This is a genomic window from Pseudomonas sp. FSO-7 (genome assembly GCF_059579345.1).
The window spans coordinates 3041451-3099121 of the sequence record NZ_CM184193.1; the positions used below are offsets into that span (position 1 = coordinate 3041451).

Genomic DNA, 57671 nt, shown 5'->3' on the forward strand with positions numbered 1-57671 from the left:
GACTATGAATCAGCACAAGGCCCGGTGAAGGGCTATCACGCCACCCGTTCGGCCAGTGCCACCCGTACCGACACGGCGATTCATGAAACCCCGCAATCCATTTCCGTTGTGTCCCGCGACGTGGTCGAAGACCTCGGCGCCACGCGTCTGCAAGATGCCCTCGATTACGCCGGTGGCGTAGGCCGGGCCAACAACTTCGGCGGCCAGGGCTTGACCACCTTCACCGTGCGCGGTTTCACCACCGGGGAGTTCTACCGCAACGGTTTCCCGATCAACCGTGGCTACCCGAACATGCCGGACGCCAACACCATCGAACGACTGGAAGTCCTGCGCGGCCCGGCCACCATGCTCTATGGCCGTGGCGATCCGGGCGGCACCTTCAACGTAGTGTCCAAGCAGCCGTTGGCCGAGCGCACGGTGACCCTGGGCAGCCAGGTCAGCGACCAGGGGATGCGTCGCGGTACGCTGGATGCGTCCGGGCCGTTGGACGAAGAAGGGCGCCTGGCTTATCGCCTCAACGTGATCGGCGAGGGCGGCGACACGTTCCGTGACCACGTCGAGACCGAGCGCTATGGCGTTGCGCCGGTGGTCTCCTGGCAGGTCAACGACACCACGCGCCTGACGTTCGAAGGCGATTTCATGCGCAACAACCATCCGCTGGACCGTGGCCTGACCCATTACGCCGGCCAGCGTGGCACCGCCTCGCGCGATACGTTCTTCGGCGAAAAAGACGCCGGCAAGCTGCACAACGACAACAACATGCTGCAGGTGCGGTTCGAGCACATGCTCAACGACGACTGGACCCTGGCCGGCGGTACCCAATGGCTCGACGGCACCCTGCAGGGCAATGCTGTCGAAGGCAACGGCATCGCCGCCGATGGGCGCACCTTGGGTCGCAACTTCAACTATCGCAAATTGGAGTGGACCGACCGGGACACTCAACTCAACCTCACCGGGCATTTTTCCACCGGCGGGTTCGAGCACACGTTGCTGACAGGCGTCGAGTATGAAGACTACGACTACCAGTCCATCATCCAGCGTTCCGCCGCGGGCACCGGTGCCTACCCGATCGATATCTTCGATCCGGTGTATGGCCAGCCACGCCCGGCGCTGACGCGCACGCCCACCGATGACCAGGAAAACCTCAAGACGTTTGGTGTGTTCGTCCAGGATCAGGTGGCGCTGACTGAGCGCTTGAAGCTGTTGGCTGGGGCGCGGTTTGAGCGGTTCGAGCATCAGTATGAGAGTTTCGTCCCCCAGAACCCGCCCGGTAGTCGGAACTGGAACGTCACCGACAGCGCCGTCACCCCGCGCCTGGGGGTGGTCTACGACCTGACCGACACCGTGGCGGTTTATGCCAATACCGCACGCTCGTTCAAACCCAACAACGGTGCCAGTCGCGAAGGCGGCGGGTTCAAGCCGGAAGAGGGCAAGTCCTATGAGATGGGGGTCAAGTGGGAAGCCTTGGATCGTCAGTTGAGTGTCGATGCGGCGGTGTACCAGATCGAAAAACGTAACGTGCTCACCACGGATCCAGTGGATTCCACCTTCAGCGTGGCCGCCGGCGAAGTGCGCAGCCGTGGTTTTGACCTGAACGTGGCGGGCAATTTGACGCCGGAGTGGCGCATGATCGGTGGTTACGCCTATGTGGATGCCGAAGTGACCAAGGACATCAATATCCCGTCCGGCACTCGCTTGCTCAACGTGCCCAAGAACACTTTCAGCCTGTTGAACGTCTATGAGTTCCAGGATGGCGGCCTCAAGGGGCTGGGCCTGGGGCTAGGCGCCAAGTATGTGGATGAGCGGGCCGGCCAGACTGCGGCGAATGCATTCTCCATGGACAGCTACACGGTTGTGGACCTGCTCGGCTACTACAAGGTCAACGAGAAGATCCGCCTCAACCTGGACCTGAAGAATCTGTTCGACGCCGACTACGAAGAAGGCGCTTTCGGTAACGTCTATGCCTACCCAGGCGCACCGCGGACCGTGCAGGCCGGCATCTCCTACACGCTCTGAATCCAGTGCGTCATGAAAACCCTGGAGGTCCTGCCTCCGGGGTTTTTCTTTTTACCACTTGCCTGTGCTCATCCCGCCGTCCACCGGCAGTATTGCGCCGGTGGTGAAATCAGCGCCCGCCAGGTACAACACGGCCTCGGCAATTTCCTCGATGGTGCCCACGCGACCGGCTGGGGCCAGGTTGTCGAGGAAGTCGCGGTGTGCCGGGTCGTGCATGGGCGTGTCGATGATGCCGGGTGCCACTGCGTTGACCTTGATGTTGTGAGGCGACAGTTCCAGGGCCAGGGCGCGGGTCATCTGGTTGACGCCACCCTTGATCAATACCGGCAGCGCAGCCGGCACCTGGATGTTCGGTTGCAGGGCCACGGCGGCCGAAATGTTGATGATGAAGCCTTGCTGGCGCCCGATCATGTGCGCGGCAGCGGCCTGGCTGGCGTAGACGAGCCCTTTGAGGTTGGTGTCCAGCAGCGCGTCCAGGTCCTGGGGGCTGTATTCGATGAAGGGTTTTGGCAAGAAGAAACCGGCGTTGTTCACCAGCCCGTCAACGGCGCCAAACGCCTCGACGGCTCGGGCGACGAGGGCGGTTGAAGTGGCCGGGTCAGCGATGTCGCCGGCCACACCCATGAAACCGGCCGGGTGGCCGAGTTGGGCGGCGGCCGAGTCCAGGCCGGACGGGGAGCGGGCATTGCCCACCACGTTATACCCCCGGGCCAGGAACGCCTTGACCAGACCCAGGCCGATCCCGCTGGAAGCGCCGGTGATGATGGCGGTTTTGTTGAGGCTCATGATTGACTCCTGATCACATTGAAAGGAACCGGTACGCCTGTGTGGCGGTGGTTGAGCTCAGGGTATTGATGCCTCAGGGTTTGATAAATAAGGCTTCTGGTACTTGAGTTGATACGTCATGTAATCAATCTAGAACACCTATAAATCCCTGTGGGAGCGGGCTTGCTCGCGAAGGCGGTGTGTCAGTCGACATTTGAGTCGGCTGATATACCGCCTTCGCGAGCAAGCCCGCTCCCACAAGGGGAATCACCAGGCAGAAAAAAGCCCGGTCAATCGGACCGGGCTCGCAAGGGTGGAGGGTTATTCCTTGGGAAGACTTCGATACGCCGTCGTCGTCATTCCCGCGTAGCCCCAGTTATCGGTGTCGACTTCCTCGATCACGATATGGGTCAAGTGAGGGTCCTTGCCCAGCACGCGCTGGAGGGTTTCGGTGATTTCGGAAATCACCTGGGCTTTCTGTTCGCGGGTGACGCCGTCTCGGGTAATTCGCACATTGACGAAAGGCATGTTGCACTCCAGCTGATGGGAAATGGACGCAGGACAACGCCCGCGTGTTGGAAAGCCACTGTATTTATACGCCACGGGCTGATAAACAGGCCTTGGGAAATTTCAGTTGATACGCGGTGTAACGAATCATGAAGCGTCATTTCGAAGACCTGCAGCTAGGCAGCATAGAACTGTTCTGCCTGGCGGCGGAGGCGGGCAGTTTCACGGCCGCGGCGCAACTGGCGGGGGTGACCCCGGCGGCGGTGAGCCGCTCGATCTTTCGCCTGGAAGAACGCCTGGGCTCACGGCTTTTCGTGCGTACCACCCGCAGCATTCGCCTGACCGAAGCCGGCAGGACCTATTTCGAGCAATGCCGGCAAGCGCTGACGCAACTGGTCGAGGCGCAACAGGAAATGATGGGCGCGCAGTCGGTGCCGTCCGGGCAACTGCGCATCAGCCTGCCCACCACCTACGGTCATCACCGCATCCTGCCCTTGCTGCCGGCCTTTCGGGCACTGTACCCGCAAGTGACGGTGGACCTGCACCTGAGCAATCGAAACATCGATTTTGTTGCCGAGGGTTATGACCTCGCCATCCGGGTGCGGGCCCAACCCGACTCGTCGATGATCGCCCGGTTGCTGGAAGACGCGAAACTGGTGGTGGTCGCGTCCCCGGATTATCTGCGCAAGGCCGGCACGCCCCAAGTCCTTGCAGACCTGGACGACCACGAGTGCATCCAGTTCGAATTGCCCAGCAGCGGGCGACGGATTTCCTGGTTGTTCAATGTCGAAGGCAAGGAAAAGGAAGTATTCGGCGAAGGGGGTTATTGCTGTTCGGACGATGTGCTTGGCGGCGTGACGCTGGCCAAACATGGCGCCGGTTTGTTCCAGACCTACCAATTCATCGTGGAGCCGGAGCTGGCCAACGGGCAATTGGTGGAGGTGCTGACGCCTTTTGCGGGGCGCTCACGGCCGTTCACCTTGTTGTATCCCCATGGCCGGTACGTGCCGCAGCGGGTGCGTGCTTTTGTGGATTTTCTGTTGCAGTACCGGGAGCAGTGGGCCGGAGCCTGAAGCAAGGCGTCAGGGCTGAAAAAATACGCTGTGGCGAGGGAGCTTGCTCCCGCTGGGCTGCGCAGCGGCCCCTTTTTTGCGGTCGCTTCGTAACCGAGCGGGAGCAAGCTCCCTCGCCACAATGGATCACCACACGCTCAAATAATGCGCTTGCCGCAGAGGTTTCCGGTCCTGCCTCTTATCAGAACCGAAACGCCTGACGCCCGATCAGCAGCCACTTGCCATCCTTCTGCTTCTGCCAGATCTGGAAGTTCTCGATTTCCGTCGGCACCACCTCTGTGCCCTTGAGCGCCTGCGCCGAGAAGTGATTGCGCACCAGCGCCACGTCACCTGACAAGGTGATTTTCTGGTTCTTCATTTCCAGGGTCTTGAACGCACTCTTGCCCGTTTCGATGTCGGCGATGAAGGCCTTCTTGTCCTGGATGTTGCCGCTGGAGTGCCCGTAGGTCAGGTTCTCGGCGGCCAAGGCCTGGAGTTGTGGGATGTCCTTGTGCAGCATGGCTTGGGTCAAATGATCGACCGCCTGGGCTACCTCCTGCTCGGGGGATGTGGCGGCTGCCGCTGCGTAGCCGCTGAACAGGCACAAGAAGCTGATGACCAATGTCGCTTTTTTCATGGGGATTTCCTTGTTGTTGTAGGTATCAGGAACGCGAGCGAGGTGCGCTCATCGGTCATCGTACAACTTGTCTGGTGATGGGGAAACTGCCGAGTGAATGTACGTTGCGTTTTCGATAAAAAGGATTGCGATCAGGTTCCTTGCGCATGCCCAGCCGTTATCATCTCGCTGGATGTACGCCGCTCCTGCGCGGACGAACTCGCAACAGAAGGAATCAGGATGTCCCCGACACTTTCAGACCGCTATCGCGGATGCTTACTGGGCTTGGCGTGTGGTGACGCCGTTGGCACTACTGTTGAATTCCAGCCACGGAATTCCTTTACCCCTGTGACCGACATGGTCGGTGGCGGCCCCTTCAGTCTCAAGCCTGGCCAATGGACCGATGACACATCGATGGCTTTGTGTCTGGCTGAGAGCCTGTTGCAAAAGCGTGGTTTTGATGCGGCTGACCAGATGGGCCGATACCTCAATTGGTGGCATTGGGGTTATCTGAGCTCCACTGGCGATTGCTTTGACATTGGTATGACCGTTCGCGGTGCACTGGAACGCTATCAGTCCCATGGCGACCCATTCGCGGGGGATACCGCTGCTGATACGGCTGGCAATGGCTCGCTGATGCGACTGGCACCGGTCGTGCTGTTCTTTTATCCGGATCGCGAACGCATTCGCGATTTTGCGGCTCTGAGTTCACGCACAACCCATGGGGCGACAGAGGCGGTGGAGTGTTGCCAGGTGTTGGCTGATGTCATTGGCAACGCATTGACCGGCGCGTCAAAAGCGGATGTGTTGCGTGTGCCGTCTGAGCAACTGACCGAGGCTAAAGTGATAGCGCTTGCCCAAGGGGCGTATCAGGGAAAAGGTCGGAGTGAAGTGTCAGGCACTGGTTATTCGGTGGCTTCCTTGGAAGCGGCGCTGTGGTGCTTTCATCAGACGGACAGTTTCACTGATGCGGTGCTGGCCGCGACGAACCTGGGCGATGACGCTGACACCACCGCTGCCATTGTCGGTCAGGTGGCAGGGGCATTTTATGGCGTGCAGGCTATTCCCTCCGATTGGTTGCAGAAGTTGTGGATGCGACAAGAGATTGAAGCCATGGCGGATGCGCTTCACTTGCAGGTCTGAGTCGCTTTCAAAAAATTAGCATCTGATCCTCTTGCTCTTGAGCCCCGTACTGCCTCAACGCAAGGCATAGCTGAAGGCTATGTTTGAAGCTCAGTTCGCGAGGCAGGCAGTCGGCCAACAGAGCTGATTGCGCCATCTTTGCTTTCGACTCAATTGTTTGGGACAAGCCCCCGCAAACCAAATGAAAGGCATCCCATGTTCATCATCGAACTAGACCACCAACACCTACTGAAAACCCTAAGCAAAGTGGAACACTCCATGGGAACACAGCCTAGCCGCTGAACTCGCCAGCCAAACCGAGGAAAACTTCGAACATGAGGCCGCCCCCAGTGGCCTGAGCTTTCCGACGCCACCAAAGGACGCCGAGCCGAAACCGGCCATTGGCCCGGCAAGATGTTGCAAGTCAGCGCCGTCGGTCTGGCCGCTTCAATTATCACCCAGGCTTCCGACAGCTCGGCGCTGGTGGGCCCTAACAAACCTTATGCGGCGATGATGCAGTTTGGAGGTAATCAAGCCGACTTTCCGCAGCTATGGGGCGATATCCCATGCCGACCGTACTTGCTAATGGGTGACGAAGGGAGTCTGCAGCCTGAGGCGGGAAAACCATCCAAGTTTTAGCGTTAGCTCACCTGGAAGGTTCGACCAAGTAAGTCGTCTAAAAGCGGTGATGGTGCTCGTCTTGGTACGGTTTCAAGAGACTTCTCGGACTCAACTGCGCATATGCTTTTTCCGCTCCAGTGGACAGCCGCGGAACTTCGTGACATCTTGATGTCATGTTGCCACCTAATTCGCAATGCGCTAAGGATTGAGCATGAGTTATGAAGCAGAAGTTTTCAATGTGATGATTGCGTCCCCTGGAGATGTTAAAGCCGAGCGAGCACAGGTCAGAGAGGTGATTCATGAATGGAACGCCGTACACTCCAGGTCTCGTAAGATAGTTCTTCTGCCTATTGGATGGGAGACGCACTCTGCTCCTGAAATGGGGTCGGGCCCACAGGACATTATCAACAGACAAATTCTAGATAAGTGTGATTTATTAATTGGCGTTTTTTGGACAAGAGTCGGAACTGCAACTACTGAATATGCGAGTGGAACCGTGGAGGAAATTGAAAAGCATGTGAATGGCGGCAGGCCAGCCATGTTGTATTTTTCCAATCAGCCCGCTGCTTTAGATACAGTAGATCATGATCAATACAAACTTCTGACAGAGTTCAAGAAAGCGTGTCGGCAACGCAGCTTGTACGAGGGGTACGAAGACTTATCGGATTTTCGCAATAAGTTCTCGCGACAGTTGCAGATTACAATTAATGAAAATGAAATTTTCAAAGTTAATGATGCAGTTGGCGGCAAGGATGTTTCTCTCTCGCAAAAAAATATTCCAATTTTGTCTTATGAGGCGAAGTCATTGTTGAGAGAAGCATCAAAAGATTCACACGGAACAATAATGCATATTCGCTATATCGGCGGAACTGACATACAAACGAACGGTAGAAATCTTATAGATTCCCGTGAGCGTAGAGATGTCGCAAAATGGGAGTCTGCACTGGAAGAGCTTTTGAAGCTTGATCTCGTAACGGCTCGAGGGTCCAAAGGCGAAGTGTACGAAGTAACAAACTTAGGATTTAGTCTCGCTGATACCTTAGGTGCTGACTAATCCGCCTAGATATATTGAGTATTAATAATGATATCGATAAATCTTCGTGACAAAAAGCTATTTGGTAATGAAGCGGGTGAGGATGAAGATCTCAATCATCTGAACGCATACTATATTGAAAACAAAGACTTTGATGACTTTTATGCTTGCGAAGAAAAGCTATCCATTGTAAGCGCTCGAAAAGGGATGGGAAAGTCCGCGCTCCTTTCTCGGTTGTATTATAAGTTAAATAATGATGATTCATATGGCGATCCGATTATAGTTCGGGTGAAGGGAAACGATCTGCTAGGTCTTGGGCACTTTACGGGATCCGATCATTCATTTTTAGAGAATTATTGGAAGCAAATAATCTGTAAAAAAATCCTCATGGAAATTGGTGTTCATATAGGTGTAGCTCTATCTGATGATACTATGTCAATGGTAGAGCTTGCTGAACTCGACGGACTAAAAAGCAAAAATATTGTAGGTGCACTGATCTCTAGGACGTTAGGCAAAATACCTTTGCTGGGTATTGAACTAAAAAAATCACTTCCTACCAACAGCGAAAGCTTACTAAAGCGCTATCAGGATTCTGAAGAGCGAAAGCATGTGTGGTTACTTATCGACGATATCGACGCAAAATTTCAGAACAACTTCGAAAGCCAAGCACGAGTAGGGTCGTTCTTCAGCGCGATCCGGTCCTTGGCGTTTGATTATAAAGGGTTGAATATACGCACAACCGTCCGAAGCGATGTTTGGTCCTGCCTAAGGCACCTCGAAGATCTAGATAAGCTACAACAGTATATAATAAATATATTTTGGACTAAGCGGCAAATGCGCGACATGCTTGCGCAGAAAATTCTTGTTTATATAACGAATAATCATCCCGACTCCCCAGAAGCAAAGCTCAAACTCGCTACTGACTACAACAAAATATTAGATATGGTGTTTACATCCCCTATCGAATGGGGGCAAAGCAAAGAGGCAAAATTATTTGACGCAATATCTGCTTTCTCTAATAGAAGGCCTCGTTGGATGGGGCAGTTGTGTCGCATGGCCGCAAAAAAAGCCAAAGAAAACGCCTTAACTCGGAAAGTAACCCTTGAGCATATCAATTACATACTTTCCGACTTTGGAGCCAACCGCAGAGACGACCTAATTAAAGAGCATATACATCAGTTTGAAGAGCTAAATAATCTTATTGATGCATTAAGAGCCACCAAAAAAGAGTTTTCATGCTCTGAGCTAGAAGAGGCCCTAGAGCTTAATTTTTTACGCGGTCGAACTAAAGACGATATCCCCATGATCGACGGAAAGCCTTATGCGGGCGTTGAAGATCTTGCGGATTTCTTATATAAGCTAGGTTTGATCTCTCATATCCATCTAGATGGTATAGAGTTCACACACTTCACAGATGACCCTGACCTATATCGTTCTATAGAAAATCGTAGGAATAACGTAAAGTGGTCGCTACATCCATCGTATCGAAAGTTCTTGAATATTCATTAGAGATCGGATGGATTAGGCTGGACGCAAAAAAGCGTCTTAGAACAGGCTTGAAGATTGGCATCAGAACTAAAGCGGTGTTTCTACGTGAACTCCAACGCCGTCTGGGCGGCCTAATCCATTTCAGCAACGTTACGACAGTGGACACACAGGCGATCTAACTCTGCATCAGTACCATTAGCATGATCAAACCCTCCACACATTGCACGCAACCCAACTCTGGGCTGTCCTCTAGGCATAAGGCACAAAACGCATCATCTACGATGTAGGTTCTATGATGACACTTAGAACACCATTCCAGCGGCGGCTCGCCCCCCTGAGTAGCAGTGAGGTACAAATCCCGATAATGCCTAGCCACCAGAATGCTTTCGACTGCCTCTTGGTAAGTCGTCACAGCGCCGCAACTCGTACATTCAAAGCTTGTTTTAGGAGGCTGAACAAGGGGAGCGTGGGGTTTGAGCAGCTCTGATCTACAGCTAACGCAGCGCAAGCCCCCGGCGGACTCTGTCAGCAGAGGAAGTGGCCAAAAAATCGCTTTGGAAGCCTCCTGGCAAATATGAAGTTCATGCGTGTAGAAGGCATTCTGCTTGGTGAGGAACGACCAAAGATCATTGCCGAGCAACTGGAGCGGGCTTTTTCCCAGATGCTTAGGAGCGAACTGCTGGATTAGATGGAAGGAGGCCTCCATAGCTTCAAGCAATACTGAGGCAGGGTGCGGGCTGAAATAATGTTCAACATCGTTGCGCAACTTGGTAAGCGCTTCAAGGCGGTTCCAATCAACACCATCTACACCAAGCCCCTTGAGTCGCTGAATGATAGACTGCACATCAACTGTCTTACTACCCGTACCAATCCACATAGGATTGCCGTCGATATCAAGCACAGGGGTCACGGTCTGCTTGAGAAGTGCCTCCTTCGAATCTGCCGGGCTGAGTTCCTGTAGCTTAACTTTGAAAAGCAAAAGTAATCCGGCTGTTAGATTTCGAATTGCCGAAAGTGCGCGCGCATCATCATTTTCAGCGGCCTGAAAGTCCTCCACCCCAAGCCGAATGGATGCAACAGCATTGGCAAGCATCGACATTCAAATGTTCCTTTCTCGTTTGAAGAGATTTTCGAGCGTGGAGGGATGCTCCTCACTAGAAAACTATGTGGCCGAATCTGAGCCTCATTACGCTAGACACCGGGACGCTGAAGATTAGCAGCCATTTAGCGGTGAGTCCGTACGCAATGTCGATGTCTTCTAGGGATAGGAATCTTTCGAGGGGCTACAACCATCATCGAATCCCTCGGCAGCGCATCCACAGCCCACCGGTATTTTATCCTTTCTCACCGCTCGTAGTAACAGGGCGGAGCAGCCTGGGGTAGTGCTTAGTGCCTCTCATGAGGAACAGGTCAGGTCGCTCCGCCCGATGTTTGATGGCGCTGTATGCCGGGCCCCCTGGGCACTCCGGCATTGCAAATCTCCGGTCCACACCGGCGTACAGTGCCATCTTTTTAATAGCCGGAGTTTTATGGTAGCTGTGCGAGGTTCCACCCACTGCATTGAGTGCGATCTTTCTGCCGGTGACCTCGTACGGCGCCTCCCTCCGCCAAGCATCCTTCAAAGCCCTTCAAGTGCGATCGAAGGCCGAAGCCAATCACCCAAGATCGCCTCCAGCCTCAAACCCTCTGCCGAGAAAGCACGTCGTTGCCGCGGTCAGATGTAGGAAAATTCCCCAAAGCATCCGCCAGCGTATTATCTACGGCATAATCTCGTTTAATACCGATGACCCCGGAGCGTTCCATAAGACACTGTCTTTACACCAATACCGCCCCAAGGAATAGCGAAGAAAAGTCGCCTCGTTTAATTTTCGCAAACATATCCAGCGCGACACGTTTAAATACATTCCACATTACGCCCTAAAGGCTACGAGACCTTGCGTCCTTACTTACGCATGCGTCAGAATCCGCTGGCTTGTGCGCTTTGCCCCGGGCCTCTATCGTTTACCTGCCACTGCCCATCAGTGGTCGGGTTTAGTCGCCCGGACGGTTTTAGTGAAGTGCATAAGTACCATTCAGTCAGGTCATTCTATTCCTGCACTTGATGGTGGTTGTGCGCAGGGCGCCCTTGGGCGCGCCGGGCTTGCTAATTCCACCGGTCGACTAACCTGCGCACAGCCGCCACCCTTCTTTTAGTCGAGAACGGTTGCGGCCCCAGATGAGGGAATTAGTTATATGTTCAAGGTTACTCCCAACCCCCCGGATATCGACTCGGTACTCTACGGCGACTCTCTCGACCCCGAAAAGTTGAAAGAGGCGGCAGACCGCGCGCTCAAGCACTACCTGAACCCCGGGGCAACGAAAACGCAGATACAGCCCCGCAAGCCCAGCACGATCTTCACCATCGACGCAGCGGTGGATGACGAAACGTTACTCGTTGAGGCGTGCGAATCCTTGGCATCCGCCAGCGTGATGGTCAGCGACCTCACCGATTTGATGGACGGCCCAAGACGCCAAACGATGCTGGTGCTGCAACGGGTCATCATGTTGGGTGAGCTAGCGGTCAATCGAGTACTGGATAACCACAAGCCTGGGTAGTCGTCAGGTAGTGTTGTGGGGGGCGCCGCAATCGCCCTCACAACCTAAGTCCATGAAGCTCGGTGGAACGTTGGGTTCCGTCAGGCACTGCCAACCGCGTGGGCCTTGTTGCTCCGCCTTCACAACCCTTCCCGAACCGCCCCCCGAATCCCTTCCAGCAACATGGTGAACGCCGGGTTGTCATTGTCCTCGCGCCACACCAGGTGCAACTCGCTTTGCACTCCTTCGCCCAGGTCGATCTCGCGAAACACCACTTGCTTGAACACCACGCTGGTGGCGCAACGCGGTACCAGGGCCAGGCCCATGCCAGCGTTGACCAGCGCCAGGATCGTCAGCGACGACCCCAGCCACTGCACGAATTGCGGCGCGACCCGGGCCGAGCGCAGCATGCCGGTGAGCAGTTCGTTGAAGGGCGGGTAGGCGGCATGGGAGTACATCAGGAATGGCTGCCCATCCAAGGCCTGGACGCTGACGGATTCGGCACTGGCCAGTGGATGCCCGGCAGGCACCGCCAGCACGAAGGGTTCGCGCACCAGGCATTCGGTGGCGTAGCCAGTTTCCAGCAGCGGTGAGCGAACGATGCCCAGGTCGATGCGTCGGGCGCGCAGGGCTTCGTGCTGTTGGTAGGTGTTCATCTCCGCCAGGACGATTTTGACCTGGGGCTGTTTCAGGCGGGCCTCGGCAATCACCTTGGGCAAGAACTCGTACACCGCGCTGCCGACGAAGCTGATGGTCACCGAGCCGATGTCGCCCTGGGCGAAACGCCGGGCCGCCACGGCGGCTTGTTGCGCCTGTTCCAACAGGTTCTGCGCCTCGATGAAAAACGCCCGGCCGGCGGCGGTGAGTGCCACGCTGCGGGTGCTGCGGGTGAACAGCTCGACGCCCAGGTGATGTTCCAGCAATTGAATCTGCCGGCTCAGCGGCGGCTGGGTCATGTTCAGGCGTTCGGCGGCGCGACGGAAGTTGAGTTCGGTCGCCACGGTGGTGAAGCAGCGCAACTGGGCCAGTTCAAACATTGATTCAATCCAGGTATCAATCAAGTGCCAAGTTAGATTAGACGGGAACAATCCACCGCGTCCATCATCGTCCCGTTCCCCACAAAAACAATGATCGGGAGGCACCCCTTGAATAACGTAACGGACTCCACCCATGACAGCACCCTGGCGCTCGCGGCGGCCAAGGTCAAACGTCATGTACTGCCGCTGGTGGTGGTGATGTTCATCGTCAACTACATCGACCGGGTTAACATCGGCTTCGTGCGCAGTCACCTGGAAACCGACCTGGGCATCGGCGCCGCAGCCTACGGGCTCGGCGCCGGGCTGTTCTTCATCGGCTACGCGCTGTTCGAAGTCCCGTCCAACATGCTGTTGCAACGCTACGGCGCGCGGGCCTGGCTGACGCGCATCATGTTCACCTGGGGCGCGGCGGCCATGGCCATGGCCTTTGTGCGCGGCGAGACCAGTTTTTATGTGCTGCGCTTCATCCTCGGCGCGGCGGAGGCGGGGTTCTTTCCCGGCATCATCTACTACTTCACCCAATGGCTACCCGCCAATGAGCGCGGCAAGGCGATGGCGATCTTCCTGAGTGGCTCGGCCATCGCCTCGGTGATTTCCGGCCCGGTGTCCGGCGCCTTGTTGCACATCAGCGGGATGGGCCTGCACGGCTGGCAGTGGATGTTCCTGATCGAAGGTTTCGCCTCCATCGTGTTGTGCGGGTTTGTCTGGTTCTGGCTGCAATCGCACCCGAGCCAGGCCAAATGGCTGACGGCTGAAGAAAAAACCGTATTGATCGCCGCCATCGCCGAGGAGCAACGGGCCCGGGAAGCCGCCCAAGTGGTCAAACCGTCGATGTTCAAGTTGCTGGCCGACCGACAGATCGCGCTGTTCTGTTTCATCTACTTTTCCATCGCCCTGACCATCTACGGCGCCACGTTCTGGCTACCGAGCATGATCAAGAAAATGGGCAGCCTGGGGGACTTCCAGGTCGGTTTGCTCAACTCCATTCCGTGGATCATTTCCATCGTCGCGATGTACGGCTTTGCCGCCCTGGCCGGCAAATGGAAATTCCAGCAGGCCTGGGTCGCAGTGACGCTGGTGATCGCCGCGTTCGGCATGTTCATGTCCACCACCGGCGGGCCGATCTTTGCCTTCGTGGCGATCTGTTTCGCGGCCATCGGTTTCAAGGCGGCCTCGGCGCTGTTCTGGCCGATTCCGCAAGGCTACCTGGATGCGCGCATCGCGGCGGCGGTGATCGCCCTGATCAACTCCATCGGTAACCTCGGCGGCTTCGTGGCGCCCACGGCCTTCGGCTTCCTCGAGCAGACCACCGGGTCCATCGAGGGTGGGCTGTATGGGCTGGCAATCACCTCCCTGGTTGCCGCCGTGGTGATCTTCTTTGCCCGCACCAAGCCGGGCCGCGATACGCCGAATTCATTGTCCGGCCGACCTGAAACCGTTGCCGACACCGTCGCCGGACAACCGGAAAAACCCCAAGCCTTGAACCCTGGCCCATCGGGAGCCGCTGTATGAAGATCAAACGCGTCACTGTCACACCCATCGCCTTTCGCGATCCACCCTTGCTCAACGCCAGCGGCATCCATGAGCCGTTCGCGCTGCGCTCGATCATCGAGATCGAGAGCGACAACGGTTACATCGGCCTGGGGGAGAGCTACGGCGATGCCCCGGCCCTGGCGATCCAGCAGCAGTTGCAGAGCCAGTTGATCGGCCTAGACCCGTTCAATCTCAACCAGTTGCGGGCCATCGTCCAGGCGACCGTCGCCGCGCAGAAACCGGCCAGCGTTGCCGGTGCCGAACTGGCGCCGGGTTCCCATGCGAGCAAGGCAGTGAGCAATGCCTATTCGGCGTTCGAAGTGGCCTGCCTGGACCTGCAGGCCCACTACCTGAACGTGCCGCTGGTGGACCTGTTGGGTGGTGCGATTCGCGACGAGATTCCGTTCAGCGCCTACCTGTTTTTCAAGTATGCCGAGCACATCGATTCGCCGTATCCGCCAGACAGTTGGGGCGAGGCGCTCGACGAACAGCAGATCGTTGCCCAGGCCCGGCGGATGATCCAGGACTATGGCTTCAAGAGCATCAAGCTCAAGGCCGGTGCCCTCGATCCAGAGCATGAAGTCGCCTGCATCAAGGCGTTGAAGCAAGCGTTTCCCGGCTATCCGCTGCGCATCGATCCCAATGCCAACTGGTCGCTGGAAACCTCGATTCGCATGGCCGAGCTGCTGGGCGATGACTTGCAGTACTACGAAGACCCGACGCCAGGGTTGGAAGGCATGGCCGAGCTGCACAAGCGCACGGGACTGGCGCTGGCGACCAATATGGTGGTCACCGATTTCGACGAGTTTCGCCGTAGCGTAGCGTTGAACAGCGTGCAGATCGTATTGGCTGACCACCATTACTGGGGCGGCCTGCGGGACACCCAGGCCTTGGCGAAAATGTGCAGCACCTTCGGCCTGGGCGTGTCGATGCATTCGAACTCGCACCTGGGCATCAGCCTCATGGCCATGGCCCATGTCGCGGCGGCGGTGCCGAACCTGGACTATGCCTGCGACACCCATTACCCGTGGCAGGAGCCGGATGAGGAAGTGGTCAAGGGCGGCAAGCTGCCGATTGTCGACGGCTGCGTGAAGATCACCCGGGCGCCGGGCCTTGGCCTGGAATTGGACCGGGATCAACTGGGCAAGCTGCATGACCAGTTCCTCAGTTGCGGCATCCGCCAGCGCGACGATGTGCGGCAGATGCAGCGCTACCGGCCGGAGTGGAAGATCGTCAAGCCGAGGTTCTGATCCAAAGGTAAGGGGGCCTGCTGCGCAGGCCAGCGGGAGCAAGCTCCCTCGCCACAAAAGCAGCATGATGCAAAACCTGTGGCAGCAAGTTCTCTCGCCATAAAAGTTGGGTTGGACTTCATTCTTGAAGGTGGGTGCAACCCTGTGGCGAGGGAGCTTGCTCCCGCTGGGCTGCGAAGCGGCCCCCAACCAGACAACTCGGTATGACTGCCCAATGAGTTGATCCTCCCAGCCCCTCCAGCGGCCCACACCCAAAGTACCGCACCCGCCAGCCTCGCCGTCTTACACCAAACTGCCGCGCCAGGCCGGCGCTTCCAAAGCATCCGCCAATTGCCTCCAAGGCAGCGTATGACGCGCCCTGGCGCCTTTCGATAATCGCCTCCGACATCCCGTCCCCTGTTGCGGAGCGCGCCATGCACAACAATAAAAATACCTGCCTGCGTTTTTTGCCTGCGGTCATCGCCGGTCTTTCCAGCCTGGGCGTGACGCCTTGGGCCAACGCTGAAATCATGCTGTACGACAAGGACCAGACCACCTTTTCCACCGACGGCTACATCAACGCCTTTTACGTCAACAGTGACGTGGACCGCGCCGGTGAGCAGTACGACCGTCGGCAGGCGCGGGTCAAGATGGGTTTTCTGCCCAACTACCTGGGTTTCAACATGGGCAAGCAGGTCGATGATCTCAAGCTCGGCGCCCGGGCCTCGTTCTGGGTGACCATCAACGACAGCGAAACCAACGGCACCGACACCGCCATCGACGTGCGCCAGTTCTACGGCACCGTGGCCAACCCGGAGTGGGGCGAAGTGCTGATTGGCAAGGATTTCGGCCTGTTTGCCCGCTCCAACATCCTGCTGGACGAACTGCTCGCCGGTTACGGTCAGGTCAGTGACACCCTGGGGTTGGTGGACGGCGGTGGTGTCTCGTTCGGCAACATCGGCAGCGGTTATCCGTACCCGTTCCCGACCTCGCAGATCACTTACCGCACGCCGGTGATGGACGGGCTGCGGGTGGCGGTGGGGATCATGGACCCGGTGGACACCAACGATAACAGCGCCACCGGCAAGGCCTACCAGGAAAACCCGCGCACCGAGAGCGAGATCACCTACCAGTTCGACCTCGGTGGGGCGAAGATCTACAGCTGGCTCAACGGCAGCTACCAAACCTCCGACAACACCGACGCCACCGTTGAATCGGTGACTTCCAAGGGCCTGGGGTATGGCGTGCAGGCCAAGATGGGCGGGTTGTCGCTCACCGGTTCCGGGTTCCAGGCCAAGGGTATCAATCCGTTCTTCACCAACAACGCCGGTGAAGCCACCCTGCGCAATGTCGACAGCAAGGGCTACCTGTTGCAGGGCTCGTACAAGCAGGGCAAGAACCGCCTGGCGCTGTCCTATGGCAAGACCGATGACGACGGCAATGGCGTGGTGGGCAGCGGTGCCGATTACGAAACCCGGGGCATCGCGCTGTTCCACGACATCAACGACAACCTCAAGCTCGTGACCGAGTACAACCAGTTCGAAATCAACGGCCACGACACCAGCGCCCAGAACGAAGACACCGATACCTTTGCGGTGGGGGCGGTGCTTACCTGGTGAGGGTGAAACCCTTCAGGCCTGGCACCGTGGTGGGTCAGGCCGACTTTTGGGGCCGCTTCGCGCCCCAGCGGGAGCAAGCGCCCTCGCCACGGATGGACAGTTCCATGACCGATGAGCTTGCTTGGCTGCGCACATAACCCTGGGGGAGCGAGCTTGCTCGCGATGGGGTCAAGTCAGTCGGCATGGATGTGACTGACCCGCCGCTATCGCGAGCAAGCTCGCTCCCACAGGATGTTTTACAGATGTGCCCCTCCGATCGCTTTTGTGGCGACGGAGCTTGCTCCCGCTGGACTGCGCAGCAGTCCCAGAATCTTGCGGTCGCTGCGCAACCGAGCGGGAGCAAGCTCCCTCGCCACAATGAACACCAACAGGCCTTGATAGCTGTCCCGTGCAGGCCGATCAGAGCTTCGGCAACTGCCCGATCCGCCCCATCATCTCGGTCACGATCTGCAAGTCCAACAGGAATTGCTCCACGGTCTTGAACTCGTTGTCGTTGTGCCCGGTGTACTTGACGTCGGGCATCGCCAGGCCGAATTGCACGCCGTTGGGCAGGTCGTGGACCGACGTGGCGCCAGCGGAGGTGCCGTATTTGTGTTCCATGCCGAGATTTTCAGTGGCGACGGCCAACAGTGCCTTGACCCATTCACCCTCAGGGTTGCGGTACATCGGCGCGTCGATGGAATAATCGAAGGCCACCGCGACCTGGGATTGCTTGCTCCAGGCGGCCAGTTTTTCGGCTATGTCAGTCTTGAGGGCTTCGGTGGTCTTGCCGACGGGTACCCGCAGGTTGACCGCCAGCTTGAAGGTCTTTTCATCCATCCCGACGAACGTCAGGGACGCGGTCAGCGGGCCCATGAACGCATCGGAAAAACCAATCCCCAGTTTGCTGCCCAGATAGTCCAGGCCCCAGTTGTCGGCGGCGTAGCGGGCGGCGTCGGTGATGTGGTTGTGTTTGAGCGCGACTTTGCCGTCCAGGCCATTGATGAAGTCCAGCATCCGCGCCACCGGGTTCACGCCTGACTCGGGTTCGGAGGAGTGGGCGGACACACCGGTGAAAGTCAGTTGCACGTCCTTGCCGACGACCTGGGTGCCCACGTCGAAATTGCCGCCGTTGCGCTTGGCATAATCGGTAGCGGCCTTGAGCAGGTCGGCGGCCAGCTCGGCGGGCTTGTCGCTGGCGAAGGTGGCCACGGACGTCGACGGAATCTGGTTGGTTGCCAGGCCGCCGGTCAATGCGGTGATTTGCGCGCCCTTGCCCTGTGCGGCACGCCGAGTGAAGTTCGCCATGACGGTGCCGTAGCCTTTCTCCGCAATCACCACGGGGTAGCCGCCATCCAGCGCCAGGTTGTAGTTGGGCGTCGGGTTGCGTTCGAAATAATAGGGAATGGCGTCGCCGGTGGTTTCCTCGGTGGTGTCGACCAGCAGCTTGAAGTTGCGTGCCAGCGGCAGTTTTTCTTCCTTGATGATCTTCATGGCGTAAAGCGCCACGACGATGCCGTTCTTGTCGTCCTCGGTGCCCCGGCCATACATGCGGTCGCCCACCAGGGTGACCTTGAACGGATCGAGGCGGGTGCCGTCTTTCAACACCCAGTTTTCCGGCGTGACCGGCACCACGTCGGCATGGGCGTGGATACCGACGACTTCGTCACCGCTGCCGTCGAGCGAAATCTCATAGACACGGTTGTCGATGTTGCGGAAGTTCAGCTTGAACGCCTCGGCCAGGCTTTTGATCTTGTCGGCGATCTTCAGGAATTCCGGGTTCTCGTGCTGGGCAACGCCGTCCTTGCGAAAGGTCGGGATGGCGACCAGTTCCTTCAGCGTCTCGGTGGCGGCTTCGCCGTATTTCACTCGGGCGTAGAGGCCCAGCAGGCGATGGATTTCGTTCTGCTGTTCAGCCGACAGGGTTTTGTTGTCTTGGAAGGCACTGATGGCCGGGCCGAGGTTGGCGGTTTTGGCCAGGTCGCTCTTGGCCACGCTTGCCAGGAACTGCCGGAAATCGGTAACCGAGGTGTCGGCGAAGGTTTTGACGAGGGTCGCGCTTTGTTGGGCGGTGATATTGGCGTTGGCCGACATCGCGAATGACGACAGGCTGGACAGTACGAGGGTGGCAACGGCAAGACGCTTGAACGGGAAGTTCATGGTGGCAGGCATTCCTTTGCAGGGGAGAAGTGTCGTTTTATGAAACAATCACTTACAACCTAACACCATGTGCGCGCGGCGGGGGAGCCCTTTGAACAGGATTTGTCGCCCGGAAAAGCGAAAACGGCGCAGAAATGAAAAATCCATTCCAACCACCCGACACTCAGTGTGGGAGCCGGGCTTGCTCGCGAAAGCGGTGGGTCAGTTTGCATTGATGGTGGATGTGCCGCCGCCATCGCGAGCAAGCTCGGCTCCCACAGGTTTTTCGGGATGTTCACAAATCCTCAGTCCACCACAGATCCAATGTGGGAGCGAGCTTGCTCGCGAAAGCGGTGGGTCAGTTTGCATTGATGGTGGATGTGCCGCCGCCATCGCGAGCAAGCTCGGCTCCCACAGGTTTTTCGGGATGATCACAGATCCTCAGTCCACCACAGATCCAATGTGGGAGCGGGCTTGCTCGCGAAAGCGGTGGGTCAGTTTGCATCGATGCTGATGCAGCTGACGCCATCGCGAGCAAGCTCGCTCCCACAGGGGATCTGTGGCGGATGCCAGTTTTGTGAATACCCACTGCCACAGGTTAGGTGGTGGGTAATGGTTTAATGCGGTGCGCGCGGAATCGTCTTGAGCAGGTCTTCAGGGCTGATGTAACCGACCACGGGTTGCGCCGTGCTGCCGGGCAATGGCAGGTCGAGGATGTGTCCCTTGATCTTGCCGACTACATGCATCTCACAGGGTTTGCAGTCGAACTTCAGCGTCAGCACTTCATCACCGTGAATCAGTTGCATCGGCGCGACCTTGGTGCGCACCCCGGTGACGCCCTTGGCCTGCTTGGGGCAGAGGTTGAACGAGAAGCGCAGGCAGTGCTTGGTGATCATCACCGGCACTTCACCGGTTTCCTCGTGGGCCTCGAACGCCGCATCGATCAACTTGACGCCGTGGCGGTGATAGAAGTCCCGGGCCTTCTGGTTGTAGACGTTGGCCAGGAACGACAGGTGCGATTCCGGGTACACCGGCGGCGGGCTGGTCTCGGCCTTGCGGCCACCGCGCGGGTGGGCGTTGATGCGGGCGGCGGTCAGGGCTTCGATGGCTTCGCGGCGCAACGCCTTGAGCTGCGAGTTGGGGATGAAGAACGCCTGGGGCGCATCCAGCTCGATGGCGGTGGCGTGGTACTCGGTGGTGCCCAGTTGGCCGAGCAGGTCGTGCAGTTGCTCCAGGGCCTGTTCCGGCTTGTTGGCCAGGCCGAAGGGCCCGTCCAGGGCAACGCTGGCACTGATGCCTTCTTCGCTGGTGGCGGTCAGTTCCAGGCGTTCTTCACCCAGGCGCGCGACCCAGGCCAGGCCGACCCGGCGCTCGGAGGAGGTCTTGAGCAACGCTTGCTGCCAGTTGTGATCCAGGTTGCGGCTCAACGGGTGGTTGGGGCGCAATTGGTACATCCCGGCCGGCATCTCGTTGGGTTCGACGCGGTAGCGGTAGCGCTTCTGGCCATCCTCTTCGAATTCACCCTTGGGCTCGGCGATGTTGGCGCGGAAACCGACGACTTCGCGCTTGACCAGCACGTTGAGCCCGTCGCCGTTGGACAACGGATCGAAGGTCACCACTTGCAGGTCGCGCTTGCCGACTTTTTCCACCACGCCCACCGGCACGCCAGTGAACGTTGGCGAGTCGAAGGCGCCGATGTCGATCTTGCGCTCGCTGACGAAATAGTCGGTGCTGCCACGGTGGAAGGTCTTGTCCGGATCGGGGACGAAGAAATGCGCGGTACGGCCGCTGGACGCGCGGGCCAGGTCCGGGCGGTCTTCGAGGACATCGTCCAGGCGCTGGCGGTAATAGGCGGTGATGTTCTTCACATAGCCCATGTCCTTGTAGCGCCCTTCGATCTTGAACGAGCGCACGCCGGCTTCGACCAGGGCGCGGATGTTGGCACTCTGGTTGTTGTCTTTCATCGACAGCAGGTGTTTTTCATAGGCGACTACCCGGCCCTGATCGTCCTTCAGGGTGTAGGGCAGGCGACAGGCCTGGGAGCAGTCGCCACGGTTGGCGCTGCGGCCGTTCTGGGCGTGGGAGATGTTGCACTGGCCGGAAAAGGCCACGCACAGCGCACCGTGGATGAAGAACTCGATGGCCGCATCGGTCTCGTCGGCGATGGCACGGATTTCCTGCAGGTTCAGCTCACGGGCCAGGACCAGTTGCGAGAATCCGGCCTGGTCGAGGAACTTTGCCCGGGCCAGGGTGCGGATATCGGTCTGGGTGCTGGCGTGCAGCTCGATGGGCGGGATATCCAGCTCCATCACCCCCAGGTCCTGGACGATCAACGCGTCGACACCGGCATCGTACAACTGGTGGATCAGCTGGCGGGCCGGCTCCAGTTCATTGTCGTGCAGGATGGTATTGATGGTCGTGAACACCCGGGCGTGGTAGCGGTGGGCGAATTCCACCAGCCGGGCAATATCGCCCACCTCGTTGCAGGCGTTGTGACGCGCGCCGAAACTCGGGCCACCGATGTACACGGCGTCGGCGCCATGCAGAATGGCCTCGCGGGCGATGGTCACGTCGCGGGCGGGGCTGAGCAATTCCAGATGATGTTTGGGCAAGGACATTTGTTTTTAGTCAGGCTGGTCACGGTCGAAGCGCGCATTGTAGCCGCCAGGCGCCTTACAGGCACCTGTGGACTTGGGTTTGCGCGATTCTGACCGATGCGCGGCGCTCCCGCGGGTTCACTCCGGCGTCGAGTCGGCGCTGCACCAACGGTTTCGCCCGGTATTCTTGGCCAGGTACAAGAAGGCGTCGGCGGCCTTGATCAGCATGGCTGGGGTGACGTCCTCGCCCCTCGACTGGCAGGTGGTGATGCCCGCGCTGACGGTCACCAGGCCCAGGGGATGATCGCCATGTTCAATGTTCAAGGCTCTGACGGCTTCGAGGATTTGCTGGGCGACCTTGGCGGCACCGGCACTGTCGGTGTTGGGCAACAGCACGGTGAACTCTTCACCGCCGTAGCGGACCGCCAGGTCGCCCGGCCTTTTGATGGTCTGCCCGATCGCGGCGGCAATCGCCCGCAGGCAATCGTCGCCGGCGGCATGGCCGTATCGGTCGTTGAAACGCTTGAAATAATCGACGTCGAGCATGATCAGGGCCAGGGACGAACCCTGGCGCCTGGCCAGGCGCAATTCATTGGCCAGGGCCAGGTCCAGCCGCCTGCGGTTGCCCAGCCCGGTCAGGCTGTCGGTCAGCGCCATGTCGCGCATGGCCTGGTGGGCACTGCGAATCTGCTTCTCCATGGTCATGCGGTAGCGCAGCTGGCTCAACACGATGAGCCCGAAGCCCACCAGTATCGCGATCAGGAAAATCAGCACCAGACCGGTCTTGAACAGATCGCGGCGCCAGGGCGCGATGATCGATTCGCGGGACAAGCCGGCTTCCACCACCAGCGGATAGGTGGTCAAGGCCCGGTAGCCGTACAGGCGCTCGGTGTCGTCGACGACGGCCCTGGCTTCGGCGACCCCTTGGTTGGAGGTGGGTAAATGTTCCCTGAAGATCACGCTGTTCACGAGGCTCTTGCCAATCACCGACGCGACGAAGGGGCGTCGGACCAGGATCGTTCCGCTGCGCTTGGCCAGGACCAGAGCGCCTTTGCCATCGATTTTGAAGTCGCCGTAGTAGTCGACGAAATAGCTGACCTTCACGGTCCCCAGCAATACGCCGGCAAACGAGCCATCGGGGTTGTTCAGGCGGCGAGAAATGGGAATGATCAGGTCGTTGGTGGAACGGCTCTTGACGACATCGCCGATGCGCACGCCTCGATCCTCGTGGGTGCGGTGGTATTGGAAGTAGTCGCGGTCGGCGTTGTTCGCCATTTCCGGGATCACTTCCTTGTCCGTCACCAGCCATTGACCGTCCGGGCCGTAGATAAACAACCCATGCAGTTGCGGCATGATCGCCGCTTGCTGCACCAATAGCTTATGGATACGCGGGACGTCCATGTTCTGCAGGCCGTCGCCCTCCACGCGCTCGGCGAGGGCAGCGGTGACCACGTCCACTTGTCGAATGGTGTCTTCGGCGTGTTGGGCCGTCGCCCGTGCCAGGTTCGTCACCGAATCCCGGGCAGACGCAAACGCGGCGCGGTAGTCGCGCCAGGTCCGCCAGCCTTCGACGGCCAGGAAGGCGATGACGACCACGAGCATGAAACTCACGGTCAGTCGAAATGCTGCTCCGGCCCGCACAGCCTGCAGCGAGAAGGCTTCATCGGGGCTTTCGATCTTGGGCTCTGGCTGCTTGCGTCCAAGCATTGACGTATCCTTTCCACGACGGGTCCGCACTTTTCACGGCGCAGCCTATCCTATTCGAATTCAGCATGTTAGCTAACTGCGACGAGGCAGGTACAAGCGGCGGCACACGATTGGGGAGAAAGGTTTCATGAAAGTCGGCGTCATTTCCGATACCCACGGCCTGCTGCGCGCCGAAGCGCTTGCCGCGCTGCAAGGCTGTGAGCGGATCATTCATGCCGGTGATATTGGCAGCCCGGACATCCTCGACGCCCTGGCTTCCATCGGCGAGCTGCACGTGGTGCGCGGAAACAACGATCTGGAGGCCGAGTGGGCAGGGCACCTTGCCGATTGCCTGCAATTCGACCTGGGGGGATGGCCGGTACTGCTGGTCCATGACATCGCGGATGTGCCGACGCCCCTCGACCCGAGCGTGAAACTGGTGATCACCGGCCATTCCCATAAACCGCTGATCGAATGGCGGGGCGAGCGGCTCTACCTCAACCCTGGCAGCGCCGGCCGGCGACGGTTCAAGTTGCCGGTGACGCTGGCGCTGCTTGAGGTGAGTGAACAGGCGATCGAGCCGCGACTAGTCCGGTTGTTGGAGTGAGCCCGTTTACCTGAAGTACTTGTCGACGTAGGCCTGGATTTCCTTGCGCATGAAGCGCTCGGATTCATCGGCCCGTTCCTCCCAGCCGAACACGTCGGAAAGCACCTGACGGTTTGATGCATTCTGAGCCACCGCTATCGCGAGCAGGCTCGCTCCCACAGGGGATTGATGGTGGATGTAGAGATTGCGGCCAACCGGCAACAGTGTGGGAGCGAGCTTGCTCGCGATGGCGGCATCAGATTCGACATCATTGTTGGCTGACAATCCGCATTCGCGAGCAAGCCCGCTCCCACAGGGGACTTGAGCCACCGGAAGGTCGGGGAGGACCAGGATCAAATGTGGGAGCGAGCCTGCTCGCGAATGCGGTGTGTCAGTCAACCTCCATATCGACTGACTTGACGCCATCGCGAGCAGGCTCGCTCCCACAGGTCTCGGTTATTAAGCCTCTTGGCCTGCTTGGGCCTTGGCCAGGGTCGGATAGTCCGTATAACCGCGTTCCTCGCCCTGATAGAACGTCGACGCATCAGGGGTGTTCAGCGCCTGGCCCCGTTTGAACCGTTCCACCAGGTCCGGGTTCGCCAGGAACGGTGTGCCGAACGCCACCAGGTCTGCTTCGCCGCGGCTGATGGCGGTGGCGGCGCGTTCGGCGCTGTAGCCGCCATTGGCGATGTAGGGCCCGCCGAAGCGGCGCTTGAGTTCCCGGAAGTCGAACGGGCCTTCGCCCAGTTCCACGATGTGCAGGTAAGCCAGGCCATAGCGGCTGAGCATCCTGGCGGTGTAGTCGAAAGTCGCTTGTGGGTTGCTGTCGCTCATCGAGAAGTAACTGAAGATCGGCGACAGGCGCACACCGACACGGCTGGCCCCGAAGACTTCGATCACCGACTCGACCACTTCCTTGAGGAAACGGGCGCGATTCTCGATCGAGCCGCCATAGGCATCGGTGCGTTGGTTGGTGCCGTCACGCAGGAACTGGTCGATCAGGTAGCCATTGGCGCCGTGGATCTCCACGCCGTCGAAGCCAGCCAGCTTCGCGTTGGCTGCAGCCTGGCGGAAGTCGGCGACCACGCCGGGGATTTCATCGAGTTCCAGCGCCCGTGGCAGTTCATAGGGCTTGAGGCCTTCGGGGGTGTAGATCTCGCCATCAGCCTTGATCGCCGAGGGGGCTACGGGTTGGGCGCCGTTGACTTGCACCAAGGGATGGGAAAGACGGCCCACGTGCCAGAGCTGCAAAAACATCTGCCCACCCTCGGCATGGACCGCGTCGGTCACCTGTTTCCAGCCAGTGATTTGCTCAGGGGTGAAAATCCCTGGCGTTCTCAGGTAACCCTTGCCCTGGGCCGACACCTGAGAGCCTTCGCTGATGATCAGGCCGGCGCTGGCGCGTTGGCTGTAGTACTCGGCCATCAGGGCCGTGGCCGCATCACCTGTTCCTGCGCGGCTGCGGGTCATCGGCGCCATGATCATGCGGTTTTTCAGGGACAGTTTGCCGAGTTGAGTACGGGAAAACAGAAGATCGAGACCGATGTCAGTCATGATTCACCTTTAAGGGATCGGTTAAGAACAGGGATTGAGTCGAGGGTCGGTCAGCCCAACCGACCCTCTTGCTGCAAGAGGGCGCCGATGCGCTGGATTTCTTTCTCACCTTTCTCCAGAGCCGCCACGCTGGTGTGCACCGAGTAGTGGCCCATCACTAAGTCATGGGGATGCTTAACCGCCGAACCGAGCACAAAGGACGTCGCGCCCCGGGCCACGATGTCGATGGCCGCGCCGGACTCTTCGAATACCACCATTTCCCCGGCATTGACGTTGCCGCCCGCATCGAGGCTGCCGCTGTTGACCGCCAGCCAGGCAACGCTGTGCCCGGCCGGCGGCGTGTAGCGCCAGTGCTCGTTGTCCTGCAATTGCACGGCGAGGTAATTCATGCCCGCTGGCGCCGTAACAGGGCTGCGGGTCGCTCCGTATTGGCCGAGCAATACCAGCACCGGACCTTCCTGAGGGATCTCGGAGGGCGCCAGGTAGAGGCTGTGGGGCGGGGCATTTTCTTGCGCCGCCGGCAGCGCCACCCAGAGCTGGAAGCCTTGGATCGGAGAACCGGCGACCGGCCGCCCGCTGTGCCATACACCGTTGCCGGCTTGCATCCATTCCACGCCGCTGCTGGGCAGTGTGCCGGATTGGCCGGTGGTGTCTTCGTAAATCACCTGGCCTTCGATCAGGTAGGTCAGCGTGGCGATTCCAGAGTGAGGGTGCATGCCGAATCCCCTTTGCATGGCGTCGGCCTTGGCCGCAATGCGATCGAGAAACACGAACGGCTTGCAGAGCTGGCCCAGGTCGCCGGGGCTCATGAGTCGGGTGATCGGCCCGTGGCTGCTGCCGGACGTGCGATGGACGATAGCGCGCGGCGGCGCGGCGACGATGCTGTTCATGGGATTGCCTCCAAGTCATGGGCGTTGGGCCTCGATGGGAGAAGGATAAGTGCCTGCCAGTGGATTGATTAGCCGATACAATCGGATTGAACTCATCCATTAAACGAAGGAATGTCGGCGCTATGCTCGATCTCAACGATGTCGCGCTGTTTGTCCAGGTGGTCCGCAGTGGCAGCTTCGCCGAGGCGGCCAGGCGCTTGGGCATGCCTGCCAACACCGTCAGCCGCCGGGTCCAACAGTTGGAGGCGCAGTTGGAGTCGCGACTTCTGCAGCGCTCGACCCGCAAACTCACGTTGACCCAGGTGGGCCAGGGGTTTTATGACCGCTGCGTGGAGGCGGTGGATGGTCTGATGGATGCAGGACAGGAACTGATGAAGGGCAGCGAAGAGCCCAGCGGCCTGGTGCGCATTGCGGCGCCGGCGGATTTTTTCGATTTTTTCCCGATGGAATGGGTGGCCGGCTTTTTAGCCGCACACCCTCGTGTGCAACTCGATTTTGTGCTCAGCGATGCCCGTGTCGACCTGATTGCCGACCGCATCGACGTGGCCTTTCGCGGCGGTCCGCTGCAGGACTCGGGGTATGTCGGTCGCCAACTGCTGCAGAACGACGGTGATGGCATGGTTGCCAGCCCCGCCTACATTGCCGCACGCGGCGCGCCGCTTTCGCTGCAGGACCTGGCTCACCATGACGGCGTGAGCTTCGCCCACCCCAGCGGCTTGACCGACTGGCGCCTCGTCGGCCCGGACGGCATCGAGGCGCACGTGCAGATCGCCAGTCGCTTCCACGCCAACACCGCCCAAGCGTTGCGCAGGGCGACCGTCGCCGGTCTGGGCATTGCCGTGCTGCCGGGAGCACTGAGCGCCCTCGACCTGGAAGCCGGCAGGCTGGTGCGCGTGATGCCGCAGTACCAACGCAGCGGCTTCGGCCTGAATGTGCTGTATCCGAGTCGGCGGCAGTTGCCGCTGGCGGTTTCGGCGTTTATCGGGTTGGTGATGGAGAAGCTGGAGCTCAAGGCGTTTCCGGCGCGGATGCAGTGAATTGGCCAATGCGATCTGTGCAGCCCAGCGGGAGGAAGCTCCCTGGCCACAAAGGCATTCCATATCCAGGAGGTGGATGTCAGTGGTAGCGGCTACCGCGTGCATCGACCTTTTTGACGCGCCGCCAAATCGCTCTTGTGGCGAGGGAGCTTGCTCCCGCTGGCTGCGCAGCAGCCCAAAAAAAGCTGAACGCAGCCTTCCTGACAGGCTTCGGTGACGGGTTTGGGGCCGCTGCGCAGCCCAGCGGGAGCAAGCTCCCTCGCCACGGGAGCGACGTGCTCCAAGTCTAATAAGATGTGCTTTGTTGCCGTGATCATCACGCTCGGGCAGTAGCCCATTTTTTTCCTTCCCAGCAACGACAAAAACCCTCGTTTCGCAAATCCCCGCCTGCCAACACAATCGCCTCGACACCTCATCTCGATCATCGCAACCGCAGAACAACAAGAAAACCGAACCCGAGGCGGCGCCATGCCGGCCTGAATCAAACCTATTGTCGGAAGTGCACAGACATGCCTGTTGAAACCCTACGCATCGATACGCTTGTTATAGGCGCCGGCCAGGCCGGCGTGGCCATGAGTGAGCACTTGAGCCGGCAAGGCGTGCCGCATCTCGTCGTGGAGCGCAGCCGCATTGCCGAGGCCTGGCGCACGGCGCGTTGGGATTCGCTGGTGGCCAACGGGCCGGCCTGGCATGACCGCTTTCCGGGGTTGGAATTCGAAGGGCTCGAACCGGATGCCTTCGCGACGAAAGACCAGGTGGCCGATTACTTCGAAGCCTATGCCCGCAAGTTCAACGCACCGATCCGTACCGGCTTGGAGGTCAGGGGTGTCGAGCGCAATGTCGGCCGTCCGGGCTTCAGCGTCGAAACCTCCGAAGGCCTGATCGAAGCGATCCACGTGGTCGTCGCCACCGGGCCTTTCCAACGGCCAGTGATTCCACCGATTGCGTCGGACATGGCAACGGTCACCCAGCTTCACTCGGCCCAGTATCGCAACCCCGGGCAATTGCCCGAGGGGGCGGTGTTGGTGGTGGGCGCCGGGTCGTCGGGGGTGCAGATCGCCGATGAACTGCGGCGCACTGGCAAGCAGGTCTATCTCTCGGTGGGGGCCCACGATCGTCCACCCCGGGCCTATCGCAACCGCGATTTCTGCTGGTGGCTGGGCGTGCTGGGCGAATGGGACGCCGAGGCGGTCCAGCCCGGCAAGGAACACGTCACCATCGCCGTGAGCGGTGCCCGTGGCGGCCATACCGTGGATTTTCGCCGGCTGGCCCACGAGGGCATCACCCTGGTGGGGCTGACGAAATCGTTCAACGGCAATGTGGTGACCTTCGAACCGAATCTTGCCGAAAACATCGCACGCGGCGACGAAAACTACCTGGCCTTGCTGGATGCCGCCGATGCCTACATCGCCCGCAACGGCCTGGACCTGCCGCTCGAACCTGAAGCCCGCCACCTGCTGCCCGACCCGCCATGCCTGACCCAGCCGATCCTGGAACTGGACCTGGTCGCCGCTGGCGTGACCAGTGTCATTTGGGCCACCGGCTACTCGGTGGATTACAGCTGGCTGAAGGTCGACGCCCTCGGCGCCAATGGCAAACCTCGGCATCAGCGTGGCGTTTCCAGCGAGCCTGGCCTGTATTTCGTCGGCTTGCCGTGGTTGTCACGTCGAGGCTCGGCGTTCATCTGGGGTGTCTGGCATGACGCCCGGCATATTGCCGACCACATCGTGAAGCAACGCATTTACCTCGCCTATCAAGATGCTGCCCAGCGCCAGGCCCCGGCGCTCGACAGCGATTCACACCGTTCGAAAACCAGTCTCTCGGGAGTCCGCTGATGCCTACTCACACACGTATTCGCATGTTCAATACCAAGGACACCTACCCGAACCAGACGCTGGACAACGACCTGTGCCAGGCCGTGCGCGCGGGCAACACCGTCTACGTGCGCGGTCAGGTCGGCACCGATTTCGACGGGCGACTGGTGGGCCTTGGCGATCCTCGCGCCCAGGCCGAGCAGGCCATGCGCAACGTCAAGCAATTGCTGGAAGAGGCCGGCAGCGACCTGAGCCACATCGTCAAGACCACCACGTACCTGATCGACCCGCGTTACCGCGAGCCGGTGTACCAGGAGGTCGGCAAGTGGCTCAAGGGCGTGTTTCCGATCTCCACCGGGTTGGTGGTCAGTGCCCTGGGCCAGCCGCAGTGGCTGATGGAAATCGACGTGATCGCGGTGATCCCTGAATAAGGAGTGGAGCATGACCTTTTCCATCGTTGGACGCTGTGCCGAAACCGGTCAGTTGGGCATTGCCATCAGTTCCTCGAGCATTGCCGTCGGCGCCCGTTGCCCCTGGTTGCGCGCGGGCGTCGGTGCGGTGTCGAGCCAGAACATAACCCTGCCGGCCCTGGGACCGCAGATTCTCGATGAACTGGCCGGCGGCTTGGCGGCACAAGCGGCGCTGGAGCGGACCCTGCCGCGCAACGGCTACAGCCAATACCGCCAGGTGGCGGTGATCGACGCCGAGGGCCGCACGGCGATTTTCAGCGGCGAGCATACCCTGGGCACCCACAACGCGGTGGCCGGTGAGCAATGCGTGGCGGCCGGCAATCTGTTGGCCAACGCTGCGGTGATCGAGGCCATGGTCACGGCCTTCGAACACAGCGGTGGCTGTCTTGCGTCACGCTTGATGAGCGCGTTGCAGGCCGGGCAAGCGGCGGGCGGGGAGGCCGGGGCGGTGCATTCGGCGGCGCTGTCGGTGGTCGATGACCTGACCTGGCCCATCGTCGATCTGCGGGTGGACTGGGCCGAGGAAAACCCCATCGACGAGCTGGAAAAGCTCTGGCTCGCCTATCAGCCGCAATTGCAGGATTACCTGACCCGTGCGCTCAACCCGACCCTGGCGCCGAGTTATGGAGTGCCGGGTGATGAGTGAGCTGCGCAGCCGGGCGTTGCTCGAACGGTTGGTGGGCTTTGCCACGGTCAGCCGCGATTCGAACCTGGCCTTGATCGAGTTCGTGCGCGACTACTTGCAAGGGCTCGGCGTGAACAGCGAGCTGATCTACAACGCCGAGCGAACCAAGGCCAACCTGCTGGCGAGCATTGGCCCGGCGGTGCCCGGTGGCGTGGTGTTGTCCGGACACACCGATGTGGTGCCGGTGGACGGGCAGGCCTGGACGGTCGATCCGTTCTGCCTGACCGAGATGGACGGCAAATGGTTCGGGCGGGGCACGGCGGACATGAAGGGCTACCTGGCCTCGGTGCTCGCGGCGGTGCCGGTATTCTTGTCCAGCCCGCTGCGGCGACCGGTGCACATGGCGTTTTCCTATGACGAAGAGGTGGGGTGCCTGGGCGTTCACAGCTTGCTGGAGGTGTTGGTTCGGCGAGTTCCGCAACCGGCGCTGTGCCTGATTGGCGAACCCACCCAACTCCGACCGGTGCTGGGGCACAAAGGCAAGCTGGCGATGCGTTGTCATGTCCGAGGGGTGGCCTGCCATTCGGCCTATGCCCCTTACGGGGTCAACGCCATTGAGCAGGCGGCGCGCCTGATCGGGCGGTTGGGCGAGATCGGCGCGCAGTTGGCCGAACCCTCACGGCACGACCCGCGCTTCGACCCGGCGTTTTCCACGGTGCAGGTCGGGGTGATCCACGGCGGCACGGCACTGAACATCGTCCCGGCCGACTGCCGTTTCGATTTCGAAGTACGCGCCTTGCCGGATTTCGATCCCCATGGGGTGGCCGAGCAATTGCAAGGTTATGCCGAGCAGAGCCTGCTGCCGGCAATGCAGGCGGTGGCGCGGGATACGGCGATCCGCTTTGAACCACTGTCGGCCTACCCGGGCCTGGCCACTTCGCCCGACAGCGCGGCCGCTCAACTGGTTGCGCGGCTGTGCGGCAGTGACGCCTTCAGCACGGTCGCCTTTGGCACCGAAGGCGGCCTGTTCCACCAGGCCGGCGTGCCGACGGTGGTCTGTGGTCCCGGCAGCATGGACCAGGGGCACAAGCCCGACGAATACGTGAGCGTTGAACAAATGGCTGCCTGCGATCGCTTGATGGATCGCTTGGCGAGTCATCTTTGTGAACCCAATGATTGCTGACCGCAAGGCTGCCTGAGGAGGACGATTTCAAGGGAAGGAGATTCCTGGTGGTCAGCCAGGCGACAACGAACAGGCCGACAAGAGCCTTTGCTGTAGACCATACCGCCCGTGTTTACGGTCACCTTTGAGTCCCGTCACCGGCTCGTGCGGGCGAGCCGGTATTTTCGAGGAACCGCTTCATGTCCAGATCCTTGCGTTGCAATATTGCGTGTGCATTGGCGTTGTTGAGTTCCAGCGTCATGGCCGCACCCCAAAGCTTGACCGTGATTTCCTTTGGCGGCGCCACCAAGCAGGCCCAGGACAAGGCCTACTTCCAACCTTTCAACGCCAGCGGTGCAGGAAGCATCGTGGCCGGCGAATACAACGGCGAACTGTCGAAGATCAAGGCCATGGTCGCGGCCGGTCACACCAGTTGGGACGTGGTCGAAGTGGAAAGCCCCGAGTTGCTGCGTGGTTGTGAGGAGGGCTTGTTTGAAAAGCTCGACCAGACGGCCCTGGGCGACCCGGAGAATTTTGTTCCGGGCGCACTCACCGAATGTGGCGTGGCCACCTATGTCTGGTCGATGGTCCTGGCCTATGACCAGAGCAAGCTCGCCAAGGCGCCCAAATCCTGGGCGGATTTCTGGAACGTTGCCGAGTACCCGGGCAAGCGCGGTCTGCGCAAGGGGGCCAAGTACACCTTGGAAATCGCCTTGCTGGCCGATGGGGTCAAGGCGCAGGACCTGTACAAGGTGTTGAACACCCCTGAAGGCGTATCCCGGGCATTCGCCAAACTGGACCAGATCAAGCCGAACATCCAATGGTGGGAAGCCGGCGCCCAACCGGCGCAATGGCTGGTGGCGGGGGATGTGGCGATGAGTGCGGCCTACAACGGGCGTATTGCGTCGGCACAAAAGGAAGGCATGAAACTGAGTATTGTCTGGCCCCAGAGCCTGTACGACCCGGAGTACTGGGCCGTGGTCAAGGGCACGCCGAACAAGGCCCTGGCGGAGCAGTTCATTGCCTTTGCCAGCCAGCCGCAGACCCAGAAGGTGTTTTCGGAAAACATCCCTTATGGGCCGGTGCACCGCAAGACACTGGCGTTGTTGCCGACGGCGGTACAGGAACAGTTGCCCACCGCCGAGGCCAACCTGGCTGAAGCCCAAGCCGTGGACGCGGAGTTCTGGGTCGACCATGGCGAGGAACTGGAACAACGCTTCAATGCCTGGGCGGCTCGCTAGGCACCGAATCTGCGGCGCCCCCCGTGTTTTTTGTGGCGAGGGAGCTTGCTCCCGCTGGGCTGCGCAGCAGCCCCAACACTGTTATCGCAGTGTGTCAGATTGAACCAGTCGGTTGGGTTTGGGGGCGCTTCGCACCCCAGCGGGAGCAAGCTCCCTCGCCACGGGTTTAGTGTTTGGCTGGGGGTGGTGTGGGTTATTCAAATCCCATTATTGGCGACCACCCACCTGCGGTGAACACCTACCTTTTGTGGCGAGGGAGCTTGCTCCCGCTGGGCTGCGCAGCAGCCCCAACACTGTTATCGCAGTGTGCCAGATTGAACCAGTCGGTTGGGTTTGGGGGCGCTGCGCACCCCAGCGGGAGCAAGCTCCCTCGCCACGGGTTTAGTGTTTGGCTGGGGGTGGTGTGGGTTATTCAAATCCCATTATTGGCGACCACCCACCTGCGGTGAACACCTACCTTTTGTGGCGAGGGAGCTTGCTCCCGCTGGGCTGCGCAGCAGCCCCAACACTGTTATCGCAGTGTGCCAGATTGAACCAGTCGGTTGGGTTTGGGGGCGCTTCGCACCCCAGCGGGAGCAAGCTCCCTCGCCACGGGTTTAGTGTTTGGCTGGGGGGGTGTGGGTTATTCAAACCCCATTATTGGCGACCACCCACCTGCGGCGAACACTTACCTTTTGTGGCGAGGGAGCTTGCTCCCGCTGGGCTGCGCAGCAGCCCCAACACGGGTTATCGCGGTGTGTCAGGTTGAACCCGTCGGCTGGTTTTGGGAGCGCTTAGCAGTCCAGCGGGAGCAAGCTCCCTCGCCACGGGTTTAGTGTTTGGCTGGGGGTGGTATGGGTTATTCAAATCCCATTATTGGCGACCACCCACCTGCGGTGAACACCTACCTTTTGTGGCGAGGGAGCTTGCTCCCGCTGGGCTGCGCAGCAGCCCCAACACTGTTATCGCAGTGTGCCAGATTGAACCAATCGGTTGGGTTTGGGGGCGCTTCGCACCCCAGCGGGAGCAAGCTCCCTCGCCACGAGTTTAGTGTTTGGCTGGGGGTGGTGTGGGTTATTCAAACCCCATTATTGGCGACCACCCACCTGCGGCGAACACCTACCTTTTGTGGCGAGGAAGCTTGCTCCCGCTGGGCTGCGCAGAGCCCCAACACGGGTTATCGCGGTGTGTCAGGTTGAACCCGTCGGCTGGTTTTGGGAGCGCTTAGCAGTCCAGCGGGAGCAATCTCCCTAGCCACGGGTTTAGTGTTTGGCTGGGCGTCAGGCCAGCCATTGCCTGAACTGTTCCTTGCAGTAGTCGACAAACAACTGGGCCGGTTTGGTGAGGTGCGCGCGCTTGAGCCAGCCGGCCACCAGCGCCGAACCTGTCACGTCCTCGGCGATGTCGACGCACACCAGGTGTTGCCCATCGTAGGTGCAGGTGGCGTGCGGACGGGTTACCAGTACGGCAAAACCGAAGGACTGGCCGACCATGCCTCGCACCATCTCGATGGAGGGCGAGCTGAAGACAATGTTGGGGGTCAGGCCCAGCTCTTCGAAGATGCTCACGAAATAGGTACGGCTGGGCTGCACATCCAGCAGGATCATGGGTTCGAGGGCCAGGTCGCGCAGCGACACCTGGGCCTGATCGGCGAAGCGATGGCCCGCCGGCAATAACGCGTAGGGGCGTTGCGGCGCCGTCAGTGCTTCGGTCTCGATAGTACTGTCGAGGTCGTGTTCATAGAAAATCGCCAGGTCGAAACGCCCCCCCGTGAGGCCTTGCACCAGCTCTTGCTGTTCGCCATCCTGCACGCGGATTTCCACCCCCGGGAAGCGCTCGCGAAAACCGGCGATCAGCCGCGGCAGGTAGAGCGGGGCGACGGTTTCGAAGCAGCCGATGTCGATCTGCCCGCTGACCACATCGTTATCGGCCAGTGCGTTCTGCTCGAACTCCCGAGCCATGCGCAACAGTTCCTGGGCCTTGCGATAGAAACGCGCGCCGCCGGGCGTCAACGAGACTCCCTGGGCGTGATGACGAATGAGCAACTGCACGCCGAAACTGTCCTCCAAGCCCTTGATGGCGGAGGCGATCGACGGCTGGGCGATGTACAGCTTGCGGGATGCTTCGGCGACGCTGCCACATTCGACGGTGGTGACGAAGTACTTCAGCTGACGCAAGGAATAGGACGCCACGGCACACCTCGATCCGGATGATTTCTGCCTACCTTACCTTGTGCACGGAGGGCGGTGGGCGGGCATTGATACGGATTTTGCTGGGCAGTGACGATATTCAGGCTGGCTTGGGGACGAGCGCCGGGAAAAAAACGCCTGCCCAAGGATCGTTGGCAGGCGTCTGGGAAAGACCGGCACAGACAGGAGGAACTGGCCGGGGGCGGGAACGGGGTCAGGCCACCGGGATCGACGGGTCGGCGGCGGCCAGGGCGGTCGCGCGATCAGCCGCGGGCGGGTAGATCCACACGCTGTTGATCTGGGTCTTGAGGTCCTTGGCTTCCTGCCCGACCAACTTGAGCTGGCGATCCCAACCTTCGGTATACACCGCGCCCCAGGCACCCAGGTCCAGGCAGGTCACATACTTGGGTTGGCTGTAGGCCATCGGCGCGACGCCCAGCAAGTCGGCCGCCGCGTTGTTGCCGGCATAGCGGCCCAAGGCGATGGCGTGCTGGCAGGACATCGCCGCGTAGTTACCCAGGGTGTCGGTGGCGGCGTAGGCCACGTCACCGGTGGCGAATATGTCGTTCTGGCCCAGGACTTTCAGGTTGGCGTCGACGTGCAGGCGACCCTGGCGATCACGGGTGCCGGGAATCTGCTGGGTCAACGGACTGGCGCGGAAACCCACGGTCCAGATCACGGTATGGGACTCGATACGCTGGCCGTTCGACAGGGTGACGCCACCGGCATCCACCGACTCGACCGAGGCGTTGAGGATCCACTCGATACCCAGGTGCTCGGACGCTTCGACAATGGACGGGCGAATGCCGTCGCCCAACGCTGCGCCAATCTGCGGCCCGCGATCCACCACGATGACCCGGATGTTCGCGTCCTCGCCGAGGACAGCGCGCAGGCGTGCGGGCATTTCGGTGGCGGTTTCGATCCCGGTAAAGCCGCCGCCGGCCACCACCACGGTGTTGCGGGCCGGGCTGTCCGGCAGATTTTTCAGGGACTTGATATGGGCTTCGAGGCGGATTGCCTGTTCGATTTCATCAACGTCGAAGGCATGCTCGATCATGCCTTCGAGGTCGGGGCGAACCAGATGGCTACCCGCCGCGAGCACCAGGCGGTCATAGCCCAGGGTGCCGTGGGTACCGAACACATCCACATAGCCAACCCGCTTGTTGTCGACATCGATACTGCTCGCCGAACCTTGTACGAATTTCACGCCCACCGCGTCGAACAGACCACCCAGCGGCGCGGCCATGGTGTGGACGTCCGGCTCGTAGAAACGAGGGCGAATGCGCAGTTCAGCCTGGGGGGCCAGGACGCTGATCTGCACGTCATGACGATCGTGTTGGTCCAGCAGCCGGGCCGCGCTCAATGCGCTCCAGACCCCGCCGAAACCTGCGCCAACAACCAGAATATGGTGTTTCATGATGAGCTCCCGAAGACAAAATCGATACGTTGAATTGTTTAACTGTTTCAGCGTGACCGTGTCGCGAAGTACTCCAAAAGCGCCTGGCTGCAATGAATTGCCATCGAGCACATTCAGTTTCGGTTCGCTGTAGGGAAGCTTATTGGCAGGACCTGTGTTTAACACTTCTACATAGGGTCATTGCGCTTATGCCTGGGTAGGGGAGATCTATACGAAGGTATGAGGACGCGGCGTAATCAAGCGGAGCGGGCAAGTACCGATTCGATACAGGCGATCAATTCAGCGCAGTCGAAGGGTTTCGGGAAAAACGCCACCGGCTCGGGCACACCCGCACTGACACGGGGTGGCACGCCAGGGTAGCCGGTGATGAAGATGATCGGGATCTGAATGCCCAGGGTCGACAATCGATCGTACATCTGAATGCCCGTCATGCCAGGCATTTGAATATCCGATATCAGGCACGCGGTGTTTTCAAGTTCGCAGGAAGATAAAAAATCCAAGGCACCCGCGTATGTTTTAACCCGATATCCGTGGGAACGTAACAAGCCATCCAATGCAATTCGAACAGACTCATCGTCATCAATGATTGAAATAATTGCAGTGTTGGACATGTCGATACCTGGGGTTGATATCAGGTGGCCATAAAGGCGCCCGTGTCACTGCAAGATACGCCGTCCAATGGTCCCGCCAAGTATACGTGGGTATGAACTTTCTACTGTTCGATACAGCATTCCCCCGGAATGCTTAAATCGTCGCCCGCAATTCACGCGGTGACAGGCCATAGTGTGAGCGAAAGCGCACCGCAAAACGCGAGGCCGAGGCGTAACCGCAGGCACCGGCAATTTCACCAATGGGACGAGACGTTGTCTGTAACCATTGCAACGCTGTCGCCAGGCGAACGCCCTCCAGAATGCTCCTGAAACTGTCCCCTTCATTCGCCAGTTGGCGCCGCAACGTCGATTCACCCAGGTTCAGGTGTTGCGGCCCCGCGCGCATCTCCCGGTCATCCCACTGCAACAGTTTTTCCCCCTGTCGCACTCGGCACAAGGTGGTCACGAACACCGGTACCCTTGACAAGGTAAGGGGCTGCCGCGCCCGTATGACACACGCATCGATAATGTTTTCCCGGTGCTGTATGCCGTCACAAGGGCGCATCGTTCTTAACGTCCGTAAGTTGAAGTAATGGTCGCTTTGGCCAGGACGTTGGCATTGAGCATGTACCCAACCAAGGCGCCACTGGCCTCACCGTCGAGTGGTAGCTTATCTACTTTTAATGCCCATACGGTGAATTGATAGCGATGGGGTTTATCCCCTACAGGTGGACAAGCCCCGCCAAATCCCGGCTGGCCATAATCGGTTCGCCCTTGTACTGCGCCGGCCGGCAGGTTCGCGCCCACGCCTCTTGGCAAGCCATGGGTAGATGTGGGCAGGTTGACCACCGTCCAATGCCACCAACCGCTACCGGTCGGTGCATCGGGATCATAGACCGTGATCGCGTAGCTTTTAGTGCCTGCGGGGGCATTTGCCCAGGAAAGCTCAGGAGACGTGTTGCCACCTTCGCAGCCGAAACCTTGGAACACTTCGCGACGGGTCAGCGGGCGGTTGTCAGCAATATCCCGGCTGGTCAGTGAGAAGTCGGCAGCGTATCCACCGAGTGATACTGCCAAAGTAAGTGCAGGCAGGATTGATCTGATTTTCATCGCGATTCCATCTGGATCTTAAGTGAAGTTCGAGTCTAGGTTGAACAGAGAGGGGGGACTGTGCCGAAACGCTCGGCCAAAGTGCCGAAATGCTCGATTCACTATCGGCCTGTGTTAGTCAGACGCCATTCCAGCACCTGGGCCATGCGCACCAGCTCGGCGAACGAGCCTGCGCACATCTTGCGCATCGCTTGGCCGCGGTGAATCTTGACCGTGATTTCGCTCAAGCCCAGTTCCCCGGCGATCTGCTTGTTCATCAGGCCCGACACCGCCAGCGCCATGACCTGCTGCTCCCGGGGCGTCAATGTGGCGTAGCGGCCAAGCACTTGCTGATGGCCGCGTTCGGACTCGCGCCGCTGGCGGTCCTGGTGATGGGCGGCGGTCACGGCGTCGATCAGGTCCTGTTCGCGGAACGGTTTGGCGAGGAAATCCACGGCACCGGCCTTCATCGCCCGCACGGTCATGGCGATGTCACCGTGACCGGTCATGAACACGATCGGCAGTTGAACGTTGGCCGCGACCAGCGCCCGTTGGCAATCCAGGCCGCTGGTGCCTTGCAGCCGCACATCCAGGAGCAGGCAACTGGGCTGGTCGGATCTGGGATGGTTCATGAACTGCGCGACCGAATCGAACAGGTGCACCTGCAGGCCGATGGAGCGCAGCAGGCTGCCGAGGGATTGGCGCAGCGGTGCGTCGTCGTCAACGATATAGACGATGGGAGCGTTGTCGATGACCGGACCCGAGGACTGTATGGAGTTCATTGCTCGCCCCCCGACAGAGCGGTGCTTGTGAGCCGCGGCAGCGCGAACCTGAACGAGGTGCCTTGGCCGGCCTCGCTGGTCGCCCAGATCCTGCCGTCATGGAAGTCGATGATGGACCGGCAGATGGAAAGGCCCATGCCCAGGCCGTTTTCCTTGGTGGTAAAAAACGCATTGAACAAGGACGGCAGGACCTCGGGGGCAATGCCGGTTCCGTGGTCAGTCACCTCCAGCAGCACGTCGTCAGCCTCCATCCAGGTGCGTAGGTGCAGGGTTCGTTCGTGTACCTTGACCCCGTCCATGGCGTGACAGGCATTGATGATCAGGTTGATGATCACTTGCTGCAGTTGCACCCGGTCCGCGCTGACCTGGCTGTCAGTCGCTGCCAGATCCACCTTCGTCCGGACTTTATGATGCGCCAGTTGCTGCTGGACCAGGTTCAGGGTCTCGCGGACGATGTCGTCCAGCCGCTCGGGCTGGCGCGACGGGTCGCACTTGCGCGACAGCGCCCTGATACCGCTGATGACCTCGCTGGCGCGACAGCCGTTGGCGACGATTCGGTCGAGGCAATCCAAGGCTTCCCCGAGATCGGGTTCCGGACGTTCGAGCCAGCGGCGGCAGGCCTCGCCACTGCTGGTGATGGCCGTCAGTGGCTGGTTGACCTCGTGGGCAATGGACGCGGCCATTTCCCCCAGGGAGGTCAAGCGCGTGACATGGGCCAGTTGGCTCTGTGCGCGGAACAACGCTTCTTCGGCCTGCTTGCTGGCGGTGACGTCCATGAGTGCGCCGAGGTACTGGAAACGACCATGCTGGACGAGCAGGGGGCTGGCGATCATGTGGATGTGCTTGATGCGTCCGTCAGGCATCAGCAGCCGCAGCTTGACCTCGATCTGTGGTTCGCCCGCGGCGGCCTGTTGGAAAACCCCGCGGGCCAACTCCAGGTCTTCAGGATGGGTGCGCTCCAGCATCATCGACACCGTCGGCGTCTTGCTGGGCGAGTACTCGAAAATACGTGCCGATTCCTCCGACCAGGACAACGCTTGTCGATCACCGCGAAAGCCCACGCTGCCGGTCTGGCTCAGGCGCTGGGCGCCGGTCAGGTAAGCCTCGTTATGCCGCAGGCTGTCGGAAGCCTGCTTGCTGCGCAGGGCCAGGAAGGCAATGGCGGACAGTGCGGTCAGGCAGCGGAAGAAGCCGGTGGTCGATTCCCAGCGGTGATAGCCGCCGTTGTATAAGAACATTGCGGTGAGCAAGCCCATGCACATCAGCGCGACGGTGATCACCAGGTTGATGGAGAACAGGTTGGCCGCCATCAACAACAAGGTGATGTACAGCAGGGTCGGGGCCAGGTCGGAGTGGGTTTCGGCGTTGATGATGACGATCCCGCAGGCCACCACCAGGCCCACCGCCCAGCCCAGGGCGTTGACCAGCGGGTGGGTGCTGATGCCCATCGACAGTCGCGGCCCCCTCTGGCTTGGGCTGTATCGAAGGCTGTCATACACGTTCTTGAGCATTGCGGAGGGTAGAGGCACGCTGGCAGACCTTCTGTTTTTACGTGGTCTCGCTCTGGGGTGTCGGGGCGACAGAGCATCGATTCGTATCTTACGAAGCGCCGCTTTGCCTGAGGTAGGACATAAAACCCTGAAATCCCGCCAGACCGTGCCAAAGAGGGGGGCCGCTTCGCACCCCAGCGGGAGCAAGCTCCCTCGCCACAGGTTTTGTGTTTTGTCCGGCGGTGACGTGGGTTGTTCAAATCCCATTATTGGACCACCAACCTGTGGCGAACACCGCCTTTGTGGCGAGGGAGCTTGCTCCCGCTGGGGTGCGCAGCGCCCCCAAAACCAGCCGACGGGTTCAACCTGGCACACCGCGATGACAGTGTTGGGGCCGCTGCGCGGCCCAGCGGGAGCAAGCTCCCTCGCCACAAAGGCAGTGTTCGCCACAAAGTCGGTGTTCGATACGGGGCCGGGTATATACCGAAGTATCGATGACGCCGCCCAAAGGGTGAGTCGAGTGTCCCCATGTACAACAGACCTAGCGCGCCTCGGGGATTACGCTTTCAACACCTCGTCGCCATAGGCCTTGATGGAGGGCGCAGGCGATGATCTTGTCCACTCCTGACTCAAAGGCCTGGCGCCTGGGGCGACGACGATGATGAACAGAAATGACCTGCGTCGTGCTGACATCAATCTGCTGGTGGTCTTCGAAACCATGATGCACGAGCGAAACGTGACCCGTGTCAGCGAAAAGCTGTTTCTCGGCCAGCCAACGATCAGCAGCGCCCTGGCACGCTTGCGGTTGATGTTCGACGATCCCTTGTTCATCCGTTCGGGGCGGTTGATGGAACCGACCTCCCGGGCGCGGGAAATCTTCTCCAACCTGTCACCGGCCCTGGACGGCATCGCCGCCGCCTTGAGTCGCTGCCAGGCGTTCGAGCCAGCCACCAGCGAGGCGACCTTCCATATCGGCCTTTGCGATGACGTCGAGTACGCGCTGCTGCCGGAGTTGTTGCGGCGCCTGCGGGTCGAGGCACCGGGCACCACGTTGGTGGTGCGCCGGGCCGATCAATGGCAGGTGTCCCAGCTGTTGGCCAGCGGCGAGATTTCCCTGGGCATCAGCCCGACGCTGGAGCTGCCCGCCAATGCCCGGCGCAAGACGCTGCGGCCTATTCGACCGATGCTGTTGCGCGCCGATTCGCAGCCCGGCGAACTGACCCTGGACGAATTCTGCCGTCGGCCCCATGCCGTCGTGTCGTCCATGGGCAATGTCATCGATGATACGGACCGCGCGTTATGCCTGATGGGCCGACAGCGCCGAGTGGTGTTGACCGTGCCGCAGTTCAGCGCCTTGCCCGTGCTGCTGGCCGAGAGCGACATGATTGCCATCGTGCCGGATTACGTTGCCCTGGCGATGGCGATGACGACCGGCATGCGGGCGCAAGCGGCCCCGATCTGCTTGCCCCAGCACGAGCTGTCGATGGTCTGGCGCGGCGCCTCGCACAATGATCCGGGGGAGCGTTGGTTGCGTTCTCGTTGCAGCGCGCTTCTGGCCGAGCAGGACGACGCGCGGGAGCGATCCAAGCGAGTGGCCTGACGGAACAGTTGCAAGAGTCTCGCGCTCAGCGGGAAAACCGGTTGCGATATTCCCGAGGTGAAATCGACAGGTGACGCTGGAAGGTGTGGCGCATGCGTTCCTCGTCACCGAAGCCGCAGGATCGGGCGATCTGGTCGATGTTGCGCTGGGAGTCTTCCAGCATTCGCCGCGCGGCCTCAAGGCGGAACAGCTCGATGGCTTTGGCCGGGGTTCGGCCAGTCTGGCGTTTGTAGACCCGGGCAAAGTTGCGCGGGCTCATCCTGGCTTGGCGGGCCAGTCGTTCGACGGTGAGGGTGTTGTCGTCCAGGTGCTCGGAAATCCACACGTGCAATTCGTCGAAGCCGGCGCTCTCCTGCATCTGCAATTGCAACAGTTGGCTGAACTGCGCCTGCCCGCCGGGGCGCTTGAGAAACACCACCAGCTCACGGGCCACCTGCAGGGCCACGTCGCGACCGCAATCGGCTTCGACCAACGCCAGGGCCATGTCGATGCCGGCGCTGACGCCGGCCGAGGTCCACACGTTGTCCTGCTGGATGAAGATCGCATCGAGGTCCACCTCAACCGACGGGAAACCGCTCTTGAGCATCTCGCACATGGCCCAGTGGGTGGCGGCTCGGCGTCCGTCCAGCAAGCCGGCCTGGGCCATGAGGAAAGTGCCGCTGCACACCGATGCGGTGCGCCTGGCCTGGACCGAGGCCTTGCGCAGCCATTGCACCAGGTCGACACAATCGACCATCGCCTGTTGTATGTCCGGGGCGCCGGGCACAATCAGCGTGTCAATGAGCGTCCCGTCGAGTTCATGCAGGGCACGGGTCTCCACGACCAGGCCTTCGGCGCTTTGCATCAATCCGCCTGCCAGGCTCGCGGTGTGCATGGCGTAGCCGGGCAGGCCGCGTTCGGTCATGGCTTTGGTGGCGGCCCAGAACACGGTCTGGGCACCGGTCAGGTCCAGCAAACCCATCTGCGGATAGGCCAGGAATACCAGGGTGCGCGGCTGGGAAAGGGATTCGGCGGCGATGCCGACATCCAGGGTCATCTCATTCATGATCGCTTCGCGCTGGGTGTTCATCAGGGGAGGTGTGCAAGGTTATCAAGTGATCGTGTCCGGGAGTGCGATTTCATGGACCCGGATGTCGGACATTTAGGTGCTATTGATATGCTATTCAGGTATTTAAATTAATTTTCTTATAGCTTTAAAGTCGTGATCTGCAGTCTTTTCCCCTTACTGTGAGGTTCACCCGACCATGGCTTTCAAGCGTTCCGCGCTCACCTTGTTGGTTTCCCTGGCGGCCTCTGCGCTGCTCAATCCCTTGGCCCACGCCGAAGGCAAGATCAGCATCGCCCAGCAATTCGGCATCGGCTACCTGATCCTCGATGTGGTGCGTGACCAGCAGCTCATCGAGAAGCATGGCAAGGCCCAGGGCCTGGATATCAAAGTGGACTGGAACAGCATTTCCGGCGCGACGGCGATGAACGAGGCCTTGCTGACCGGCGCCCTGGATGTGGTGTCGGCGGGTGTTCCGCCGATGCTGACGATCTGGGATCGGACCCGCGGCAAGCAGAACGTCAAGGCCATCGCCTCGCTGGGGTCGATGCCCAACTACCTGCTGACCAACAACCCGCACGTCAAGAGCCTCAAGGACTTCACCGACAAGGATCGGATCGCCGTCCCGGCGGCGGGTGTCGGGTTCCAGTCGCGCACGTTGCAGATCGAAACCGCCAAGGTGTTCGGCAACGATCATTTCAAGAAATTCGACGACATCTCGGTCAGCCTTCCGCACCCGGATGCGACGGCGGCGCTGATCGCCGGCCAGTCGGAGATCAACTCACACTTCTCCAGCCCACCTTTCCAGTACCAGGCACTGCAAAGCCCCAACGTGCACAAGGTGCTCAGTTCCTATGATGTGCTGGGCGGGCCGGCGACGTTCAACGTGCTCTACACCACGGAAAAATTCCACGACGAAAACCCCAAGACCTACAAGGCGTTCTACGACGCCTTGGTGGAAGCGCAAGGCATCATCAGGGCTGACAAAGCGGCCGCTGCCCAGACCTACATCCGCGTAGAACAGTCCAAGTTGCCGCTGGCGCTGGTGGAAAAAATCGTCACCGACCCCGAAATCGACTTCACCGTCGTTCCGCAACGCACCTACATCTATGCCGAGAAACTGCATGAACTGGGCGTGTTGAAAAACAAGGCCGACAGCTGGAAGGACTATTTCTTCGAAGAGGCCCATGCCGACGCCGGCAGCTGAATCCGGGCCGGTATCCGTTTTCGGCACAATTGCACGACCGGCCCGCGGGGCGGAATGGAACTTGCCTGAGCTTTGACCCATAAGCCCTGGAATCATCAAAGGTCGGGTCAATGAACAATGACAACATGGCGCAGCCAGCGGTCTCGTCGGAGGGGTTGCCGGTGCTGCCGATCAATCGGTTCCGCACCACAGACATCGATGAGCATGCCCGGAACATGGGCGGTTGGCAGGTTTGCTATGACCAGTTGACCCCTGGGCGCTTCGACGGCGAGTTGATCGAGTTCCGCTCGGAGTGGATGCAACTGGTGCGCGACCGCTCTAATCAGGCCCTGACCAAGCAAGGCATTGCCTGGGAGGGCGCCATCACCTTCAGCGTGCCGCTGAGTGCGGACGGGCCGGTCTTTTGCTCCGGGCACCCGATTGTCGAGCCCAGCCTGTTGGTCGCCCGTGGCCATAACCTGCCTGAGCTGCGCACGCCCCAGCATCTGGATCTGCTCGGTGTCGCCATCGACGAGCAGGCGTTGGAGCATGTGCTGGAACGTCAAGGCAGCCGCTTTCGAATTACCGATCTTCCCAAGTGTTACCGTCTCGGCAACTCGACGCTGCCCGCCGAGCTTGCGGCGTTATTCGATGAGCTTGAAGGGGGCGAGCAGGGGCGTGACTCATTGCTGGGTTACGAGTCGATTCGTCGTGGCCTGCGTGACACGGTGATGCTGCACATACTGGAACTGGTGGCGCCGGACGAGGCCCCCCCGCTCAGCCCCACGGCGCGCAAGCGCATGGTCGATCGCGCGCGGGAGTACGCCTTGGCCCATGTCGATGAGCCGCTGTCGATCCTCGACTTGTGCAATCACATCGGTGCCAGCCGACGCAAACTGCAGTATTGCTTCCAGGAAACCCTGGGCATCAACCCCGTGGCCTATTTGCGGGCGTTGCGCCTCAATGCCGTGCGCCGTGAACTGCGCAATGGCGATCAGGTGCTGGGTGTGCAGGAGGTGGCGGCGCGCTGGGGGTTCTGGCACTTGAGCCGGTTTTCCAGCGACTATCGGGTGCTGTTCGGCGAGACACCCTCCCAAACCCTGCGTCGCACGCATCTGTGCTGAAAACGGATAACGGCTGACCGGCCGCCTCCCTAGGATGACCCCGACACCACATGGTTGGAGGGGCATTCGATGTACCAAAATAAAAAAACAAACGCCTGGCGCTGTACTTGGCTGACCTTGGGACTGATCGGCGCATGCGGCGCTGCCCATGGCACCGAAAACGGAGCGCCGACCACGGCGGTCGGGGTCTACGATTTCGGCGCGGGCATGATGCCGCCGGCCACGCCCTTTGGCACCGTCGGCCTGCGCACCGCGTTCTATTCGGCCAATGTGCAGAAAGATCGCCACGGCAAGTCCGTGGACAACAATTTCTCCCTGGATGTCTTGTCCATCGGCGTCGCTTACATGCGCATGACCGATTACACCGTGCTGGGCGCCAAGTATGGCTTCGGTGCCGTCGTACCGTTCTTCCAGATGGACGCTTCGGTACAGGTGCAGACTCCTGTCGGCCCGCTGGACCTTGAAGCCGATCCGTTCCGCATGGCCGACATGCAGGTGCTGCCGGTTATCCTGCAGTGGACCCTGTCGCCGAATCTATTCGTCAACGCCCAGTTCCAGATCCAGGCTCCCACCGGTGACTACGACAAGGATCGCTTGATCTCACCGGGTCTCAACCACTGGACCTTCTCGCCGATCCTCAACGCCACGTACATCTCCGACAGCGGCTTCGAGGTGTCTTCCAGCTTCGAAGCCGACATCAATACGCGCAACCACGCCACCGACTACAAGAATGGCGTCGAGTACCGTCACGAATTCGCCGTGGGCCAACACGTCGGCCCGTGGACCGTGGGCGTGGGTGGCTACTACTACCGGCAATTCACCGACGACGATGCACCGGGCCTGGAGACGGGCAATCGTGCCCGGGTGTTGGCGGTCGGGCCGGCGGTGAGCTACTTCAAGCCCGGCATGCCCCCGGTGTGGCTGCATGTCTACAAGGAGCTCGATGCGCGAAACCGCGCCGAGGGCTACACCACGGCGCTGCGTATTTCTCACAGTTTCTAAAAGGGGCTCGCCATGAACCAATCAAGTTCCGTTTCAAAGGCGGCCACCCCGGCGCGCCAAGCCAATTGGCGCGAAGGCGGGGTGCTGATGCTGGGCAGCAGCCTGACGATCATGGGCGCGGTGATGGTCACGCCGATCCTGCCCCGGTTGGGCGCCGAATTCGGCCCCTTGGAACCGCGCGCCGATCTGCTGGTGCCGTTGGCGATCACCGGCCCCGCTCTGGCTATAGCCGTGTGCGCGCCTTTGGCGGGCTGGTTGGCCGACCGGGTCGGACGCAAGGCGTTGCTGGTGATTGCCACGCTGCTCTACGCCTTGCTCGGCGCGTTGCCGGCCCTGCTCGATAGCCTGCCGTCGATTGTCGGTGTGCGGCTGTTGTTCGGTTGCACGGAGGCGGCGGTGATGACCTGCTGCGCGACGCTGATCGCCGACTATTGGCAGGGCGAGGAGCGGCTGCGCTACGTCAACCGGCAGGTGGTGACCATCGGCCTGGTGGGCGCGCTGTTTTTCGTCGTGGGCGGTGTGCTCGGCGAGCATTCGTGGCGTGCGCCGTTCCTGTTGTATCTGCTGCCGCTGCTGCTGGTGCCGGCCATGATGAAAGTGCTCTGGGAACCACCGGTGGCGAAGCGGCAGAAGGTCGAGCAGGGCGTCGATGAGTCGGCTCCGGCCAAGGTCGCCGTGCTGCCACTGCTGGTCGGCTACCTGATGATCCTGGGCGGCATGGTCCTGACGTTCATCATGCCGATCCAGGCGCCGACGCTGTTGGTCAGCCTGGGCATCACCTCCAGCACGATGATCGGCCTGGCGGCGGGCCTGAGCCTGTTGGCGACCTTGGTCGGTTCGCTGATGTGGCCGTTGCTGCGCCGTCGCTTCGGCATCGCCGGTTGCAACGCGCTGTTGCTTGGCCTGATGGGCCTGGGGCTGTGGCTGCTGATGCGCGGGCAAAACTACAACGAAGTGTTGGTGGCGGTGTTCATCCAGGGCCTGGGGGCCGGGCTGCTGGTGCCCAACGTGATGGCACCGGTGATGAATGCCTTGACCGCCAGCACCCGCGGCCGGGGCTTGGGCGGGTTTACCTCGTGCCTGTACATCGGCCAATTCGTCAGTCCGCTGGTGGTGGCGTTGGTGGTTGTCTTTGCCGGTGACCTGCGTCACGCCATCCAGTGGCTGGCCCTGGCCAGTTTTGCCTTGGCGCTGCTCTGGGTCATTGCCGGCCTGCGCGCACGGAGCCAGGGGCAGGCGAGCACCGTTGGATCACATCAATCGTCGTGACATAAGGAATCTGGAACATGGGTATGCAAGACATCCACCATCTGATGGACAGTGAAGATGCCACCGCGCTGGCCGAGTGGGTCAGGCGTGGCGAGGTCCAGCCCGGCGAACTGCTGGAAACCGCCATCGAGCGTCTGGAGCGGGTCGAGCCGCAGCTCAATGCGGTGGCCGAGCGCTTGTACGATTCGGCCCGGCAGACGGCCCGCACGCCACAGGTTGGCCAAGGCCTGCTGGCCGGTGTGCCGACCTTGATCAAAGACCTGTTTTCGCCGGTTCACGGCGCGGCGATGACCAACGGTTCTCGCGCACTGGGTGACTTTCGTGCGGATTTCGAATCGGAAGTCGTGACGCGTCTGCGCCGTGCCGGATGCCAGGTGATGGGCGCCAGCACTTCGCCGGAGTTCGGCACGTCGTACTCCACCGAGTCCGTGCGCTTCGGTGCCACGCGCAACCCTTGGAGCGGCGAGCACAGCGCCGGTGGTTCCAGTGGCGGCGCGGCGGCGTTGGTGGCGGCCCGCGTGGTGCCGTTCGCCCATGGCAATGACGGCGGCGGTTCATTGCGTGTGCCGGCGTCTTGCTGTGGCGTGTTCGGGTTCAAGCCCAGTCGTGGCTTGATGCCGTCGGGGCCGATAGTGGGCGAGGGCTGGGCGGGGATGGGCACGCCTCATGCGATCACCCTGTCGGTGCGCGACAGTGCGGCGCTGCTGGACGCCACCGCCGGGATGGACCTGGGCGCGCCCTATGCCGCGCCGGTCCAGGCGTTGCCGTATGTGATGGCGGTGCAGGCTGATCCCAAGCCGCTGCGCATTGCCCTGGTCGAGCAGCTCGGCCCTTGGCCCACCGCGCCGCAAAGCCTGCAGGCCGTGGGCGAGGCGGCCCGGTTGTGCGAGGCCCTGGGGCACCGTGTCGAGCCGGTGAGCCTGCCGGTGGGGTTGCTGGAGTTTCTCGACCATGTATTCACCATCATTGGCGCCAGCTCTCGTCACTATGTCGACCTGTTGGGCCAGGTGCGTGGGTTTGCCGTACAGGCGGAAGAACTGGAGGTGCGCACCCGGATTATCTTGCGGGACAAGGGCAACGTCAGCGGCGCCCAGTATGCCGCGGCGGTGGAATGGATTCATGCCCTCGGCCGGCAGTTGGCGGTGTTCATGCAGGATTACGACGTGATCCTGACCCCGGTCCTGACCCGCGAGCCGGTGCGGATTGGCGAGCTGGATCTGCAGGATGTGTGCATGAGCCTGGATGAACTGATCGAGCGCTACCACAGCTATTCGCCGTTCACCGCGCTGTTCAATGCCAGCGGCCAGCCGGCGATGTCAGTGCCATTGTCCTGGAGCGCCAATGGCTTGCCGATGGGGGCGCATTTTGCCGGTCGCTTTGGCGAAGAGAACACTTTGCTGGCCCTGGCCGCCCAACTGGAGCGCGCTCAACCCTGGCGCGGTCGGGTCCCACCGGTCAACGCCTGCCGGCGTTAAAACTGTGGGAGCGAGCCTGCTCGCGAAGGCGTTGGGTCAGTCGGCATCATGGTTGGCTGATAGTCCGCTATCGCGAGCAGGCTCGCTCCCACAGGGGGATTTGTGGTGGTCGCGGATGCCTTGGGCGACTCGGAAAAAAACTGTGGGAGCGAGCCTGCTCGCGAAGGCGTTGGGTCAGTCGGCATCATGGTTGGCTGATAGTCCGCTATCGCGAGCAAGCTCGCTCCCACAGGGGGTTTGTGGTGGTCGCGGATGCCTTGGGCGACTCGGAAAAAACTGTGGGAGCGAGCTTGCTCGCGAAGGCGTTGGGTCAGTCGGCATCATGGTGACTGATAGTCCGCTATCGCGAGCAGGCTCGCTCCCACAGGGGGATTTGTGGTGGTCGCGGATGCCTTGGGCGACTCGGAAAAAAACTGTGGGAGCGAGCTTGCTCGCGAAGGCGTTGGGTCAGTCGGCATCATGGTTGACTGATAGTCCGCTATCGCGAGCAGGCTCGCTCCCACAGGGGGATTTGTGGTGGTCGCGGATGCCTTGGGCGACTCGGAAAAAAACTGTGGGAGCGAGCTTGCTCGCGAAGGCGTTGGGCCAGTCGGCATCATGGTTGACTGATAGTCCGCTATCGCGAGCAGGCTCGCTCCCACAGGGGGATTTGTGGTGGTCGCGGATGCCTTGGGCGACTCGGAAAAACTGTGGGAGCGAGCTTGCTCGCGAAGGCGTTGGGTCAGTCGGCATCATCGTTGACTGATAGTCCGCTATCGCGAGCAGGCTCGCTCCCACAGGGGGATTTGTGGTGGTCGCGGATGCCTTGGGCGACTCGGAAAAAAACTGTGGGAGCGAGCTTGCTCGCGAAGGCGTTGGGTCAGTCGGCATCATGGTTGGCTGATCCTCCGCTTTCGTGAGCAGGCTCGCTCCCACAAAGGGATTTTTGCTGGGTAGGGCTCTGGGGTTGTACCTGAGCCCTTGAAGGTCAGTAGCGGATCATCACCGACTTCAGTTCGGTGTAGTCATCAATGAATGCACTGCCGAATTCACGGCCCATCCCGGAAGATTTGCTGCCGCCAAAAGGCACGGCCGGGTCGAGCAGGGTGTGCATGTTCACCCATACCGTGCCGGCCTCGATGGCGGGGACCATGCGCAGGGCCTTGCCCAGGTCGTTGGTCCAGAGGCTGGCGCTCAGGCCGTAGGGCGTTTCGTTCATCAGTTCCAGCAGTTCCTCCTCTGTGTCGTACGGGAAGAACGTGGCGATCGGGCCGAAGGTTTCTTCGTTGAGCAGGCTGTCGTCGCGGTGATTGGCGAGGATGATGGTCGGCTCGACGTAGCACCCCGGCCCATCGATCAGCTTGCCGCCGTGGACGATGGTGTTGTTCTGCGCGCGGGCCTTGGCGAAGAATTCCGCGAGTTTTTGCTGATGCTGGCGGTTGGTCACCGGGCCGAATTCGGTGCGTTCGTCCAGGGGCGAGCCGATGGTGAGTTTGCCCAGGCGCTGGGCCAGTTTGTCCATGATCGACTCGATCTGCGAGCGATGGACGAAGAACCGTTCCGCCGCGGCGCAGATTTGCCCCGAATGCAGAAAGCCCGCCTCAATGATCCCGTTGACCGCCACCTCGGGGTCGATGTCACGCAGGAACCCCGCCGCATTTTTCCCGCCCAATTCCAGGGTCGCCCGGGTCAGCCCGGCGCCCATGGCCGCCTGGCCCACCGCCAGGCCGGTGGGCACCGAACCGGTGAATGAAACCTTGTGGGTGCCCGGGTGTTCGATCAGCCCTTTGCCCACCTGACCACCGCCGGTCAACACGTTCAGGGCACCGGCCGGCAGGCCGGCTTCCATGGCCAGTTCAGCGATGCGCAGGATGGTCAACGGGGTGAACTCGCTGGGCTTGATGATGATGCTGCAGCCGGTCACCAGGGCTGACGCCAGTTTCCAGATGGCGATCATGGTGGAGAAATTCCACGGCACGATGCCGACCACCACCCCGACCGGTTCGCGCAAGGTAAACGCGGTGTAGCGTTCACCCGCGAAGGAGGGCAACGAAGGGGTGATCGTTTCACCATTGATCTTGGTCGCCCAGCCGGCGTAGTAACGCAGGAAGTGCGCGGCCTGGTCCACTTCGAAGGCCCGGGAGATGTGGATGATCTTTCCCGACTGGCAGGTTTCGATCTGCGCCAGTTCTTCGCGGTTGCGTTCCAACAGGTCCGCCAACTTGAGCAGCACATGGCCGCGCACCGCCGGCGCGGTTTGAGACCACTGCTTGAAGCCGCGCCGGGACGACTCCACCGCCGCATCGATGTCGCTGGGGTTGGCGTCGCTGACCTGGGCGATGACTTGGCCGGTGGCGGGGTTGACGACGTCCAGCGTCTGGCGGCTCTGGCTTTGGACGTAACCACCGTCGATGAACAGGGCGTGAGGTCTACCGAGGAAGGCTTCGACCTGAGGCAGCAGGGCAATATCGCTCATGAGGGTTTCCTGATCGCGAACAAGGGAAAACCCGAGCGTAATCCCGACACGACCGCCCGGCTTGACTGTGCCTGCCGCGCGGTATGTCTGTGGCTGCCAGCCCGGGCGGCTGGCAGCCACAAGCAAGGTCCCGTGCAGGCAGGGACAAGCCAGCATGGCCGGTTTGCGATCAGATCCGGTTTCGACTTGATGGGCAAAGGGGCAGGCGATGTTTCTCCAGACCAACAAACAGAAACTGGCGTTGATCACACAGGTGCAGCGTGTGCTGGCCGGCGAAGCGGAGGCCACACCGATGCTCGACGCCTATCCGCCACTGCGGACGGTCCTTGAGCAGTACGCGAGGCGAATGGCGAGCGTCACTGCCCACTTGCACCAGGCCGAGGCACAAGTGGAAGCGCAAACCCTGCGCTGGCAGCAAAGCGAACATGAGTTGCACCTGGCTCGCCAGCAACTGGAGCAAGCCCGCGAGCGTGCGCAGGAGATTGAGCGTCGTCTGGATGAACACGGCCAGCAACTGCAGCAACATCGCCAGGACGCGCAGATCTGGGAGCTGCTGCAGTCGACCCTGACGGAAGGTTGCTGGGACATTACCGTGGTCGACGGCGATCTCCAGCACCCGGCCAGTGGCATGCGCTTTTCCAGTCAGTTCCGCTCGTTGCTGGGTTATGGACCCGACGACTTGCCCGATGGCTGGGATGCCCAGGTGGGCATCACTCACCCGGACGACCTGCCGAAGATCATGGCCATTTTCGACCGGGAAATCCTTGGTGCCCAGGGCCGCGGTGAATACGTCTTCGAATACCGCATGCGCCACAGGAGCCGGGATTACATCTGGTGCCGCGAGCGCGGTCGGGCGGTACGCGACCCGCACGGGCAATTGGTCCGGGTCATTGGTGCGGTGCGGGATATCAGCGATGAGCGCTCGGCCCAGTCCACTCATCAGCGCATGCTGGAGCAAAACCAGGTGACCTACGCCCAGATTGCCACGGTGGTGGGGGTGATCAAGGGCATTGCCGACCAGACCAATCTGCTCGCCTTGAACGCCGCGATTGAAGCCGCCCGGGCCGGTGAGGTCGGGCGGGGGTTTTCGGTGGTGGCCGATGAGGTGCGCAAGCTGGCGCAAAGCACCCGGCAAGCGACCCATCAGATCCAGACCATGTTGCACCAGCACAAGCAATAAACCGACCGGGGGCTGCCGTTGGGGCAGCTCCCGATACGCTCAGAAGGGAACCGCCACCACCAACTGGCTGTAGACGTTGGTGCCGTTGCCTTCGACCTGATTACCACCGTTGTCGGCATCCTTCTCCGGCTTGTACAGGCCCACCAGCGGCGTGACGATCAGGTGTTCGTTCACCGCCCATTCCACGTACAGGTCCAGTTCCTGCGCGTCGAGGTTCAGCGCTTCACGGGTGTGCAGGGTCTGGTAGTCGAAGAACAGCGCACCGATGGTCACGGTTTGCGTCGGCTTGAGCTTGAGGCCGACGTGCTGGATGGCGGTATTGCTGTTGAACGGGCCGGCATAGTTGCCCGCCACTTCACCCTGGAACCAGGTGCCATAGCCACGGTTCTGGCCGTTGAACATCGAGTCCCAGTCCTTGGAGTAGCGGCTGTAGCGATAGGTCAGGTCCGGCGTCCAGGGCTGGTCGGCGAAGGTGTAGCCGGCTTCGGCGTACCAGGCTTTCTCCGGGCCCGCGTCCTTGTCCTGCCAGGCGTACTCGAAGGAGAAGTGGGCATTTTCGATGCCAGCATTGCCGGCGCCGCGCAGGCTGTAGATGTCGATGCCTTCGCGCTGCTTCTGGAAGTCACTGGCGTAGCGGTCATCGACATCGATGCCATGGATATAGGTCAGCCCCAGGGTGCCAGGCGCGGTGGTGTATTCCAGCGTGCCGGCGGCCATCTCGGTGTTGGCCTGGGCGCGGTTGTCGGACTTGATCCACATCAGGCTGCCATGCACGCCGTCCTTGCCGCCCAGGCGCAGCACGGCGGTTTCGTCGAAGGCATGCCGGGCGGCCAGGTAATAGGCGCCGCCGCGGTTGAGTTCGCCATCGGCCACGCCTTTGCCCAGGTTCAGGCCATCGTCGTTGATGATGAAGCCATCGCCGAGGGTGATCACTTGGCGGCCGTAGGACAGGTCGACACCGTCCTTGCCCAGTGCCGGGAACAGGTCACCCGAGCGCCAGCCGGCAAAGGCTTCGTCGAACTTCGTGGTGCGTTCGGAGCCGTCGCTCAGGCCGGCCGCATCGCCATCGCCCCAGGTGCCAGAGCTGACCAGGTTGGCCGTCCCGTAGACACTGCCCAGGCTGCCGAGTGTCTGGTCGATACTCAGGCCATACTTGATGAAGCCTTCGCGCCAGCTCGAACCACCGGCGGTGCCGTCGTAGTTCTTGCGGCTGTTGAACAGCCCGTAGACCGCCAGGAAGTTGCCGGTGACGGTGGTGTCTTCGTCGGTGTAAAGCTCATGGGCCTGGGCCGATGAATCGACGACCAGCAGGGCGATGCCCAGGCCGATGGCGTTGCGCAGCAGAGGTGTAAGGCGTGTGTGCTCCATGGTGGATTCCCCAGTGTGATAGGACAGCGGAGCGGGCATTAAAGGGAGCGGCACGAGGGGAAGTCTTTCACCTGCCTGCCATGGAGTTGATCCAGGCCGCCAGCGTGGCGGTGTTGGCAGGCAGCAACAAAACCGTCGGCAGACATGGGCAAGACGCCCGGGGCGGGGGCGGCGCAGAGTAAGGCCGCACGCAACGCCGTTTCGATCAGGGACTGGTTGGGGAAGGCATGATCGCCGGCTCCTGGACGGCTGTGGCATCCATACTAAAAATCCGCTTTCGAGGATCTGCACGATGTCGATCAATGACAGGCTCACCGAGCACTTGAACCGGGGTTCGGTGGGTTTTCCCACCGCGTTGGCCAGCACCATTGGCCTGATCATGGCAAGCCCCGTGATTCTTACCGCGACCATGGGCTTCGGCATCGGCGGCAGCGCCTTTGCCATGGCGATGCTGATCGCGGTGGTGATGATGCTGGCCCAGGCGACGACGTTCGCCGAGGCCGCGTCGATTCTCCCGACCACCGGCTCGGTCTACGACTACATCAACTGTGGCATGGGCCGGTTCTTCGCGATCACCGGCACCTTGTCGGCCTACCTGATTGTCCATGTCTTCGCTGGCACCGCCGAGACCATCCTGGCCGGGGTCATGGCCCTGGTGAATTTCGAACACCTCAACACCCTGGCCGAATCGGCTGGCGGTTCCTGGCTGCTGGGCGTGGGGTTCGTGGTGGTGTTTGGCGTGCTCAATGCTTTCGGCGTCAGTGCTTTTGGCCGGGCCGAAATCATTCTGACGTTCGGCATGTGGACCACCCTGATGGTGTTCGGCGTGTTGGGCCTGATCGCCGCGCCGGCGGTGGAGTTGGAGGGTTGGTTCGGCGCGTCCGTGGTGGGCACCGATCTGGTCACGGTGCTGTCGCTGGTGGGCATGGCGATGTTCATGTTTGTTGGCTGCGAATTCGTCACGCCGCTGGCGCCGGACCTGCGCCACTCTGCTAAAACCATGCCCAGGGCGATGATGCTGGGCTTGTTCAGCGTCGCCACGTGCATGTTCATCTACGGCGCGGCGATGAAGCGCCAGGTGGAAAACGTGCTGCTGGATGCCACCGGCGGCGTGCATCTGCTGGACACACCCATGGCGATTCCACGGTTCGCCGAACAGGTCATGGGCGATATCGGCCCGATGTGGCTGGGCATCGGCTTTCTATTTGCCGGCGCGGCGACCATCAACACCCTGATGGCCGGCGTGCCGCGGATTCTCTACGGCATGGCGGTGGACGGCGCGTTGCCGAAGGTCTTCACGTATCTGCACCCACGGTTCAAGACGCCGTTGCTGTGCATCCTGGTGGCGATGCTGATTCCTTGTCTGCATGCGTGGTGGTTGGGTGGCAATCCCGACAACATCATGCACCTGGTGTTGGCTGCGGTGTGCGCCTGGAGTTTTGCCTACCTGTTGGTGACCGTGTCGGTGGTCAGCCTGCGGGTTCGTCGCCCTGATCTGCCGCGGGCCTATCGCTCGCCGTGGTTCCCGTTGCCACAGATCCTGTCCAGTATCGGCATTGTCCTGGGCATGTGGTTCATCACCCCGCCCGGCATGAATCCGGCGGACATCTACGTGCCTTTCGCGGTGATGCTCGGCGGCACTGCGGCGTACGCCTTGTTCTGGACCTTGGTGGTGCAGAAGGTCAATCCATTCAAGCCGGCGTCGGTGGAAGACGTGCTGGCCAAGGAGTTTTCCCATGAGCCAGGGCAACCTGCGGGCGAGTTTGTCGACCCTGCTGCAAAAACTGTCTGAATTGTTCAGCGCCCAGCGTGCCCCGGCCGGTTATCGGCCCGGGGTGACTCTGGAACACCTGCGGCGCAACCTCGCATTGGCACGATTCGAGATCGCGGGCCCGACGATGGCGACGGCGACCACCGACGACGGCAGCTTGCAGTTGGAGATTGTCGAACGCACCGAGTCGCAGCTGTTGATGCACCTGGTGATGACCGAGTTCGTCCTGCGCGTGCCTGCTTTCCGAGAGGGCACGGCACGCCTGGAATTGCACCACGGCGGGGCTCTGCGGCGTAGCGGCATTCGTTGCCGGCAGCGGGACGGGCGCAGTGATCTGGCGGCCCGGTTGCAGGCGGCCGTGGAGAAGGATCCTGTGTTGTATCAGGCTCTTATGCCGCTGGATTTCAAGCGGCTGCGCATCGATCTGCAGGGCCGCCAGTGGTGCGTGCGCCTGGAACACATGGGTGGTAGCGAGGTGGTCAATCGCATGCCGGCCTTTCGTCGCTATATCCCGTTGAGCCGCGAGCAGCGCGGCGTCTTGCTGGCGACCTTGAGCGGCCTGCAGCGGGTGTTGGCTACGCTCTGATTCTGTTGGGCTGTCCTGGCATCATTCCTGCTACTGCTCTGGCGAACAGGTACTTGTTGCGTGCATATAGATAACATGTTAACTATTGCCGTACAAAAACAAAAAGCCACTGCGGAGAATGCCATGAGCATGCAACAGGTTGGGCAGGACGGTCTGGACACTTGGAACCGGGATCTGCGGGCGACTTGCGGCCACTTCGATACCGAGTTGGCCTTCAATCGCGCGTTGTTCATTGGTGAAGTGTCGAATGTCCATCGGGGCGGTCTTGCCCTCGCGAACCTGCGCACCAACGCCGGCAGCATCAAGCGTCACTCGCCCAATGCCGATCACGATGATGACCAGGATTGCTTCCTGGTCAGCCAGCGCAGCGGCTACTGCCGCATTACTCAGAACGGGCTGAGCCTCCAATTGGCGCCCGGTGAGCTGTTGTTGATGGATTCCGTGGGAGCGCTTGAGATCAGCCCATTCGGCTTGATCGAGCACGCGGTGCTGTCCTTGTCTCGCCAGGACGTGTCGCGGCAATTGGGCGGGGAAACCAAGACCTTCGGCAAGGTGTCGTCCAGCAAGGCGTGTGGGCGGATGCTGCATGTGTTGATGGACCAGCTGTGCAAGGACACACCGGACGGCGAGGGCGCCGCGGGCGAGGGTGAAGCCTTGCAGAGTGCCTTCGTTTCACTGTTGGGCTCGGCCCTGGAACAGGGGAGCGATGGCCGTGACGAAGGGGTGGCCTTGCAGGGCAGCCACCTGCGCAGCTATGTGCAGAAGGTCATCGACGAGTCCCTCAACCAGCCCGGCCTCAGCCCTGTGGGCCTGGCCAATCGACTGAATATTTCGGTGCGCCATCTGTACCGTTTGTTCGAAGAGCAGGACGACAGCGTTTGCCGCTACATCCAGCGGGCCCGGCTCAAGCGCAGCGCCGATGACCTGACCAACCCGTTCCTGCGGGACGAGTCCATTACCTCGATCGCCTACAAATGGGGCTTTACCGATTCGGCGCATTTCAGCCGTTCGTTCAAGAAGCAGTTCGAGCTGTCGCCCAAGGAATTTCGTTCCAGTCGTTTGCAGGTGGGGCAGGGGGTGGC

The 57671-nt window shown here is 60.8% G+C and carries 46 protein-coding genes and 3 pseudogenes (2 of these 49 cut by a window edge); 28 read left to right on the forward strand and 21 right to left on the reverse strand.

Annotated elements, in window-relative coordinates; all coding sequences use genetic code 11:
• Nucleotides 1-2016, forward strand: the 3' portion of a protein-coding gene (locus AC515T_RS13255) for a TonB-dependent siderophore receptor (protein ID WP_496532849.1). The gene continues 126 nt to the left of window position 1, outside the view; only the last 2016 of its 2142 coding nucleotides appear in the window; the start codon falls outside the window, past its left edge; its stop codon occupies nucleotides 2014-2016.
• 51 nt (nucleotides 2017-2067) lie between these two features.
• On the opposite strand, the gene AC515T_RS13260 is transcribed toward AC515T_RS13255, so the two are convergent.
• Nucleotides 2068-2802 (reverse strand): SDR family NAD(P)-dependent oxidoreductase, encoded by a 735-nt coding sequence (locus AC515T_RS13260; protein WP_496532850.1) that lies wholly within the window; start codon nucleotides 2800-2802, stop codon nucleotides 2068-2070.
• Nucleotides 2803-3102: 300 nt separating this feature from the next.
• On the reverse strand, nucleotides 3103-3309 hold the full coding sequence (locus AC515T_RS13265; RefSeq protein ID WP_013693518.1) for a tautomerase family protein: 207 nt from the start codon (nucleotides 3307-3309) through the stop codon (nucleotides 3103-3105).
• Between the two features lie 128 nt (nucleotides 3310-3437).
• On the opposite strand from AC515T_RS13265, the gene AC515T_RS13270 reads away from it, so the two are divergent.
• Nucleotides 3438-4361 carry a LysR family transcriptional regulator gene (locus AC515T_RS13270; RefSeq protein ID WP_496532851.1) on the forward strand — a complete coding sequence of 308 codons (924 nt, stop codon included), beginning with the start codon at nucleotides 3438-3440 and terminating at the stop codon, nucleotides 4359-4361.
• Between the two features lie 181 nt (nucleotides 4362-4542).
• Here AC515T_RS13270 and AC515T_RS13275 read toward each other — a convergent pair whose 3' ends face one another.
• Nucleotides 4543-4977: a nuclear transport factor 2 family protein gene (locus AC515T_RS13275; protein WP_305470788.1), complete on the reverse strand. Its 435-nt coding sequence runs from the start codon at nucleotides 4975-4977 to the stop codon at nucleotides 4543-4545.
• A gap of 219 nt (nucleotides 4978-5196) precedes the next feature.
• On the opposite strand from AC515T_RS13275, the gene AC515T_RS13280 reads away from it, so the two are divergent.
• From AC515T_RS13280 to AC515T_RS13295, 4 genes and pseudogenes are all read left to right on the forward strand, one after another.
• The gene (locus AC515T_RS13280; protein WP_496532852.1) at nucleotides 5197-6099 is read left to right on the forward strand and encodes an ADP-ribosylglycohydrolase family protein; all 903 of its coding nucleotides are present in this window, start codon (nucleotides 5197-5199) and stop codon (nucleotides 6097-6099) included.
• A gap of 387 nt (nucleotides 6100-6486) precedes the next feature.
• Nucleotides 6487-6717: pseudogene (locus AC515T_RS13285) on the forward strand (phage virion morphogenesis family protein); the annotation flags it as partial.
• Between the two features lie 193 nt (nucleotides 6718-6910).
• Complete coding sequence (locus tag AC515T_RS13290; RefSeq protein WP_496532853.1) at nucleotides 6911-7753, forward strand: DUF4062 domain-containing protein; 843 nt, start codon at nucleotides 6911-6913, stop codon at nucleotides 7751-7753.
• A gap of 27 nt (nucleotides 7754-7780) precedes the next feature.
• Nucleotides 7781-9241, forward strand: a complete 1461-nt coding sequence (locus tag AC515T_RS13295; protein ID WP_496532854.1) for a P-loop ATPase, Sll1717 family — start codon at nucleotides 7781-7783, stop codon at nucleotides 9239-9241.
• A 154-nt stretch (nucleotides 9242-9395) separates the two neighbouring features.
• Here the strand turns inward: AC515T_RS13295 and AC515T_RS13300 are convergent, their stop codons facing one another.
• A complete protein-coding gene (locus AC515T_RS13300; RefSeq protein ID WP_496532855.1) occupies nucleotides 9396-10319 on the reverse strand; it encodes a hypothetical protein in 924 nt (307 codons plus the stop codon).
• Nucleotides 10320-11452: 1133 nt separating this feature from the next.
• Between AC515T_RS13300 and AC515T_RS13305 the strand changes: the two genes are divergently transcribed.
• Nucleotides 11453-11815, forward strand: coding sequence for a DUF6124 family protein (locus AC515T_RS13305; RefSeq protein ID WP_496532856.1), 363 nt, complete (start codon nucleotides 11453-11455; stop codon nucleotides 11813-11815).
• A gap of 119 nt (nucleotides 11816-11934) precedes the next feature.
• Here AC515T_RS13305 and AC515T_RS13310 read toward each other — a convergent pair whose 3' ends face one another.
• Entirely contained in the window at nucleotides 11935-12831 is an 897-nt protein-coding gene (locus AC515T_RS13310; RefSeq protein ID WP_496532857.1) for a LysR family transcriptional regulator, read from the reverse strand.
• A gap of 90 nt (nucleotides 12832-12921) precedes the next feature.
• On the opposite strand from AC515T_RS13310, the gene AC515T_RS13315 reads away from it, so the two are divergent.
• The 3 genes from AC515T_RS13315 to AC515T_RS13325 all read left to right on the forward strand — a co-directional run bounded on the left by AC515T_RS13315 (nucleotide 12922) and on the right by AC515T_RS13325 (nucleotide 17212).
• A complete protein-coding gene (locus AC515T_RS13315; protein WP_496532858.1) occupies nucleotides 12922-14343 on the forward strand; it encodes an MFS transporter in 1422 nt (473 codons plus the stop codon).
• A complete protein-coding gene (locus AC515T_RS13320; protein WP_496532859.1) occupies nucleotides 14340-15614 on the forward strand; it encodes a glucarate dehydratase family protein in 1275 nt (424 codons plus the stop codon). Before AC515T_RS13315 ends, AC515T_RS13320 begins: the two co-directional genes overlap by 4 nt.
• Before the next feature lie 413 nt (nucleotides 15615-16027).
• The gene (locus tag AC515T_RS13325; protein ID WP_496532860.1) at nucleotides 16028-17212 is read left to right on the forward strand and encodes a porin; all 1185 of its coding nucleotides are present in this window, start codon (nucleotides 16028-16030) and stop codon (nucleotides 17210-17212) included.
• Between the two features lie 399 nt (nucleotides 17213-17611).
• Here AC515T_RS13325 and AC515T_RS13330 read toward each other — a convergent pair whose 3' ends face one another.
• The 3 genes from AC515T_RS13330 to AC515T_RS13340 form a co-directional block, all read right to left on the reverse strand.
• Nucleotides 17612-19351, reverse strand: a complete 1740-nt coding sequence (locus AC515T_RS13330) for a dipeptidase (RefSeq protein WP_496532861.1) — start codon at nucleotides 19349-19351, stop codon at nucleotides 17612-17614.
• Between the two features lie 596 nt (nucleotides 19352-19947).
• The gene (locus AC515T_RS13335) at nucleotides 19948-21948 is read right to left on the reverse strand and encodes a peptidase U32 family protein (RefSeq protein ID WP_496532862.1); all 2001 of its coding nucleotides are present in this window, start codon (nucleotides 21946-21948) and stop codon (nucleotides 19948-19950) included.
• 117 nt (nucleotides 21949-22065) lie between these two features.
• Complete coding sequence (locus tag AC515T_RS13340; protein ID WP_496532863.1) at nucleotides 22066-23634, reverse strand: sensor domain-containing diguanylate cyclase; 1569 nt, start codon at nucleotides 23632-23634, stop codon at nucleotides 22066-22068.
• A gap of 127 nt (nucleotides 23635-23761) precedes the next feature.
• On the opposite strand from AC515T_RS13340, the gene AC515T_RS13345 reads away from it, so the two are divergent.
• A complete protein-coding gene (locus tag AC515T_RS13345) occupies nucleotides 23762-24220 on the forward strand; it encodes a metallophosphoesterase family protein (protein ID WP_496532864.1) in 459 nt (152 codons plus the stop codon).
• A gap of 6 nt (nucleotides 24221-24226) precedes the next feature.
• On the opposite strand, the gene AC515T_RS13350 is transcribed toward AC515T_RS13345, so the two are convergent.
• From AC515T_RS13350 to AC515T_RS13360, 3 genes are all read right to left on the reverse strand, one after another.
• Complete coding sequence (locus tag AC515T_RS13350; protein WP_496532865.1) at nucleotides 24227-24484, reverse strand: hypothetical protein; 258 nt, start codon at nucleotides 24482-24484, stop codon at nucleotides 24227-24229.
• Between the two features lie 174 nt (nucleotides 24485-24658).
• Complete coding sequence (locus tag AC515T_RS13355) at nucleotides 24659-25753, reverse strand: alkene reductase (RefSeq protein ID WP_496532866.1); 1095 nt, start codon at nucleotides 25751-25753, stop codon at nucleotides 24659-24661.
• Nucleotides 25754-25803: 50 nt separating this feature from the next.
• Nucleotides 25804-26643: a pirin family protein gene (locus AC515T_RS13360; RefSeq protein ID WP_496532867.1), complete on the reverse strand. Its 840-nt coding sequence runs from the start codon at nucleotides 26641-26643 to the stop codon at nucleotides 25804-25806.
• A 122-nt stretch (nucleotides 26644-26765) separates the two neighbouring features.
• Between AC515T_RS13360 and AC515T_RS13365 the strand changes: the two genes are divergently transcribed.
• From AC515T_RS13365 to AC515T_RS13390, 6 genes are all read left to right on the forward strand, one after another.
• Nucleotides 26766-27680 (forward strand): LysR family transcriptional regulator, encoded by a 915-nt coding sequence (locus tag AC515T_RS13365; protein WP_496532868.1) that lies wholly within the window; start codon nucleotides 26766-26768, stop codon nucleotides 27678-27680.
• Nucleotides 27681-28189: 509 nt separating this feature from the next.
• Nucleotides 28190-29515: a flavin-containing monooxygenase gene (locus tag AC515T_RS13370; RefSeq protein ID WP_496532869.1), complete on the forward strand. Its 1326-nt coding sequence runs from the start codon at nucleotides 28190-28192 to the stop codon at nucleotides 29513-29515.
• Nucleotides 29515-29925 (forward strand): RidA family protein, encoded by a 411-nt coding sequence (locus AC515T_RS13375; RefSeq protein WP_264426930.1) that lies wholly within the window; start codon nucleotides 29515-29517, stop codon nucleotides 29923-29925. The genes AC515T_RS13370 and AC515T_RS13375 overlap by 1 nt, the downstream gene beginning before the upstream one ends.
• Nucleotides 29926-29935: 10 nt before the next feature.
• Nucleotides 29936-30610 carry a DUF1028 domain-containing protein gene (locus AC515T_RS13380; protein ID WP_496532870.1) on the forward strand — a complete coding sequence of 225 codons (675 nt, stop codon included), beginning with the start codon at nucleotides 29936-29938 and terminating at the stop codon, nucleotides 30608-30610.
• Nucleotides 30603-31772 carry an acetylornithine deacetylase gene (gene argE / locus AC515T_RS13385; RefSeq protein WP_496532871.1) on the forward strand — a complete coding sequence of 390 codons (1170 nt, stop codon included), beginning with the start codon at nucleotides 30603-30605 and terminating at the stop codon, nucleotides 31770-31772. The genes AC515T_RS13380 and argE overlap by 8 nt, the downstream gene beginning before the upstream one ends.
• A gap of 239 nt (nucleotides 31773-32011) precedes the next feature.
• On the forward strand, nucleotides 32012-32992 hold the full coding sequence (locus AC515T_RS13390; RefSeq protein WP_496533131.1) for an ABC transporter substrate-binding protein: 981 nt from the start codon (nucleotides 32012-32014) through the stop codon (nucleotides 32990-32992).
• A gap of 1259 nt (nucleotides 32993-34251) precedes the next feature.
• Here the strand turns inward: AC515T_RS13390 and AC515T_RS13395 are convergent.
• From AC515T_RS13395 to AC515T_RS13425, 7 genes are all read right to left on the reverse strand, one after another.
• The gene (locus AC515T_RS13395; protein ID WP_496532872.1) at nucleotides 34252-35163 is read right to left on the reverse strand and encodes a LysR substrate-binding domain-containing protein; all 912 of its coding nucleotides are present in this window, start codon (nucleotides 35161-35163) and stop codon (nucleotides 34252-34254) included.
• 211 nt (nucleotides 35164-35374) lie between these two features.
• Nucleotides 35375-36577, reverse strand: a complete 1203-nt coding sequence (locus AC515T_RS13400; RefSeq protein ID WP_496532873.1) for an NAD(P)/FAD-dependent oxidoreductase — start codon at nucleotides 36575-36577, stop codon at nucleotides 35375-35377.
• 236 nt (nucleotides 36578-36813) lie between these two features.
• Nucleotides 36814-37188 carry a response regulator transcription factor gene (locus AC515T_RS13405; RefSeq protein WP_496532874.1) on the reverse strand — a complete coding sequence of 125 codons (375 nt, stop codon included), beginning with the start codon at nucleotides 37186-37188 and terminating at the stop codon, nucleotides 36814-36816.
• Nucleotides 37189-37321: 133 nt separating this feature from the next.
• Nucleotides 37322-37732 (reverse strand): helix-turn-helix transcriptional regulator, encoded by a 411-nt coding sequence (locus AC515T_RS13410; RefSeq protein ID WP_496532875.1) that lies wholly within the window; start codon nucleotides 37730-37732, stop codon nucleotides 37322-37324.
• Between the two features lie 5 nt (nucleotides 37733-37737).
• Nucleotides 37738-38277: a kinase inhibitor gene (locus AC515T_RS13415; RefSeq protein ID WP_496532876.1), complete on the reverse strand. Its 540-nt coding sequence runs from the start codon at nucleotides 38275-38277 to the stop codon at nucleotides 37738-37740.
• A 101-nt stretch (nucleotides 38278-38378) separates the two neighbouring features.
• Nucleotides 38379-39038, reverse strand: a complete 660-nt coding sequence (locus AC515T_RS13420) for a response regulator transcription factor (protein ID WP_496532877.1) — start codon at nucleotides 39036-39038, stop codon at nucleotides 38379-38381.
• Nucleotides 39035-40486, reverse strand: coding sequence for a sensor histidine kinase (locus AC515T_RS13425; protein ID WP_496533132.1), 1452 nt, complete (start codon nucleotides 40484-40486; stop codon nucleotides 39035-39037). Before AC515T_RS13425 ends, AC515T_RS13420 begins: the two co-directional genes overlap by 4 nt.
• 700 nt (nucleotides 40487-41186) lie before the next feature.
• Here AC515T_RS13425 and AC515T_RS13430 point away from each other — a divergent pair.
• On the forward strand, nucleotides 41187-42128 hold the full coding sequence (locus tag AC515T_RS13430; protein ID WP_496532878.1) for a LysR family transcriptional regulator: 942 nt from the start codon (nucleotides 41187-41189) through the stop codon (nucleotides 42126-42128).
• A gap of 25 nt (nucleotides 42129-42153) precedes the next feature.
• On the opposite strand, the gene AC515T_RS13435 is transcribed toward AC515T_RS13430, so the two are convergent.
• Nucleotides 42154-43164, reverse strand: a complete 1011-nt coding sequence (locus tag AC515T_RS13435; RefSeq protein ID WP_496533133.1) for a GlxA family transcriptional regulator — start codon at nucleotides 43162-43164, stop codon at nucleotides 42154-42156.
• Between the two features lie 208 nt (nucleotides 43165-43372).
• On the opposite strand from AC515T_RS13435, the gene AC515T_RS13440 reads away from it, so the two are divergent.
• The 5 genes from AC515T_RS13440 to AC515T_RS13460 all read left to right on the forward strand — a co-directional run bounded on the left by AC515T_RS13440 (nucleotide 43373) and on the right by AC515T_RS13460 (nucleotide 49229).
• Complete coding sequence (locus AC515T_RS13440; RefSeq protein WP_496532879.1) at nucleotides 43373-44380, forward strand: ABC transporter substrate-binding protein; 1008 nt, start codon at nucleotides 43373-43375, stop codon at nucleotides 44378-44380.
• A gap of 110 nt (nucleotides 44381-44490) precedes the next feature.
• Nucleotides 44491-45483, forward strand: coding sequence for a helix-turn-helix domain-containing protein (locus AC515T_RS13445; RefSeq protein ID WP_496532880.1), 993 nt, complete (start codon nucleotides 44491-44493; stop codon nucleotides 45481-45483).
• Between the two features lie 69 nt (nucleotides 45484-45552).
• Nucleotides 45553-46485, forward strand: a complete 933-nt coding sequence (locus AC515T_RS13450; protein ID WP_496532881.1) for a SphA family protein — start codon at nucleotides 45553-45555, stop codon at nucleotides 46483-46485.
• A 12-nt stretch (nucleotides 46486-46497) separates the two neighbouring features.
• On the forward strand, nucleotides 46498-47754 hold the full coding sequence (locus AC515T_RS13455) for an MFS transporter (RefSeq protein WP_496532882.1): 1257 nt from the start codon (nucleotides 46498-46500) through the stop codon (nucleotides 47752-47754).
• Nucleotides 47755-47771: 17 nt separating this feature from the next.
• Nucleotides 47772-49229, forward strand: coding sequence for an amidase (locus tag AC515T_RS13460; RefSeq protein WP_496532883.1), 1458 nt, complete (start codon nucleotides 47772-47774; stop codon nucleotides 49227-49229).
• A gap of 967 nt (nucleotides 49230-50196) precedes the next feature.
• Here the strand turns inward: AC515T_RS13460 and AC515T_RS13465 are convergent.
• On the reverse strand, nucleotides 50197-51684 hold the full coding sequence (locus tag AC515T_RS13465; RefSeq protein WP_496532884.1) for an aldehyde dehydrogenase family protein: 1488 nt from the start codon (nucleotides 51682-51684) through the stop codon (nucleotides 50197-50199).
• 628 nt (nucleotides 51685-52312) lie between these two features.
• On the opposite strand from AC515T_RS13465, the pseudogene AC515T_RS13470 reads away from it, so the two are divergent.
• Nucleotides 52313-52555: pseudogene (locus AC515T_RS13470) on the forward strand (PAS domain-containing protein); the annotation flags it as partial.
• Between the two features lie 105 nt (nucleotides 52556-52660).
• A pseudogene (locus AC515T_RS13475) lies at nucleotides 52661-52861 on the forward strand (methyl-accepting chemotaxis protein); the annotation flags it as partial.
• A gap of 42 nt (nucleotides 52862-52903) precedes the next feature.
• Here the strand turns inward: AC515T_RS13475 and AC515T_RS13480 are convergent.
• On the reverse strand, nucleotides 52904-54232 hold the full coding sequence (locus AC515T_RS13480) for an alginate export family protein (protein WP_496532885.1): 1329 nt from the start codon (nucleotides 54230-54232) through the stop codon (nucleotides 52904-52906).
• 292 nt (nucleotides 54233-54524) lie between these two features.
• Here AC515T_RS13480 and AC515T_RS13485 point away from each other — a divergent pair, with 292 nt between their 5' ends.
• The 3 genes from AC515T_RS13485 to feaR form a co-directional block, all read left to right on the forward strand.
• Nucleotides 54525-56024 (forward strand): APC family permease, encoded by a 1500-nt coding sequence (locus tag AC515T_RS13485; RefSeq protein WP_496532886.1) that lies wholly within the window; start codon nucleotides 54525-54527, stop codon nucleotides 56022-56024.
• Nucleotides 55969-56589, forward strand: a complete 621-nt coding sequence (locus AC515T_RS13490) for a DUF3156 family protein (protein ID WP_496532887.1) — start codon at nucleotides 55969-55971, stop codon at nucleotides 56587-56589. Before AC515T_RS13485 ends, AC515T_RS13490 begins: the two co-directional genes overlap by 56 nt.
• A 123-nt stretch (nucleotides 56590-56712) precedes the next feature.
• Nucleotides 56713-57671, forward strand: partial view of a transcriptional regulator FeaR gene (gene feaR / locus AC515T_RS13495; RefSeq protein ID WP_496532888.1) — the 5' portion only. Its footprint extends 4 nt past the window's final position; only the first 959 of its 963 coding nucleotides appear in the window; it begins with the start codon at nucleotides 56713-56715; its stop codon lies off the right edge, out of view.

Excerpts from the sequence above, each read along its gene's own strand:
- AC515T_RS13335 (WP_496532862.1), bottom strand. The coding sequence starts at position 21,948 with ATGTCCTTGCCCAAACATCATCTGGAATTGCTCAGCCCCGCCCGCGAC.
- AC515T_RS13300 (WP_496532855.1), bottom strand. The coding sequence starts at position 10,319 with ATGTCGATGCTTGCCAATGCTGTTGCATCCATTCGGCTTGGGGTGGAG.
- AC515T_RS13260 (WP_496532850.1), bottom strand. The coding sequence starts at position 2,802 with ATGAGCCTCAACAAAACCGCCATCATCACCGGCGCTTCCAGCGGGATC.
- AC515T_RS13490 (WP_496532887.1), top strand. The coding sequence starts at position 55,969 with ATGAGCCAGGGCAACCTGCGGGCGAGTTTGTCGACCCTGCTGCAAAAA.
- AC515T_RS13480 (WP_496532885.1), bottom strand. The coding sequence starts at position 54,232 with ATGGAGCACACACGCCTTACACCTCTGCTGCGCAACGCCATCGGCCTG.
- AC515T_RS13295 (WP_496532854.1), top strand. The coding sequence starts at position 7,781 with ATGATATCGATAAATCTTCGTGACAAAAAGCTATTTGGTAATGAAGCG.
- AC515T_RS13425 (WP_496533132.1), bottom strand. The coding sequence starts at position 40,486 with ATGGGCATCAGCACCCACCCGCTGGTCAACGCCCTGGGCTGGGCGGTG.
- AC515T_RS13440 (WP_496532879.1), top strand. The coding sequence starts at position 43,373 with ATGGCTTTCAAGCGTTCCGCGCTCACCTTGTTGGTTTCCCTGGCGGCC.
- AC515T_RS13315 (WP_496532858.1), top strand. The coding sequence starts at position 12,922 with ATGATCGGGAGGCACCCCTTGAATAACGTAACGGACTCCACCCATGAC.
- AC515T_RS13375 (WP_264426930.1), top strand. The coding sequence starts at position 29,515 with ATGCCTACTCACACACGTATTCGCATGTTCAATACCAAGGACACCTAC.
- AC515T_RS13420 (WP_496532877.1), bottom strand. The coding sequence starts at position 39,038 with ATGAACTCCATACAGTCCTCGGGTCCGGTCATCGACAACGCTCCCATC.
- AC515T_RS13270 (WP_496532851.1), top strand. The coding sequence starts at position 3,438 with ATGAAGCGTCATTTCGAAGACCTGCAGCTAGGCAGCATAGAACTGTTC.
- AC515T_RS13305 (WP_496532856.1), top strand. The coding sequence starts at position 11,453 with ATGTTCAAGGTTACTCCCAACCCCCCGGATATCGACTCGGTACTCTAC.
- AC515T_RS13365 (WP_496532868.1), top strand. The coding sequence starts at position 26,766 with ATGCTCGATCTCAACGATGTCGCGCTGTTTGTCCAGGTGGTCCGCAGT.
- AC515T_RS13275 (WP_305470788.1), bottom strand. The coding sequence starts at position 4,977 with ATGAAAAAAGCGACATTGGTCATCAGCTTCTTGTGCCTGTTCAGCGGC.
- AC515T_RS13400 (WP_496532873.1), bottom strand. The coding sequence starts at position 36,577 with ATGAAACACCATATTCTGGTTGTTGGCGCAGGTTTCGGCGGGGTCTGG.
- AC515T_RS13445 (WP_496532880.1), top strand. The coding sequence starts at position 44,491 with ATGAACAATGACAACATGGCGCAGCCAGCGGTCTCGTCGGAGGGGTTG.
- AC515T_RS13430 (WP_496532878.1), top strand. The coding sequence starts at position 41,187 with ATGATGAACAGAAATGACCTGCGTCGTGCTGACATCAATCTGCTGGTG.
- AC515T_RS13410 (WP_496532875.1), bottom strand. The coding sequence starts at position 37,732 with ATGCGCCCTTGTGACGGCATACAGCACCGGGAAAACATTATCGATGCG.
- AC515T_RS13355 (WP_496532866.1), bottom strand. The coding sequence starts at position 25,753 with ATGACTGACATCGGTCTCGATCTTCTGTTTTCCCGTACTCAACTCGGC.
- AC515T_RS13455 (WP_496532882.1), top strand. The coding sequence starts at position 46,498 with ATGAACCAATCAAGTTCCGTTTCAAAGGCGGCCACCCCGGCGCGCCAA.
- AC515T_RS13465 (WP_496532884.1), bottom strand. The coding sequence starts at position 51,684 with ATGAGCGATATTGCCCTGCTGCCTCAGGTCGAAGCCTTCCTCGGTAGA.
- AC515T_RS13360 (WP_496532867.1), bottom strand. The coding sequence starts at position 26,643 with ATGAACAGCATCGTCGCCGCGCCGCCGCGCGCTATCGTCCATCGCACG.
- AC515T_RS13290 (WP_496532853.1), top strand. The coding sequence starts at position 6,911 with ATGAGTTATGAAGCAGAAGTTTTCAATGTGATGATTGCGTCCCCTGGA.
- argE (WP_496532871.1), top strand. The coding sequence starts at position 30,603 with ATGAGTGAGCTGCGCAGCCGGGCGTTGCTCGAACGGTTGGTGGGCTTT.
- AC515T_RS13415 (WP_496532876.1), bottom strand. The coding sequence starts at position 38,277 with ATGAAAATCAGATCAATCCTGCCTGCACTTACTTTGGCAGTATCACTC.
- AC515T_RS13330 (WP_496532861.1), bottom strand. The coding sequence starts at position 19,351 with ATGAACTTCCCGTTCAAGCGTCTTGCCGTTGCCACCCTCGTACTGTCC.
- AC515T_RS13265 (WP_013693518.1), bottom strand. The coding sequence starts at position 3,309 with ATGCCTTTCGTCAATGTGCGAATTACCCGAGACGGCGTCACCCGCGAA.
- AC515T_RS13345 (WP_496532864.1), top strand. The coding sequence starts at position 23,762 with ATGAAAGTCGGCGTCATTTCCGATACCCACGGCCTGCTGCGCGCCGAA.
- AC515T_RS13310 (WP_496532857.1), bottom strand. The coding sequence starts at position 12,831 with ATGTTTGAACTGGCCCAGTTGCGCTGCTTCACCACCGTGGCGACCGAA.
- AC515T_RS13450 (WP_496532881.1), top strand. The coding sequence starts at position 45,553 with ATGTACCAAAATAAAAAAACAAACGCCTGGCGCTGTACTTGGCTGACC.
- AC515T_RS13320 (WP_496532859.1), top strand. The coding sequence starts at position 14,340 with ATGAAGATCAAACGCGTCACTGTCACACCCATCGCCTTTCGCGATCCA.
- AC515T_RS13325 (WP_496532860.1), top strand. The coding sequence starts at position 16,028 with ATGCACAACAATAAAAATACCTGCCTGCGTTTTTTGCCTGCGGTCATC.
- AC515T_RS13405 (WP_496532874.1), bottom strand. The coding sequence starts at position 37,188 with ATGTCCAACACTGCAATTATTTCAATCATTGATGACGATGAGTCTGTT.
- AC515T_RS13340 (WP_496532863.1), bottom strand. The coding sequence starts at position 23,634 with ATGCTTGGACGCAAGCAGCCAGAGCCCAAGATCGAAAGCCCCGATGAA.
- AC515T_RS13460 (WP_496532883.1), top strand. The coding sequence starts at position 47,772 with ATGGGTATGCAAGACATCCACCATCTGATGGACAGTGAAGATGCCACC.
- AC515T_RS13280 (WP_496532852.1), top strand. The coding sequence starts at position 5,197 with ATGTCCCCGACACTTTCAGACCGCTATCGCGGATGCTTACTGGGCTTG.
- AC515T_RS13485 (WP_496532886.1), top strand. The coding sequence starts at position 54,525 with ATGTCGATCAATGACAGGCTCACCGAGCACTTGAACCGGGGTTCGGTG.
- AC515T_RS13370 (WP_496532869.1), top strand. The coding sequence starts at position 28,190 with ATGCCTGTTGAAACCCTACGCATCGATACGCTTGTTATAGGCGCCGGC.
- AC515T_RS13380 (WP_496532870.1), top strand. The coding sequence starts at position 29,936 with ATGACCTTTTCCATCGTTGGACGCTGTGCCGAAACCGGTCAGTTGGGC.
- AC515T_RS13435 (WP_496533133.1), bottom strand. The coding sequence starts at position 43,164 with ATGACCCTGGATGTCGGCATCGCCGCCGAATCCCTTTCCCAGCCGCGC.
- AC515T_RS13390 (WP_496533131.1), top strand. The coding sequence starts at position 32,012 with ATGGCCGCACCCCAAAGCTTGACCGTGATTTCCTTTGGCGGCGCCACC.